52 protein-coding genes (1 of these 52 cut by a window edge) are annotated in these 57280 nt (G+C 62.0%); 31 read left to right on the top strand and 21 right to left on the bottom strand.

What is annotated here, in order from left to right; translation table 11 throughout:
* The 3 genes in view from B7Y43_RS05865 to tkt are tightly spaced (at most 13 nt apart) and all read right to left on the bottom strand, a layout consistent with a single transcriptional unit that may run on beyond the window.
* A protein-coding gene (locus B7Y43_RS05865) for an MOSC domain-containing protein (protein WP_374130689.1) crosses the window boundary here: on the bottom strand, positions 1 to 483 show its 5' portion. The gene continues 3 nt to the left of window position 1, outside the view; the window shows 483 of its 486 coding nt (coding positions 1-483); the start codon lies at positions 481 to 483; the stop codon falls past the left edge of the window.
* Positions 484 to 488: 5 nt separating this feature from the next.
* Positions 489 to 1499: a type I glyceraldehyde-3-phosphate dehydrogenase gene (gene gap / locus B7Y43_RS05860; protein ID WP_374130688.1), complete on the bottom strand. Its 1011-nt coding sequence runs from the start codon at positions 1497 to 1499 to the stop codon at positions 489 to 491.
* Between the two features lie 13 nt (positions 1500 to 1512).
* Entirely contained in the window at positions 1513 to 3477 is a 1965-nt protein-coding gene (gene tkt / locus B7Y43_RS05855) for a transketolase (protein WP_374130687.1), read from the bottom strand.
* Between the two features lie 153 nt (positions 3478 to 3630).
* Between tkt and B7Y43_RS05850 the strand changes: the two genes are divergently transcribed.
* Both B7Y43_RS05850 and B7Y43_RS05845 read left to right on the top strand, forming a co-directional pair.
* Positions 3631 to 3873 carry a hypothetical protein gene (locus B7Y43_RS05850; protein WP_374130686.1) on the top strand — a complete coding sequence of 81 codons (243 nt, stop codon included), beginning with the start codon at positions 3631 to 3633 and terminating at the stop codon, positions 3871 to 3873.
* The gene (locus B7Y43_RS05845) at positions 3873 to 4178 is read left to right on the top strand and encodes a cell division protein ZapA (protein ID WP_374130685.1); all 306 of its coding nucleotides are present in this window, start codon (positions 3873 to 3875) and stop codon (positions 4176 to 4178) included. The genes B7Y43_RS05850 and B7Y43_RS05845 overlap by 1 nt, the downstream gene beginning before the upstream one ends.
* A 192-nt stretch (positions 4179 to 4370) precedes the next feature.
* Here the strand turns inward: B7Y43_RS05845 and B7Y43_RS05840 are convergent, their stop codons facing one another.
* Both B7Y43_RS05840 and B7Y43_RS05835 read right to left on the bottom strand, forming a co-directional pair.
* A complete protein-coding gene (locus B7Y43_RS05840; protein WP_374130684.1) occupies positions 4371 to 5171 on the bottom strand; it encodes a Cthe_2314 family HEPN domain-containing protein in 801 nt (266 codons plus the stop codon).
* 61 nt (positions 5172 to 5232) lie between these two features.
* On the bottom strand, positions 5233 to 6543 hold the full coding sequence (locus tag B7Y43_RS05835; RefSeq protein WP_374130683.1) for a hypothetical protein: 1311 nt from the start codon (positions 6541 to 6543) through the stop codon (positions 5233 to 5235).
* 632 nt (positions 6544 to 7175) lie between these two features.
* Between B7Y43_RS05835 and B7Y43_RS05830 the strand changes: the two genes are divergently transcribed.
* Positions 7176 to 7742 (top strand): 5-formyltetrahydrofolate cyclo-ligase, encoded by a 567-nt coding sequence (locus B7Y43_RS05830; protein WP_374130682.1) that lies wholly within the window; start codon positions 7176 to 7178, stop codon positions 7740 to 7742.
* The gene (locus B7Y43_RS05825; protein ID WP_374130681.1) at positions 7743 to 7952 is read left to right on the top strand and encodes a DUF2842 domain-containing protein; all 210 of its coding nucleotides are present in this window, start codon (positions 7743 to 7745) and stop codon (positions 7950 to 7952) included. It abuts the gene before it with no gap.
* A gap of 152 nt (positions 7953 to 8104) precedes the next feature.
* On the opposite strand, the gene B7Y43_RS05820 is transcribed toward B7Y43_RS05825, so the two are convergent.
* Positions 8105 to 8722, bottom strand: a complete 618-nt coding sequence (locus B7Y43_RS05820) for a class I SAM-dependent methyltransferase (RefSeq protein ID WP_374130680.1) — start codon at positions 8720 to 8722, stop codon at positions 8105 to 8107.
* 174 nt (positions 8723 to 8896) lie between these two features.
* On the bottom strand, positions 8897 to 10036 hold the full coding sequence (locus B7Y43_RS05815; protein ID WP_374130829.1) for an AI-2E family transporter: 1140 nt from the start codon (positions 10034 to 10036) through the stop codon (positions 8897 to 8899).
* A gap of 183 nt (positions 10037 to 10219) precedes the next feature.
* On the opposite strand from B7Y43_RS05815, the gene B7Y43_RS05810 reads away from it, so the two are divergent.
* The 5 genes from B7Y43_RS05810 to B7Y43_RS05790 all read left to right on the top strand — a co-directional run bounded on the left by B7Y43_RS05810 (position 10220) and on the right by B7Y43_RS05790 (position 14407).
* A complete protein-coding gene (locus tag B7Y43_RS05810) occupies positions 10220 to 11704 on the top strand; it encodes a glycerol kinase (protein ID WP_374130679.1) in 1485 nt (494 codons plus the stop codon).
* A gap of 138 nt (positions 11705 to 11842) precedes the next feature.
* Positions 11843 to 12262 carry a YHS domain-containing (seleno)protein gene (locus B7Y43_RS05805; RefSeq protein WP_374130678.1) on the top strand — a complete coding sequence of 140 codons (420 nt, stop codon included), beginning with the start codon at positions 11843 to 11845 and terminating at the stop codon, positions 12260 to 12262.
* Between the two features lie 75 nt (positions 12263 to 12337).
* Positions 12338 to 13270 carry an AraC family transcriptional regulator gene (locus B7Y43_RS05800; protein ID WP_374130677.1) on the top strand — a complete coding sequence of 311 codons (933 nt, stop codon included), beginning with the start codon at positions 12338 to 12340 and terminating at the stop codon, positions 13268 to 13270.
* A 153-nt stretch (positions 13271 to 13423) separates the two neighbouring features.
* Positions 13424 to 14023 carry a ferritin-like domain-containing protein gene (locus B7Y43_RS05795; RefSeq protein ID WP_374130676.1) on the top strand — a complete coding sequence of 200 codons (600 nt, stop codon included), beginning with the start codon at positions 13424 to 13426 and terminating at the stop codon, positions 14021 to 14023.
* Positions 14024 to 14029: 6 nt separating this feature from the next.
* The gene (locus tag B7Y43_RS05790; RefSeq protein ID WP_374130675.1) at positions 14030 to 14407 is read left to right on the top strand and encodes a cytochrome c family protein; all 378 of its coding nucleotides are present in this window, start codon (positions 14030 to 14032) and stop codon (positions 14405 to 14407) included.
* 72 nt (positions 14408 to 14479) lie between these two features.
* Here B7Y43_RS05790 and B7Y43_RS05785 read toward each other — a convergent pair whose 3' ends face one another.
* Both B7Y43_RS05785 and B7Y43_RS05780 read right to left on the bottom strand, forming a co-directional pair.
* A complete protein-coding gene (locus B7Y43_RS05785; RefSeq protein WP_374130674.1) occupies positions 14480 to 14605 on the bottom strand; it encodes a hypothetical protein in 126 nt (41 codons plus the stop codon).
* 69 nt (positions 14606 to 14674) lie between these two features.
* A complete protein-coding gene (locus B7Y43_RS05780) occupies positions 14675 to 17266 on the bottom strand; it encodes a WD40/YVTN/BNR-like repeat-containing protein (RefSeq protein WP_374130673.1) in 2592 nt (863 codons plus the stop codon).
* Between the two features lie 746 nt (positions 17267 to 18012).
* Here B7Y43_RS05780 and B7Y43_RS05775 point away from each other — a divergent pair.
* The gene (locus tag B7Y43_RS05775) at positions 18013 to 18690 is read left to right on the top strand and encodes a DUF2490 domain-containing protein (protein WP_374130672.1); all 678 of its coding nucleotides are present in this window, start codon (positions 18013 to 18015) and stop codon (positions 18688 to 18690) included.
* A gap of 28 nt (positions 18691 to 18718) precedes the next feature.
* Here the strand turns inward: B7Y43_RS05775 and B7Y43_RS05770 are convergent, their stop codons facing one another.
* Positions 18719 to 20425 (bottom strand): class I adenylate-forming enzyme family protein, encoded by a 1707-nt coding sequence (locus tag B7Y43_RS05770; RefSeq protein ID WP_374130828.1) that lies wholly within the window; start codon positions 20423 to 20425, stop codon positions 18719 to 18721.
* A gap of 184 nt (positions 20426 to 20609) precedes the next feature.
* On the opposite strand from B7Y43_RS05770, the gene B7Y43_RS05765 reads away from it, so the two are divergent.
* From B7Y43_RS05765 to B7Y43_RS05730, 8 genes are all read left to right on the top strand, one after another.
* Positions 20610 to 21830, top strand: a complete 1221-nt coding sequence (locus tag B7Y43_RS05765) for a serine hydrolase (RefSeq protein ID WP_374130671.1) — start codon at positions 20610 to 20612, stop codon at positions 21828 to 21830.
* A 115-nt stretch (positions 21831 to 21945) separates the two neighbouring features.
* Positions 21946 to 23976: a 3-hydroxyacyl-CoA dehydrogenase NAD-binding domain-containing protein gene (locus B7Y43_RS05760; protein WP_374130670.1), complete on the top strand. Its 2031-nt coding sequence runs from the start codon at positions 21946 to 21948 to the stop codon at positions 23974 to 23976.
* A gap of 146 nt (positions 23977 to 24122) precedes the next feature.
* Entirely contained in the window at positions 24123 to 25439 is a 1317-nt protein-coding gene (locus tag B7Y43_RS05755; RefSeq protein WP_374130669.1) for an amidase family protein, read from the top strand.
* A gap of 4 nt (positions 25440 to 25443) precedes the next feature.
* Entirely contained in the window at positions 25444 to 26625 is a 1182-nt protein-coding gene (locus B7Y43_RS05750; RefSeq protein WP_374130668.1) for an acyl-CoA dehydrogenase family protein, read from the top strand.
* A gap of 94 nt (positions 26626 to 26719) precedes the next feature.
* Positions 26720 to 27847: an acyl-CoA dehydrogenase family protein gene (locus tag B7Y43_RS05745; protein WP_374130667.1), complete on the top strand. Its 1128-nt coding sequence runs from the start codon at positions 26720 to 26722 to the stop codon at positions 27845 to 27847.
* A gap of 153 nt (positions 27848 to 28000) precedes the next feature.
* Positions 28001 to 28894 (top strand): acyl-CoA thioesterase II, encoded by an 894-nt coding sequence (locus tag B7Y43_RS05740; protein ID WP_374130666.1) that lies wholly within the window; start codon positions 28001 to 28003, stop codon positions 28892 to 28894.
* A gap of 3 nt (positions 28895 to 28897) precedes the next feature.
* Positions 28898 to 29698, top strand: coding sequence for a dienelactone hydrolase family protein (locus B7Y43_RS05735; RefSeq protein WP_374130665.1), 801 nt, complete (start codon positions 28898 to 28900; stop codon positions 29696 to 29698).
* An 85-nt stretch (positions 29699 to 29783) separates the two neighbouring features.
* Positions 29784 to 30062: a hypothetical protein gene (locus tag B7Y43_RS05730; protein ID WP_374130664.1), complete on the top strand. Its 279-nt coding sequence runs from the start codon at positions 29784 to 29786 to the stop codon at positions 30060 to 30062.
* Between the two features lie 51 nt (positions 30063 to 30113).
* Here the strand turns inward: B7Y43_RS05730 and B7Y43_RS05725 are convergent, their stop codons facing one another.
* The 5 genes from B7Y43_RS05725 to B7Y43_RS05705 all read right to left on the bottom strand — a co-directional run bounded on the left by B7Y43_RS05725 (position 30114) and on the right by B7Y43_RS05705 (position 35387).
* On the bottom strand, positions 30114 to 30914 hold the full coding sequence (locus B7Y43_RS05725) for an SDR family NAD(P)-dependent oxidoreductase (RefSeq protein WP_374130663.1): 801 nt from the start codon (positions 30912 to 30914) through the stop codon (positions 30114 to 30116).
* Positions 30915 to 30926: 12 nt separating this feature from the next.
* Positions 30927 to 31691 (bottom strand): SDR family oxidoreductase, encoded by a 765-nt coding sequence (locus tag B7Y43_RS05720; protein WP_374130662.1) that lies wholly within the window; start codon positions 31689 to 31691, stop codon positions 30927 to 30929.
* A 100-nt stretch (positions 31692 to 31791) separates the two neighbouring features.
* Entirely contained in the window at positions 31792 to 32859 is a 1068-nt protein-coding gene (locus tag B7Y43_RS05715) for a phosphotransferase family protein (protein WP_374130661.1), read from the bottom strand.
* Positions 32859 to 33944: a Zn-dependent alcohol dehydrogenase gene (locus tag B7Y43_RS05710; protein WP_374130660.1), complete on the bottom strand. Its 1086-nt coding sequence runs from the start codon at positions 33942 to 33944 to the stop codon at positions 32859 to 32861. Before B7Y43_RS05710 ends, B7Y43_RS05715 begins: the two co-directional genes overlap by 1 nt.
* Before the next feature lie 165 nt (positions 33945 to 34109).
* Entirely contained in the window at positions 34110 to 35387 is a 1278-nt protein-coding gene (locus B7Y43_RS05705) for an acyl-CoA dehydrogenase family protein (protein ID WP_374130659.1), read from the bottom strand.
* 164 nt (positions 35388 to 35551) lie between these two features.
* Between B7Y43_RS05705 and B7Y43_RS05700 the strand changes: the two genes are divergently transcribed.
* Positions 35552 to 36796: a TetR/AcrR family transcriptional regulator gene (locus tag B7Y43_RS05700; protein WP_374130658.1), complete on the top strand. Its 1245-nt coding sequence runs from the start codon at positions 35552 to 35554 to the stop codon at positions 36794 to 36796.
* Between the two features lie 54 nt (positions 36797 to 36850).
* Here B7Y43_RS05700 and B7Y43_RS05695 read toward each other — a convergent pair whose 3' ends face one another.
* The 4 genes from B7Y43_RS05695 to B7Y43_RS05680 form a co-directional block, all read right to left on the bottom strand.
* Entirely contained in the window at positions 36851 to 38161 is a 1311-nt protein-coding gene (locus tag B7Y43_RS05695; RefSeq protein WP_374130657.1) for an MFS transporter, read from the bottom strand.
* A 91-nt stretch (positions 38162 to 38252) separates the two neighbouring features.
* Positions 38253 to 41357 (bottom strand): TonB-dependent receptor domain-containing protein, encoded by a 3105-nt coding sequence (locus tag B7Y43_RS05690; protein ID WP_374130656.1) that lies wholly within the window; start codon positions 41355 to 41357, stop codon positions 38253 to 38255.
* Positions 41358 to 41608: 251 nt separating this feature from the next.
* The gene (locus tag B7Y43_RS05685) at positions 41609 to 42676 is read right to left on the bottom strand and encodes an acyl-CoA dehydrogenase family protein (RefSeq protein WP_374130655.1); all 1068 of its coding nucleotides are present in this window, start codon (positions 42674 to 42676) and stop codon (positions 41609 to 41611) included.
* A gap of 82 nt (positions 42677 to 42758) precedes the next feature.
* A complete protein-coding gene (locus B7Y43_RS05680) occupies positions 42759 to 43976 on the bottom strand; it encodes an acyl-CoA dehydrogenase family protein (RefSeq protein WP_374130654.1) in 1218 nt (405 codons plus the stop codon).
* Between the two features lie 180 nt (positions 43977 to 44156).
* Between B7Y43_RS05680 and B7Y43_RS05675 the strand changes: the two genes are divergently transcribed.
* Entirely contained in the window at positions 44157 to 45392 is a 1236-nt protein-coding gene (locus B7Y43_RS05675; RefSeq protein WP_374130653.1) for an MFS transporter, read from the top strand.
* Positions 45393 to 45395: 3 nt separating this feature from the next.
* Here B7Y43_RS05675 and B7Y43_RS05670 read toward each other — a convergent pair whose 3' ends face one another.
* Together B7Y43_RS05670 and B7Y43_RS05665 are read right to left on the bottom strand one after the other, a co-directional pair.
* Entirely contained in the window at positions 45396 to 46196 is an 801-nt protein-coding gene (locus B7Y43_RS05670) for an SDR family NAD(P)-dependent oxidoreductase (RefSeq protein ID WP_374130652.1), read from the bottom strand.
* Positions 46193 to 46807 (bottom strand): glutathione S-transferase family protein, encoded by a 615-nt coding sequence (locus B7Y43_RS05665; RefSeq protein ID WP_374130651.1) that lies wholly within the window; start codon positions 46805 to 46807, stop codon positions 46193 to 46195. Before B7Y43_RS05665 ends, B7Y43_RS05670 begins: the two co-directional genes overlap by 4 nt.
* Before the next feature lie 114 nt (positions 46808 to 46921).
* On the opposite strand from B7Y43_RS05665, the gene B7Y43_RS05660 reads away from it, so the two are divergent.
* The 11 genes from B7Y43_RS05660 to B7Y43_RS05610 all read left to right on the top strand — a co-directional run.
* Positions 46922 to 48451 (top strand): class I adenylate-forming enzyme family protein, encoded by a 1530-nt coding sequence (locus tag B7Y43_RS05660; RefSeq protein ID WP_374130827.1) that lies wholly within the window; start codon positions 46922 to 46924, stop codon positions 48449 to 48451.
* Positions 48448 to 49221 carry an acyl-CoA thioesterase II gene (locus B7Y43_RS05655; RefSeq protein ID WP_374130650.1) on the top strand — a complete coding sequence of 258 codons (774 nt, stop codon included), beginning with the start codon at positions 48448 to 48450 and terminating at the stop codon, positions 49219 to 49221. The genes B7Y43_RS05660 and B7Y43_RS05655 overlap by 4 nt, the downstream gene beginning before the upstream one ends.
* Before the next feature lie 142 nt (positions 49222 to 49363).
* Positions 49364 to 49984, top strand: a complete 621-nt coding sequence (locus B7Y43_RS05650; protein WP_374130649.1) for an EF-hand domain-containing protein — start codon at positions 49364 to 49366, stop codon at positions 49982 to 49984.
* Between the two features lie 111 nt (positions 49985 to 50095).
* Positions 50096 to 50815, top strand: a complete 720-nt coding sequence (locus B7Y43_RS05645; protein WP_374130648.1) for a response regulator — start codon at positions 50096 to 50098, stop codon at positions 50813 to 50815.
* A gap of 32 nt (positions 50816 to 50847) precedes the next feature.
* Positions 50848 to 52158: an ATP-binding protein gene (locus tag B7Y43_RS05640; RefSeq protein WP_374130826.1), complete on the top strand. Its 1311-nt coding sequence runs from the start codon at positions 50848 to 50850 to the stop codon at positions 52156 to 52158.
* A 24-nt stretch (positions 52159 to 52182) separates the two neighbouring features.
* A complete protein-coding gene (locus B7Y43_RS05635) occupies positions 52183 to 52476 on the top strand; it encodes a hypothetical protein (RefSeq protein ID WP_374130825.1) in 294 nt (97 codons plus the stop codon).
* Positions 52477 to 52580: 104 nt separating this feature from the next.
* The gene (locus tag B7Y43_RS05630) at positions 52581 to 53495 is read left to right on the top strand and encodes an SDR family NAD(P)-dependent oxidoreductase (protein ID WP_374130647.1); all 915 of its coding nucleotides are present in this window, start codon (positions 52581 to 52583) and stop codon (positions 53493 to 53495) included.
* A gap of 10 nt (positions 53496 to 53505) precedes the next feature.
* A complete protein-coding gene (locus B7Y43_RS05625; RefSeq protein WP_374130646.1) occupies positions 53506 to 54702 on the top strand; it encodes a CoA transferase in 1197 nt (398 codons plus the stop codon).
* A 32-nt stretch (positions 54703 to 54734) separates the two neighbouring features.
* Positions 54735 to 55883, top strand: a complete 1149-nt coding sequence (locus B7Y43_RS05620; RefSeq protein ID WP_374130824.1) for an acyl-CoA dehydrogenase family protein — start codon at positions 54735 to 54737, stop codon at positions 55881 to 55883.
* On the top strand, positions 55883 to 56713 hold the full coding sequence (locus B7Y43_RS05615) for a MaoC family dehydratase N-terminal domain-containing protein (RefSeq protein WP_374130645.1): 831 nt from the start codon (positions 55883 to 55885) through the stop codon (positions 56711 to 56713). Before B7Y43_RS05620 ends, B7Y43_RS05615 begins: the two co-directional genes overlap by 1 nt.
* Positions 56714 to 57020: 307 nt before the next feature.
* Positions 57021 to 57280: transposase (locus B7Y43_RS05610; RefSeq protein WP_374130644.1), on the top strand; the 260-nt coding region annotated here is incomplete at its 3' end.

Raw genomic sequence — 57280 nt, 5'->3', positions numbered from 1 at the left:
CGCTATTGTCTCCATCACTTGATCGACCATGATCACATCGCCAACCGCAATCACCCCGCCGGACAGCACGCGCGTGCAAACGCCACCGCGCCAATCCTGCTTTAGCGCCGCCTGAAGCCCGGGCTCGATCGCATCCATCCGCTGGCAGGGATCGCATTCGACCATCACCATCAGCCGGACCTCGCCAATCCGCAGCACCGTCCCTGCAACCTGTGGCAGATCGAGCCCGTCGACCAATATGTTTGCCCGCCGCGCCGACCAGGGATGGCTTACCCCGAGCTCGGCCATTGCCGAGTCCCAGTCCTGTCGCTCGACCAGCGTGACCTGCCGCCGGTTGCGGCCGCCAGGCTTGAAGCGCCCCTTGCAGTCCCCCTCCACCCCGAATTCCGGGGTGATCGTCGCGCGCTCAATCTCTTCCATCGGCGCGCGCGGAGAAGCGTGACGGGCAATGCCCGCAACGATGCCCTGACCGCGCGCTCCCATGGCAATCAGAGGAACGCCGCCATGGCCTTCGCCGTATCGACCATGCGGTTCGAGAAGCCCCATTCATTGTCGTACCAGCTGACAACCCGAACCAGCTTGCCGTCGATGACAGCAGTTTCCAGGCTGTCGACGGTCGAGGATGCCTGATCGTGCATCAGGTCGATCGAAACGAGCGGTTCGTCGGTATAGGCAAGGATGCCCTTGAGCGGTCCGCTTTCGGATGCCGCCTTGAGGATCGCGTTGACCTCGTCCTTGGTGGTGTCGCGCTTGGGCGTGAAGGTCAGATCGATCAAGGAAACGTCCGGCACCGGCACGCGGATCGCCGAACCGTCGAGCTTGCCCTTCAACTCAGGCAGCACTTCGCCAACAGCGCGAGCAGCGCCCGTCGTCGTCGGGATGATCGACATGGCGGCGGCGCGTGCGCGGCGCGGGTCGCTATGGACCTGATCGAGGATCTTCTGGTCGTTTGTGTACGCATGGACCGTGGTCATCAGCCCGCGTTCGATCCCGATCGCATCGTTGAGCACCTTGGCGACCGGGGCAAGGCAATTGGTGGTGCACGAGGCGTTGGAGACGATTACGTGATCCGCGGTCAGCATGTCGTGGTTGACGCCGAACACAACGGTCAGATCGACGCCCTTACCCGGTGCCGAAATGAGCACTTTCTTTGCGCCCGCATCGAGATGCTTCTGGCAGCTCGCACGATCTGTGAAAAAGCCGGTGCATTCCAGCACTAGATCAACGCCCAATTCCTTGTGCGGCAAATTGGCGGGGTCGCGCTCGGCGGTCACGCGGATGCGCTTGCCGTCAACGACTAGGTCATTGCCCTCAGCCGAAACCGATCCCGGATACTTGCCGTGGACGCTGTCGCGCGAGAACAGCCAGGCATTGTCCTTGGCATCGGCGAGATCGTTGATCGACACCAGTTCAAGCCCAGTATTGCACTGTTCAAGCATTGCGCGTGCGACCAGGCGACCGATGCGCCCGAACCCGTTGATCGCCACCTTGACCGTCATCGAAATTTCTCCGTCACTTCTGTAATTTTGCCACGATCTGCGGCGTGATCGCCTCAGCCGTCAGCCCGAAATGCGCATAAAGCGCCTTGATCGGCGCGGACGCCCCAAAGCTGTCAATGCCAAAGCGCAAACCATTGTCGCCGGTATAGCGTTCCCAGCCGAGCGTAACGCCTGCCTCGATCGAGACCCGCAGCGCATCGGCCGGGATCACATCGGCGCGATACGCGGCGTCCTGCGCATCGAAGCGCGACCAGCACGGCATCGAGACGACATCGGCCCCAACACCCTGCGCTTCGAGCGCCGCTGCAACCGCAACCGCGATTTCCACTTCCGATCCGGTTGCCATCACCACGACTTGCCGTGCTGCCGTTGCCGCGCGCAACCGGTAAGCGCCTTTCGCGCTCAGCATGTCGCCGCCGGTACGCTGCTGCTGCAAATTCTGCCGCGACAAAGCAAGCAGGCTCGGCCTGCCCTGTTCCGCCACCGCCAGCGCCCAGCATTCCGCCACCTCAACCGCATCGCACGGGCGATACACATCCAGATTGGGGATCATCCGCAGGCTCATCACATGCTCAACCGGCTGGTGGGTCGGGCCATCCTCGCCCACGCCGATCGAATCATGCGTCATCACATAGACGACCCGCGCCTGCTGGATCGCCGAGAGCCGGATCGCTGGGCGGCAATAATCGGAAAACACCAGGAAAGTGCCGCCAAACGGGATGATCCCGCCGTGCAGCGCCATCCCGTTCATCGCCGCCGCCATGCCGAATTCGCGGATGCCGTAATTGATGTAGCGGCCAGCATAATCACCCGCCGCCATCGCGGTGAGCGCCGGGGTCTTGGTGAGATTGGAGCCGGTAAGATCGGCCGATCCGCCGACCAGTTCGGGCATCGCTGCCGTCAGCCCTTCAAGCGCGAATTCGGATGATTTGCGCGTCGCGACCGACACCGGCACCCGATCCCAATTGGCAAAGGCCCAGCCCGCTGCATCCTCCAGATCAACCACACCGGCGATCCGGCGTTCGAATTCAGCGCGATCGGCATGCGCGGCCAATCGATCCTGCCAGCCCATGCGATCCGCCCCACCGCGCTTGCCGAAATCGAGCCAGGCCGCGCGGATATCGGCGGGAATCTCAAATGGGGCCGCATGCCAGCCCAGCGCTTCGCGGGTGGCGGCGACTTCATCCTTGCCGAGCGCCGAGCCATGCGTTTTCGACGTGCCCTGCTTGTTGGGCGCGCCCTTGCCAATGATCGTGCGGCAGCGCACCAGCGACGGGCGCGGATCAGTAGCGGCTTCGCTCAGCGCGCGATCGATATCATCGACATCATGGCCATCGCATTCAACGACGTGCCAGCCGCTCGCCCGGTAGCGCGCGGGGATATCCTCGCTGGAGGACAGGCTGACCGCCCCGTCAATGGTGATGCGGTTATCGTCCCACAACACATTCAGCCGCCCGAGCCCAAGATGCCCAGCCAGCCCGACCGCCTCATGATTGATGCCTTCCATCAGGCAGCCATCGCCGGCGATCACCCAGGTGCGGTGATCGACCAGACTATCGCCAAACACCGCGTTCAGATGCCGCTCGGCAATCCCCATGCCGACCGCCATCGCCAGCCCCTGCCCCAGCGGACCAGTGGTGCATTCAATGCCCGGCAGCTCAAAATTCTCCGGATGCCCGGCGCAGGGACTGCCAAACTGGCGGAAATTGCGAATGTCCTCGATCGTCGGCTCGGCATAGCCGGTGAGATACAGCAACGCATAGATCAGCATCGATCCATGCCCGGCCGACAGCACGAAGCGGTCACGATCGGGCCATTTCGGGTCGGTGGGATCATATTTCAGATGGCGCGTGAACAGCACCGTGGCGACATCGGCCATGCCCATTGGCATGCCGGGATGCCCCGAATTGGCGGCTTCGACCCCGTCCATCGCAAGCGCGCGAATGGCATTGGCGAGAGTTATCGGCGCGACGCCCATCGGTTGCTTCCCGGGTTGCCGGCCCGCGTGGAGCACGCATCATGGGCTAGGCAGGTGGATGATGTGGCGCGTCTTTGCTGTGGCAAGGCCGCGCCGTCAACCTTCTGATCGATTCGCGGCTTGCCGTGCGGTGCCGTCCTGCTACCTTACGCCATGGTCGACGTGCATTCCCTGTCGGCGGCTGATCGCATTGATCTGGCCCTTACCCGTATCGAAGCGGCCCTGGCCGATCGCCCCCCCGCTGCCCCCGCGCCCGCTGGAAACCCGCTTGCTGATGGCGCTGCCAGTGATTCCGATCTGGCTGAGCGCCATGCCGCGTTGAAGCAGCGCGTGGCCGAGGCGATCGATGCGCTCGACATGATCCTGTCGACACGCCAGTCCATGGGGGCAGAATAATGGCCGAAATCATGCTGAAGATCGGCGATCGCCAGCACCGAGTCGCCTGCAAGGACGGCACTGAGGATCATCTGCGCCGCATCGCCGCGATGATCGATTCGCGCTGGATAACCGCAACGCGCGCGTCGGGCGGTTTGAGTGACGAACGATCGATGCTGTTCGTGGCGCTGATGCTGGCCGATGCCCTTGACGAGGCCGAGCAACGTCCGAGCGCGGTGGCGGTTGGTGCCGTTGGGGGGGCGGCGGTGCCTGATCTTGATCGGCTGGCGGATCGGCTGGAGGCGATTGCTGCGGCGTTGGGATAGTGGGGTGGGGGTTGTGGGTTGGGAAGGTGCCCCAGTTTCGGACGTTGAACCTGCCTCAACATGCGCCCGGAACTGGCCATTCGTCCATCTAGCGGAGACTGTCCTACGAAAGGCGGCCGTTGGGACTTTCCTTCCGTTTCCTAGCGACATGTCGAACGCCGATCTTATCAGGAGCCGACATTCAGCATTTGCCTATAGCGCGGGCCTGCGCGTCGCTGAGGTATTGTTTCTCCGCGCCCCTGCATTTAACCCGTGGGTCGCTGCGGCAATCAGAGGGCCAAAATGATCCTCAAACTCCTCCCACAGCAAGTCATAGAGATTGTCTAATTGCTTCTTGAGCAGGCGCGTGGATCGATTGAAGTCACGCTGGATGCTGACCAAGCCTTCCTTGAACGAGCGATCAACATTTATGCGCCGGCCATATCGATCCGTACCCTTCATGCCGTGAAACTTGTCGTTGAAGAGTGAGGCGGTTTTGAAAGTCTGATCATCATCGGTGAACTCGCGTTCTTCGCCGTGATGAATCCGGCTGTTCCGCTCATTGCGAAGCACCTCCTGCTCGTCGAGCATCAACCCCAGGTGATCCGCGACAGCGCCTGGAAGCCGTCTCTTCTTAAGGTTGTGCAATGTGCATTTTTTAGGTTCTAGACCGAGGCGGTAAACCTCGTTCACCAAGAGGAGTGCGCAGTCGATGACAGAAATATAGCGCGTCAGAAATACGTCCGTGGTGACGGTGAGCCACTGGTAGCGGGTTAGAGCAAGATCGCGAAAATTCTTCGGCACAGGGTCAAGCCAAAGCATGTCGCCAACCATGTTGAGCGACTCAACCCGCTGCGCTAGACCCGTCAGCCAGTAGTTGGTGTCGATCGCATATTTGCAGTCCGGGTACTGTGCCAGCCCGTCATAGCTGTCGAAATTCAAGCTAACGATGCTGAGTCCATACACACGGCCGATAAAGCTATGCATGTCTGAGGACATGATGAAGCGTTTCAAAAAGCGGGTTCGCGCTCTCTTAGGCTTCTGTTCGTCACCACCGACATACTCAGTCTGGCATTCACTCATTGAGGCAGTGAACGATAAGCTCGGCGAACGTGTCCCAGATGGCCGTCAGATGATCGGGGGCCGGGGCAAGGCTCGACGAATGAACGTATTTGTTCAGGGTATCGACAGAGATGATGGCGTCCATGTTCCGGGCTTTTCGGACCACCTCCAGATAGCGTTTCGCCACCTTTCCTTTTGCACCTAAGTCCTCTGCGCAGCCTACAAGCTTTTTGACCAGCGCGTCCGGCTCAACGACGGTCGTGAGGCTTGCCTGCCTGATGTAATTATCGACCGAGAGTTCGATGAGGACACGGCAAAGGACAGCAATGGCGTTAGGGTGTGACTCAAGTTCTAGGTTGAACTGAAGCTCTTCCCAGATAGCGCGGTGTCGTTGCAAACGCCCGGACCACGCTACACCGTAATCTACATCCGGAATGAGGCGCGTGCGACGCTGAGGTTTTTGAGCTTTCGGCTTTGCCGTGGGCTTATCCGCTTTTCCCTTCGCGGCCTTCTTGCCACCGGCGTCGATTGCATCTGCCGCTGACGGGAGGATGCCCTCTTTCTCCAGTGCGTCTAGATAATCGGATTTGCGATCAACATCCCAAACATCGTCGAGTGTGATCCGGCGATTTGCGAGGTCGTCGACGATCCGGGCGAGAGCGGGCAGGACCGCTTCTTCCTTGCGGATAAACTGGAATTTTCCCTTAGACGCAGAAATGCCGACTCTGTTTCGGAATGGCTCAGCGGACAGCAGCCGGTTGAGGTTGCTGCGAGGCACTTTCTTGCGATCTGGCAGAAGGTTGGCTTGCGCAAGGCGCTCTTCGATTTCGTCCGCGACGTTTAGGCCACCACCCTTGCCAGTCCGATTGACGAAGGTGGTTTTCATCCGGCCATCCCAGTTGGCCTGTCCGACCCCACCCTGGCTCCCGGTATGGCGGCGGAACAATATCTCATCGATCTTGTCGCGATCGGTCTCAACGCGGCATGTAATTTTGGTCGGAAATGACCCGCTCCATTCAGCTTTCAAGCCAGAAAAAAACTTTTGTAGCTCGGACGATGGAGCGCGCTTCGGATTGGCCAGCAACTTCATGCATGTGATTCTGCGGTTGCCGTCAAAGACAATGAATGACTGACCTTCGGGATAAACCAGAGGCGCCTCATAGATGCCGCCGGAAACGGCGATATCGCGAGCGAGCTTTTTCATTTGGGATTGGTGGTGCGTGAACAGCCAAGCAATTGCGGCGGTTTCGTTTTCTAGCTCACCGTGCCGATCGTTGCCTCGATTGACATTTAACTTGCTCAACTCGACTGCTTTGTAGGTCACGCCAAGCTCCCTCGATCCATCCTAGGCGTAATTTCGTTTGGGCGGCAAGAGGAAGGCTTGATAAAGACGTGGGTTGTCCACACCTATCAAGCATTTAGATTGGAGTACCGGTGATCTGCTCCCAGCGAGTGGGCCGATTGGTTGCACTATAATTAAGAACATGGTCTTCGAACCGAAGAACTATCCTTGCCGTTCAGCCTGTTCGGGGCTTATTATGATCGAGAAAAGCAGTGACGGGTCCGATGGGGTTCGATCCCATGAACTCTCGATTAACAGTCGCTTGCCAGTTTCGCGCATGGCGGCTTTCGCAGGTCGAGCGCTAGAAGCTGACGGATTGCTGCTGGCCCAACATAAGTTATAAGTCGTTGGGCTCCCGCAGGCGCCAAGTGGCATCGCCCGCCCCCCCATCGCCGCCCTTGAGTAACCCACACAAAGCGCCTACCTAGGCAAGTGGCGGGTACTGCCCGGTACGAGCTTCACGAACATCCCTGAGGCGATTCTTCATCCTGGGGGGCTGTCCCTTCGCGGATCCTGGTCCGAGAAAATGGCCCCCACCTGACGTTACCGGCGTCAGAGGATATTCAGGCAAACGGCCATGGCGGTCCCGCCACCGCTCCCGGCCGGGGATGATGATGGTGCAGGCAGAAACGGCTGCAGAAAAGTCTGACCTGCGCGCCCGGATGCGGGCCAAGCGATTGGCCTATGCCGCCGTTGCGCCGCCGATCATCCCGCCCCGCGAATTTCTCGACAAAGTGCAGCCGACAAGCGTGGTCGCCAGCTATGTGGCGATGGCGGATGAGGCCGATCCGGGCCTGCTGACCCTGGCCGCGCATCAGGCGGGCTGCCAGATCGCCCTGCCGCACATCACGACACGGGCAGCGCCGATGCGCTTCCTGGCCTGGCGACCGGGTGCGCCGCTGGTGGACGGCCCCTTTGGACTGCGCCAGCCCCCGGCCGATGCCCCTGCCCTGTCGCCCGACATCATCCTGACGCCGCTGATCGCCTTTGATCGCCAGTTGAACCGGCTTGGCCAGGGGGCTGGCTATTATGACCGCGCCTTTGCTGCCCTTGCGGCGGTATTGAGAATTGGCGTCGCCTGGTCCATCCAGCGCGCAGAGGCGGTACCGGTCGATCCGTGGGATGTGCCTCTCCACGGCGTCATCGACGAATATGGCTGGAACGGACCGGAGCCGCGCTGAATGACCCCAAGCTGGCGTAAACCTGCGGGCGCGCTGATGATGATCGCGTCGATCTTCATCTGGGCCGTGCTGATCGCGAATTTGGCGGAGACGGTGTCGGGCTGGCCGGTCCTTGCCCAGATGCTGTTCTATGCCTTTGTCGGGATTATCTGGATCGTGCCGATGAAACCGCTGCTGCGCTGGATGGAAACGGGGCGCTGGCGGGTCTAGAGCCTGATGGCTTTGGATTGAACCAAACCATACGCCGTTCGCCCTGAGCGAAGTCGAAGGGCATGCGAAGCGCGTGGGCTTCGACTTCCCCCGGACCTGATCCGGGGCCGAACGGATGTGAGGGTCAATCGACCTAACGTCAGCACGATGCTCTAAGCGCGCCGCCACGTCATGACATGGGCATAGGGCGCGCGGCGATAGCGATCGGCCTTGGCCGGATCGCCCCCGGTCGGTGCTGGTTCGTCGAAAAAGGTCAGCCGCAAACCAGCATCGATCAACAACGTGAAATAGGTCGATAGCGGCCGATGCCAGTTGACGACATCAATCCCGCGCCACGCAGCGCGGGTCGGCCGGGTGATTAGGTAATCATCGATCGCGAAATAGCGGCTGCCGCCCCGCCAATCCTGCTGCCAGCCGCCCTGCACCGCGGCGGTGTTAAAACTATTGAGGTTGGCGATCAGCAGCATCCCGCCCGGCGCGAGCACCCGCGCCATTTCCGCAATTGCGGTGTCGATATCGTCAATGTCGATCAGCGACAGATAGGAAATGACGAGATCGAACGCCCCATCGGCAAAATCGAGTTGCTCCGCGCGGCCCAGCCGGTAATCGCCTGCCGGATCGCGGCGAATGGCTTCGGCGATCAGCGATGGCGCTGGATCAATCCCCGTGGCGGCGCTGACATGCGGGGCGATCATCCGGCAGAACCGACCCTCGCCACAGCCGATATCGAGCGCGCGGGAAAATCCCTGCCCCTCGATTCGCGCGCGCATGGCCGAATCGAGCACATAGCGCCGGGTAAAGTCGCCGGCCTCGCCCTGCGTCGAACCCGCGACCTCCGGCGTGACAGGCCGGCGCTCTAACCAACTGAGCTACACCCGCTTATAAAGCGTGAGGCGCGGCACCTAGTTGAGGTGCCGGGTGGTGTCAACCATCCTCGCAAAGGATCAGGGCGATGACGGCCGCGATGCGCGTTCGTCACGCCGCCGCTGCTGATCAAGCGTGCCATGTTCAAACAGGAATCCGGCAATATCCGGCTGCCCGGCCGCCCCGATCACCGTCTGCAAAATAATCAGCAATGGCACCGCGAGCAGCGCCCCTGGCGTGCCCCAGACCCAGCCCCAAAAACTCAATGAAATCAATATCATGATCGGGTTTATTGTCAGCCGATGACCAACAATGAAGGGGGTGATCGCGTTGGCTTCGATCAAATGCGCGCCAATGAGAATGAAGGCCGGGATCAGCGCCACCCAAATATCAGTGAACACCATCAACCCGCCCAGCGCGAGCAGCAGCGCGGCGACGATCGGGCCGAAATAGGGCACATAATTGAGCAGCGCGACGATGCCGCCCCACATCAGCGGATAGGGCATCCCCATCAGCCAGACGGCAAAGGCGACGAACAGCCCAAGCGACAGGTTGATCACCGTAATCGTGCCCAGATAGGAGGACGTATCGTCGACCACATCCTGGATCACCCGCGCGGTCGCCATTGCGCCGTCAAAGCTCGATCGGCTGGTGATCGTCCGCCGCCGCAGCCGCGTCCAGCCCGACAAGAAGAAGAACACCACCAGCGTGCCGAAAAATATCTGGATGAAAACCGTTGGCGCGGTGCTCGCGACCAGTTCCACCAGCGAGCGTGGTGGCACGCTGGTCGCCTCGGCAACGCGCGCCATTTTCTGGGCACCGCCGGCCGCGAGCTTCATCGCGGTATCATCAACATATTTGTTGAGGCTGGAATAGAGATCGAGCAGCGGGGCGATGTTCATTTGAATCTGCCCGATTCGCTCAGGCAGCATCCGGAAAAACTGCACCGCCGGCACGATGATCGCTGCCAGCGCGATATTCGCCGCTGCCAGGAACAGCAGCACGCAGGTAAGCGAGGCGAGCGCCGCTGGCATCCGGTGCCGTTCCAGCCATTCGAGCACGGGCACCAGCGCAACAGCAATCACCAACGCCGCCGTGACGGGGAGGAAAAACTCCGCCCCCGCCTTCAACGCAAAAGGCAAAGCCAGCGCCAGCCCGAGCCCTGCGATCAAGGTGAGCGCGGCCAGCAATCGATCGCGCCGCCGCGCGTCTTCATCCATCGCCACCGCCGCCTCCCCCGACGCGGCAAGGCCAAGCCCGCCGCCAGGCACTGCCTGCACATCGCCGCTAACAGGCCGCGGCGGCAGATCATCGTCGGATCGTTCAATGGGTCCAGGCGTTTGTTCCATCGGGCCATTCTAGCGGCATTCCACTCGCTTGTAATCCCGGCTAGCATCACGCTTATGCGCGACTATCTTCTTGTGATCGATGAGGGCACCACCTCAACCCGGGCAATGCTGTTGACGCCGGGCGGCGAATGTATCGCCACCCGGGCGATTGAGCTGACCCAACATTATCCGCAGCCCGGCTGGGTGGAGCATGATGCGGGCGAAATCTGGCGCCACAGCCTGGCAGTGACTGAGGCGGTGATCGCTGAGGCGGGCGGCGCAGACCGCATCGCCGCGATTGGCATCACCAACCAGCGCGAGACGGTGGTGTTCTGGGACAAGACCACCGGCGAGCCGCTCGCCCCCGCCATCGTCTGGCAGGACCGCCGCACCGCGAGCATCTGCCGCGACCTGAAAGAAGCGGGGCATGAGGCCGCCGTGCAGGCCAAGACCGGGCTGCTGCTCGATCCCTATTTCAGCGGCTCCAAGATTGGTTGGGCGATGGCCAATTGGCCGCACCTGAAGGAGGCGGGAGACCGGCTCGCGATCGGCACGGTCGAAAGCTGGCTGATCTGGAAATTGACCGCCACTGAAAACCGGGGCGGCCTGCACATCACCGACGCGACCAACGCCAGCCGCACCGCGCTGATGGCGATTGGCAGCGGCGGGTGGGACGATGGGCTGATCGACCTGTTCGGCGCGCCCGCCCGTGCGCTGCCCGAGATTGTCGACTGCGCCGGGCGCTTTGGCGAGACGACCTTGTTCGGCGCGGCCATCCCGATCTGCGGTATGGCGGGCGACCAGCAGGCGGCGGCGATCGGCCAATCCTGCCTGCAGCCCGGCGAGACCAAGGCGACCTTTGGCACCGGCGCCTTCATCCTGACCCAGGCGGGCGCGATCCCGCCCGTGTCGCACCACCGGCTGCTCTCCACCGTCGCGTGGCAGCTAGACGGCAAGCGCGCCTATGCGCTGGAGGGATCGGTGTTCGTGGCGGGCAGCCTGATCAAATGGCTGCGCGATTCGATCGGGCTGATCGGCACCGCCGCGGAGACCGAGGCGCTCGCCCGCAGCGTGGCCGATAATGGCGGGGTCTATCTGGTCCCTGCCCTATCCGGCCTGGGCGCGCCGTGGTGGCAGCCAGAGGCGCGCGCGAGCATTTCCGGCCTGAGCTTCACCAACACCCGCGCGCACATCGTCCGCGCCGCGCTGGAGGCGATGGCGCACCAGGCGCATGACCTGAAAACCGCGTTCGCGGCAGACGGGGTCGATTGGGCTTCCTTACGCATCGACGGCGGCATGGTCGCCAACAACTGGATGGCGCAGGACATGGCGGACATTCTGGGCATCACCGTGGAACGCCCCGCCTTCGCCGAGACGACTGCGCTGGGCGCCGCGATGCTGGCCGGCGTGGGGAGCGGGCTGTTCAGCGGGCTGGAGGAAGCAAGCGCGATGCGCGGCGCGGTGGAGGTGTTCCAGCCGGGCATCGACCAAGGCACCCGCATGAAACGACTCGACGGATGGGCGGCAGCGGTAAAATCAGTGATTGAAACGGTCAATTAAGCCTTAAACATTGCAGATCGTCCCATCTATATGGCCATTAATCCCGATTAAATGGAGTGATATATACACGTCGTCCAGAACTCGGCATCGAATGGCGGTGCCGAAATGGTTTCGGCGCCCTTATGAAAGACGCTCGAAATGACCAACCCTGCCCTCAATCTCTCGACCGGACTGATCACCACCGGCTTCCCCCTTGCCTTGCGCGGCTATGACGCTGTCAGCTATACGCAAGGGTCTGCACCGGTTGCTGGTTCGGCCAAGTTCGCCGTCGTCGAAGGCGGAGCGACCTATTACTTCACAAGCCAGACCAACGCTGATCTGTTTTCGGCCAATCCCGGCAAATATTTGCCAAGCTTTGGCGGTTTCTGCGCTTATGGCGTATCGGTCGGAAAGAAGTTTGACGGCGATCCTCAAATGTTTGCGATCGTCGATGGCCGCCTGCATCTAAATCTGAACGCAGATATCCAGGCTGCCTTCCTCGCCGACATTGGCGGCACGATCGCCAAGGCCGATAAAGCGTGGACCGACATTGCTGAAAAGGATGCCACAACGCTGTGAAGTCTCGAACTGGGCGGCGCTGTCAACGTCGCCCAGTTCCCGCTATATCCGCATTACTTGAGGAGACCTGCCGGCATGGACGTTCTCAGCGACATTCTCGACACGGTCGAGTTGCGCGCCGCGTTGTATTTCTCCACTGATTTTCGCCCGCCCTTCGGCATCCAAGTGCCTAGTTTTGAGCGGGCAGCGCGGTTTCATATGGTGGTGCAGGGCGAATGCCATGTCACGCTTGGCGACGGCAGCAGCATCAAGCTGATGCCAGGCGATCTCGTGCTGGTGCCCAATGGAAGCGCGCATTTATTGTCCAGCGACCCCGAACATGAGGGAGTAGCGCTTGAAGAAGCCTTTGCGGCTTCGGGCTTTACCGGCAAGGGGCCCTTTTTGTTGGGCCACGGCCCCGAAAGTTCAGGCTGCAAGATGGTGTGTGGCCATTTCAATTTCGCGCAAGGGGCAGACCATCCGTTGCTCCATGCAGTACCCAATCTGCTGCATATCACCGCCGCCGACCGTGCCGAGCGACCAATGCTGGACGATATCGTCCGGCTGATCGTGCGGCGCATGTTTTCAGGCGATGTGGGCATGACGGCATCCGTCAGCCGCTTGTCCGAAGTATTGTTTATTGAGGTTATGCGCGCAGGCATCGCCCAGGCTCCCGATCTTGGCCGGTTGATGAACGCTGTCACCGATCCGCATATCGGCCATGCGCTCTTGCTGATCCATGCTGATGTCGCGCGGCACTGGACCGTCGACAGCCTTGCGACCGCTGTCGCTATGTCGCGAAGCCGGTTTGCGGAACGATTTCGTGAACTCGTTGGGGTGGCCCCGATGGCCTATCTTGCCGAATGGCGGTTGCAACGCGCGTTACGGCTGATCAGCGGCAGTGCGGCGCCTGTAAAGGTCGTTGCGACTCAGGTCGGCTTTCAATCAGCCGCCGCCTTCACCCGCGCCTTTACCGAACGCTTCGGCAGCCCGCCAAGCCGCCTGATGCGAGACTACGCCGCCCCATAACGACTCCCATCGTCTTATAATCTTTACTCAGACGCCCAATTTGCACCCAGCGAATTGCCTTCACTTCAGCCCCATGACCTCATGCCGCAAGCCCCTGGTGCTTTGCGCCTGGGTCGCCTGTGCGTCTGTTCCGTTCCATAAAGGAGAACCCCGATGACCATCGTCACCCCCGAAACCGATCTGACCAATCCCCGCCGCGATTTTCTGCGGACAGCGGGCATCGCCACTGCGGGTATGACCGCGCTTGCGTTTCTGAACGCCCCTGCCACCGCCGCCGCCGTTAAGCGTCAGGCGAAGGCTGCAGGGGGCGGCGATGTGGGCATTTTGCAGGGCGCGCTCGCCTTGGAGCATGAAGGCATCGCTGCGTACACGATCGCGGGCGGAAGCGGCTTGTTGACGCCCGGCACGCTGAAAGTTGCCTTGGTATTTCTTGGCCATCACAAGGGCCACCGTGATTCGCTGGCAAATCTGATCGTTAAGGCAGGCGGTAAGCCCGTCGAGCCCAAAACCGATGCCGAATATGTTAAGGAGCTTAACCTTGGCGCGCTGAAAACCGAGGGTGACGTTGTCAAACTGGCGGCTGGCCTCGAACAGGGTGCGACCAATGCCTATGTCGGTCAGGTCGCGGCGTTGAAGGATCGATCGACGGCGACGTTGTTCGCGCAGCTTTCCACCGACGAAGCCGTGCATTGGGCGGTACTTAACGGCGCGCTCGGCAACAGCCTTCCTGCCGCCGCCTATCTATTCGGTTGATTGACGATGCGCCGCATTTCGCTTGGCATGGGCATATTGATGCTCGGGACGGGGGGCCTTGCCACCGCCCAAGCCCCCGCTGACGGCCAGGCCCTGTATCAGGCGAAATGCGGCGGTTGTCACTCGCTGGACGCCAACCGGATCGGCCCCGCGCATCGCGGAGTCGTTGGTCGGCGGATAGCGACCGCACCGGGCTATCCCTTTTCGTCCGCAATCAAAAAGCTGGCAGGCGTATGGACCCCGGCCCGGCTGGATAGTTGGCTGCAAAACCCGCAAAAATTTGCACAGGGCAGTAAAATGTATCTGATGGTACCGGATGCAGACAAGCGGGCGTTGATTATCGGGTATCTGGCGTCGGTATCACCGTCGCCGCCGAAACGCTGATCTGCGCCTGCTAACCTTTCGCTCAAGCCGCCACTCCCACCCGGTCCTCAAACAACCCCTTCAAATCCCTCCTCAAAAATCCCCCCCATTCCCATTCCTCGGCAGCGTCTCCTTCACAAACCGGATCGCCACCAGCGTCTTGAAGATCGCCAACCGCGCCTTCCCCCAGGCTTGCAGCTCGGCCTCGGTCGTTTCCATGCCGGGGGCTGGATGGACAAAGAAACGGGGCCGGTCCTGGGACCGGCCCCGTCGCAATCAACTCAGGCCTCAGTTCATTGTGCCATAGGTCGCGCCTGAACCAGCAAAGCCGACAAACACCCGACCGAACACATTTTTGTCGCCATCAATCGTACGAACGGTGTCCAGGCTGTTGTTCGGGAAGCCCATGGATTGCCAGGACGCGCCTTCGTCGGTTGATCGGTAGATGCCATATTGGCCGTTGACCGTGCCCGCGGCGAAAATCGTCGGATAGCCGCCTGCGACCTTGGGTTTGCCAAAGCCAAAGGCATGGACGCGGGAGATGCCGGGCACATCGGTCCAGGTCGCGCCGCCATCCACCGATCGCCGCAGCGGGACATCAGGATCGCCGCTCAACGGGCCGGGAGTGAAGAACAGGTGGCCTGCCTTGCCCGGCACTGAGTTCAAGGTCGCGTTGAAGACCGAGAAATTGGTGATTTCGCCGACAAACAACCGCGCCCAGCTTTTGCCGCCATCACTGGTGCGCCACACGCCCTGAATATTCGTGCCGGCAGCGTTATAGTAATAAAAGGTCGAGGGCAGGACACGATCAGCGGCGAGCACCTTGCGGTTCAGGAAATTGGCGAAGTGGGAATTATATTCGCCATTCACCTCGCCCGGCAGCCGGACAATCGACCAGCTGGCACCGCGATTAAGGGTATAGGCCGGCTGGCGATTCCAGCTGGGGAGCCAGATGATATTGTCGATGGTGTTGGCGGCAACGGCAATGTCGCCAAAGCCGAAACGCTGCTGCGGGAAGCCCAGCCGGATGGTTGGGTTGTCGGGATTGATCGACGTGTCGATCTGCGGGAAGCTGGCAAAGGTGGTCCAGTTCTTGCCGCCATCGATTGACCAGCCGGCCTGGGTCGGATCGCCCTGATCAGTGCAGCAATAGCGGTGATCAGAGGTATTGGCGACGATGAACCGGGGGTTGGCCGGGCTCCAATCGAGATCCCAGGCGCTGTTGAAATTGAAGGCAGGGCCGTGCGTGGCGGGGAATTGGTTCAAGGATTCGCTGTAGAAAATGGCGCGGTCCCACGCCGCCGTCACGGGCTGGCCACCCGGCGGGGCGATGATGTCGTTGATGACGAGCTGCTCGACGCCGCGGCTCGTCGCCTGCCAGGTCACCTTGCGGGTTGTGTCGTCAACTTGCGCGGTCCATACGCCGATGCCTTGCGCGATCCAGATCTTGCCGGGGATTTTTGGATCGAAATGCACCTGCGCGGTCGAGAAGAAATCTTCGCTCGTCCAGGCATGCCAGGTCACGTCACCGGCCGCGGTGCGCACGCCGGGCGTATCGAGCCTGGTCCATGTCGCGCCGCCATCGACCGTCCGCCACGGCTCGCCAGAGCCGCTAAAGACATAGACCCGATTGGGATTGGTCGGATCGATCGTCACCGTTTGCAGGTTGTTGGCGGGCGACACATTGGTCCAGACCCCGCCGCGATAGCGCCACACCGCGCCGCTGCCATTTGGCTTGTCGATCGCGAACAGCGTCCCGTCGCTGGCGATTTCCGATCGCCACCCCTGGATCGGGCTGTTGTTGCCGTCGGCGATCTTGACCCAGCCGCCGCCGCCATTGGCCGATCGCCAGATGCCGTTGCCCCAGGACGATGCGTAGACGACGCTCGTCTGGCTGCCGGTGCGCCCTCCGGCTGGATCGAAGAACACGCTGATGCCGCCGCCCGTATCCGTCACACGGCCCTGCGCGTCAAAGCGGTGCAACCCGACGGGGATTTCCCCGACCGTGGTCCAGGTGACGCCACCATCGCTGCTGCGCCGCAAGCCATCGTCGCGCGTGCCGACATAGACGATGTCGGCGTTGATCGGATCGACCGCGATCTTGTAGCTGCCGGTGCGATAATCGTCATTGGCGTTGGCCGCCGATTCACCGAAACCGGCACTGCGCGTCCAGCTCGCGCCCTTGTTATCGCTGCGATAGAAGCGGCTGTTGTAATACATGTAGAGCCGCTGCGTGTTGGTCGGCGAGATGACCACATCAGTAACGCCGCCGCCATTTGGCAGGCGTTCGTCTGCTGGCATGCTGGTGGCGGTGACCAGCTGGTTCCACTTGTCATTGGCCCATAGATACGCGCCATAGGTATCGGTACGGATGACGCGTTCGATGCCGTCACGGTGGAGATCGATACCGGTGATGAACCCGCCAGCGCCAATCGCCAGCGGCTTCCATACCGGCACCCCAGGCGTTCCTGCTGGCGCTGGGCGAACAGTAATCCTGACGCGATCAGACCCGATCACCTTGTCAGCCACTTTGCGTGACCAAATTTCGAACGTGTACGTCCCTGCCCGTGGCAACGTAACGCTGGTCGCCAGCGATGTCGGCGAGGCGATGATCGCACCAACCGGGCCACCGATCTGCCGCCACTCCACCCGCGTGCCATTTGAGCGCGCCGACAGCACAACCCGATTGTCCGGCAAGGTGATCGACTGATCAGGCCCGGCGTCAGTTGGCTTGAAGGCACCGACGCTGGCTGCAGCCACCACGACGACGGTCGCTGCGGTTGCGACGGCTGTCGCGACAGTGGCGGGATTGGCTGCCAGCGCAGCAGCCGAAAATGCCGAAATGCTGGCACTGCCCGTGATGGAACGAATTGAAATCATGAAAATTCTCCCAGTTTTTTTGGCACAGCCATTCAATCGCTCGGCCCGCGCCATTGGCGTGGACGGACGAGCGGTGGCAGCGGCGGAAATTAATTGGTCGGGGACCAGCAACGTCAGCGGCGCAGGCCTGTGCCGATGTCGTGCTGATGGGTGCGTTCTCTCCTGTTGCCGCCCGACTTTTCGTCATCGCGGCTGACCAGAGTTAACGTTTACCCGCCCTAATCAATCCTTGCCGCACATGGTTAATGGTGCTGGCAGGCAATAGCGGTGCTAGACCCCATCTGGGCCCGAACGCGCCGAGCAGTTTATAAGGGGAATCATGCGGTTGCGCGCCGACCGCACCGGCAATGGCGACACCCATGGCGCGGCCGCCATTAGGAATTAGGACCCTTTATGCCCAATGCCGCACCGTGAAACCGGGTCGGTTTTGCCGCAAAAGATGAAGATTGATCGGCAAGGATCAGGCCGCCATCCCCATCCTATCCTCAAACAGCACCTGCGAATCCTTTTGCAAAATCTTCCCGTTCGCGTTCCTCGGCAGCGTCTCTTTCACGCAAGGGATCGCCACCGGCGTCTTAATGTGCTCGGTCAGGGCATCACCGTGAGACGATGACGGCAATGCTTGATTCCCCCGAAAGCAAGCGGGTCGGTCTGTTTCGCCACCAAACTTCATATAAGGAGAATCATATCGTCGGCGCGGGCAAGGCGCGGTCGGTTCTGTTTGGAAGCACGATGATGGGAACGACATGCAACGCGCTCTGATAACGGCCACGGCGCTGGTTGCGCTGGCCATCGCTACCCCCGCCCATGCAGAGGCGGACGGCCAAGCCTGGCCAGCCGTCATTGTCCAGGGCAAGATCAAAGGAAACGCCCTATTCTGGCTGGAAGCGCAGCCGCGCATGACGGACGATGCGCAGCGGCTCGGCCAGTTGCTGATCCGTGCGGCAATCGGCGTCCAGCTTGGCAAGCGATCGTCCATGCTGTCCGGCTATGCCTTTATACGCACCGATCCCATCGACCGGCCGGTCACAAGCGAGCATCGCCTGTGGCAACAAGTGCTGTTGCCGCTCAGCCGGGATGGCGCCCCTTTGACCATCACCGGACGCACTCGGCTGGAGGAGCGCTTTGTTGAGGGCTCCGGTAGCGTCGGTTGGCGGCTGCGCCAGCAAGTGCGGCTGCAACACAAGCTGGGCAACACGTCACGGCTTTCGGCGGTGGTCTGGTCCGAACCCTTTTACAACCTGAACACGACGGACTGGGGCCAGCGTGCCGGGTGGGATCAGGTGCGCACATTCGGCGGCATCGCGATACCGATCAGCAAGCAGGTGACGCTTGAACCGGGCTATCTGAATCAAACGGTGTTTCGGCCTGGCGCTACCCGCCATAACCATATCGCGAACGTCTGGTTGATCGTTCGCCTGTGATGGGGCCGGTGGCCTCCGGTCCGGCCCCTCAGGCCGCCACCCCCACCCTATCCTCAAACAGCACCTTCAAATCCTTCTTCAGGATCTTCCCGTTCGCATTGCGGGGCAGCGTTTCCTTCACGAAGCGGATCGCCACTGGCGTCTTGAAGATCGCCAAGCGCGCCTTCACCCAGGCTTGCAGTTCGGCCTCGGTCGCTTCCATGCCCGGGGCGAGGTGGACGACGGCGGCGGGTTCTTCGCCTAGCGTCCGATGCGGGATGCCGATCAGCGCGCAATCGGTGACGGCGGGGTGGGCGTAGAGGACGTTTTCGACCTCGCTCGAATAGATATTCTCACCGCCGCGGATGATCATGTCCTTGGCGCGATCGACGATATAGACAAAGCCTTCCTCATCGAGCCGGGCGAGATCGCCGGTGCGGACCCAGCCGTTAACGAAGGTCGCCGCAGTCGCCTCGGGCTTGTTCCAATAGCCCTTCACCACCATCGGCCCGCGCGCCCATAGCTCGCCAACCTCGCCAACGGGCAACTCGGTCACGCCGTCCTCATCCATGATCTTCAGATCAGCGACAGCGACCGGGGGGCCGGCGCTGGTCGGGCGGTTGAGATAATCCTCGGCGGCGTGGCCGGTGACAGTCGCCATCGTCTCCGTCATCCCCCAGCCATTGCCGGGCAGCGCGCCGAATTCGGTATAGATGCGCTTCACCAGTTCGGGCGCGGAGGGCGCGCCGCCATAGGCGATCGTCTCCAAGGAGGAGAGATCATATTTCGCGCGATCAGGGTGCTCCAGCAATTGCCAGGCAATGGTCGGCACCCCGCCGGTGGCATGGACCTTTTCGCGCTCGATAATCTCCATTGCGCGGAGCGGATCCCATTTGCGCATGAAGATCATCGTGCTGCCAGCGGCAACCACGCCCATCAGCGCAGCGCTGCACGCGGTAACGTGGAAGAGCGGGATGACGGTCAACATCGTTTTGGGGGTCGGCTCAGGGATAGCCTCGCCGCGCCGCATCAGCGTGCGCGCCGCGCTATAGGCGCTCGAAAAAATGTTGGTGATCAGGTTGCGATGCGTGCCGAGCGCGCCCTTGGGATTACCGGTGGTGCCGCTGGTGTAGAAAATCGTCGCGTCATCCTCCGGGCCGATCGGGACCTGGGGCAGCTGCACATCGGGCAAGGCGGCCCATTCATGCGGGGTTCCGATCAAGTCCTCAAGCGCCGATGCATGGCCCGACAGCGGGGTGAGCGCGCGCGCGACAAGAATCTGTTCGATGGCGGGCAGCGCGCCATAGATTTCGGCGAGGCGTGTGTGGCGCTCGTCATCGAGCACGAGCAGCCGCGCGCCGCAATCATTGATGCCATATTCAAGCTCGGCTGCGGTCCACCACGCATTGAGCGGCACGATGATCGCGCCGATGCTGACGGCAGCGAAGAAGACGACCGGCCATTCGGGCATGTTGCGCATGGCCAGCGCGATGCGATCCCCCTTGGTGATCCCCAGCCCCTGTAGCTTGCTGGCGAGCGTGGCGACAGCACGAAAATGCGCTTCATAGGTGACGCGCTCATCCTCATGGATCGTGAATTCGCGGGTGCCATGGCCGCGCGCGAGCTGAACCAGCAGGGCAAGATTGGGGGGAGCATATTTCCAAGTGCGGGTCGGCACGCCGCCAATCGCCACGGTTTCCATTTCAAAGCGTGCCCCTGGCGCCGTCAGGGCTGCCTCAATCTCTGCAATCCCCATTTTGGGCCAAGCCGGGTCAAGCGCGATCAGGGGCTCGTTCAGCACGGAATCGGGCACAGTCTCTCTCCAACTCTTGAATTTCGGGTTTGGCTTATCTGCCATTTTCACCAACGTTACTGTTGATTCATGCGCCGCTCAAGGCAATAGGGAGGCGACCGTTTCGAAGCAGGGGTATGGAGCAGGCATGAACATCGCCAAGCCGGAAGAACATGGCTTTGACTCCGCGCGCCTGGCCCGGATCGATACGCTGCTGCAGGAGCGCTATGTCGCGCCCGGCAAGCTGCCGAACGCCCAGATTCTGATCGCCCATGACGGAGAAATCGTTCATTTTTCCAGCCAGGGCACCGCGCGGGAAGGGGGCGCGGCGATTGACGAAACATCGCTGTTTCGCATCGCCAGCATGACCAAGCCGATCACCTCGATCGCCTTTATGATCCTGGTCGAAGAGGGCAAAGTCGCCGTCGACACGCCGGTCCACCACGTGCTGCCCGAGTTCAAGGGGCTGGGCGTCTATAATGGCGGCGGCGCGGGTGTGCCGTTCCTTACCAAGCCGACGACCGAGCCGATGCGGATGGTCGACCTGCTACGGCACACGTCGGGGCTGACCTATGGCTTTCAGAACCGATCGAACATTGATGCGGCGTACCGCGCGGGCAAGCTGGAGAATTGGCACGGCAATCTCGATCTCGACGGCTTTGTGGCGGCTTTGGGCAAGCTTCCGCTGGAGTTCTCGCCGGGCGAAGCATGGAATTATTCGGTGGCAACCGACGTATTAGGGGCGGTGATCCAGCGGGTTTCGGGGATGCCACTCGACGAATTTTTCCGCACGCGCATTTTCGCGCCGCTTGGCATGCACGACACTTTCTTCAACGTGCCCGAGGACAAGGTTCACCGGCTGACCGATTGCTATAATTATGTGCCGGGCGGCAAGCCGGTGATGTACGATCGGGGCGAAGCAAGCGCGTGGAGCCGCAAACCGAAATTCCTGTCAGGCGGCGGCGGGCTCGTCTCGACCGCGCTTGATTATCACCGGTTTTGCACAATGTGCCTGAACGGCGGCACCTTTGACGGGGTAAAGATCGTCGGGCGCAAGACGGTCGACCTGATGACGCGCAACCACCTGCCCGGTGGCGGCGACCTGGCTGGCATGTCGAAATCGCTGTTCAGCGAGGCGGCCAATGCCGGAACCGGTTTTGGGCTCGGCTTTGCCGTCAATGTTGATGTCGCAAAAACGATGGTGCCGGGGTCTGAAGGGGAATATTATTGGGGCGGGATGTTTTCGACCGCCTTTTTCATCGATCCCGTGGAACGCATCAGCATGGTGTTCATGACGCAGCTGCAGCCATCGAGCGCCTACCCGATACGCCGGGAATTGAAGACACTGATTTATAGCGCGTTGACTTGAACCACCGTCGCCCCCGCGAAGGCGGGGTTCAGCTGCCTTCGCATGGAAGCTGAAGGAAGTAGCTGGGTCCCCGCCTTCGCGGGGATAACGAAAAAACGAATAGTAGGAGCCACCAATGACCTCACCCATCACCACCGAACGCCATGGCGACGTGCTCGTCATCATTTCCAATAACCCGCCGGTCAACGCGCTCGGCGCAGCTGTCCGCCAGGGCCTTGAAGCTGGTTTGAAGGAAGCCGCTGGCGACGATGCGATCAAGGCGGTTGTCATCCGCTGCGACGGTAGAACCTTCTTCGCGGGCGCCGACATCACTGAATTCGGCAGGGCAATGCAGGAACCGGGCCTGCCGACCGTTGTCGACATGATCGAAGCGTTCGACAAGCCCGTGATCGCCGCGATCCACGGCACCGCGCTCGGCGGCGGGTGCGAGGTAACGCTGGGCTGTCATTATCGCATCGCGGTGCCATCAGCGAAGATCGGCACGCCCGAGGTGAAGCTTGGCCTGCTGCCAGGCGCTGGCGGTACACAGCGCATTCCCCGGATTGCAGGCGTTGCTCTCGCGCTGGAAATGACGTCAAAGGGCGATCCGATTTCGGCGGCCAAGGCAATGCAGGCGGGGCTGATCGACCGACTGGCCGGTGAAGAGTCGTTGGCCGCGGATGCGATTGCTTTCGCCCGCGATGTCGCCGCCGCTCGCCCCCTGCCCCGCGCCCGTGAAAAGACCGCAACGGCCGATCCCGACGCCATCGCCGCTTTCAGGAAGGAGAACGCCAAGCGCTTCCGTGGCTTCGATGCGCCCGCCGCCAACATTGCCTGTGTCGAAAAGGCAGCTGACGGATCGAGCTTTGACGACGGCATCGCGTTTGAGCGCACCGAATTCATGAAGCTGATGATGGGCGTGCAGTCCGCTGCCCAGCGCCACATCTTCTTCGCCGAGCGTCAGGCCGCCAAGATCGACGGCATCGCCGCCGACATTGCGCTGCGCACGATCAAGAAGGTCGGCGTGATCGGTGCCGGCACGATGGGCGGCGGGATCAGCATGAACTTCTTGTCGGCTGGTATCCCCGTGACCATCGTCGAGATGCAGCAGGAGGCGCTTGATCGCGGCACCGGCGTGATCCGCAAAAATTACGAAGCCTCCGCCGCCAAGGGCCGGATGAAGCCCGAACAGGTCGCCATGGCGATGGGTGCGCTGACACCCACGCTCAACCTCGACGACCTCGCTGATTGCGATCTGGTGATCGAGGCGGTTTATGAGAGCATGGACGTCAAGAAGGAGCTGTTCGGCAAGCTCGACAAGATCGTCAAGCAGGGCGCGATCCTCGCCTCCAACACCAGCTATCTGAACGTCGACGAAATCGCCGCGTCGACGGATCGCCCGCAGGATGTGCTGGGCATGCACTTTTTCTCGCCCGCCAATGTGATGAAGCTGCTCGAAGTAGTGCGTGGCGCGAAGACCGCAGACGATGTGCTCGCCACCGTCATGGCGCTCGCCAAGAAGATCAAGAAGGTCGCTGTCGTATCCGGCGTGTGCCACGGCTTTATTGGCAACCGCATGCTGATGCCGCGCCAGGTCGAAGCCAACAAGCTGCTGATGGAAGGCGCGACGCCTGAGCAGATCGACCGCGTCCATGTCGAATTCGGCATGCCGATGGGACCGTTCCAAATGAGCGATCTCGCCGGCGTCGATATCGGCTGGCACCGCGATCCGACGCGGATCGAGAGCATTCGCGATGCGCTCGCCGCCGAGGGGCGTTGGGGACAGAAAAAGTCGGCGGGCTTTTACGATTATGATGAAAAGCGCAACCCGACGCCGTCCGCGCGCGTCGCCGAAATCATCGAGGATTTCCGCTCGAAATCGAACCTGCCCAAGCGTGAAATTAGCGATGAAGAGATCATCGAGCGCACGCTTTACACGATGGTCAACGAGGGCGCGTTGATCCTGGAAGAGAAGATGGCGCAGCGCGCATCGGACATCGATGTCGTGTGGATCTATGGCTATGGCTGGCCGGTCTATCGCGGCGGACCGATGTTCTGGGCCGATACAGAGGGGGCCAAGAAGATCGTCGCGGGGCTGGAGAAGCACGGCTTCAAGGTAGCGGAATTGCTAAAGAGCAATGCCGAGACGGGGAGCCGCTTCAAGTGACGGCTGGTGCGACATTCCTCCCCGTTTACGGAGAGGGGGACCAGCTACAGGCTGGTGGAGGGGGATCGCCGGGAACGCAGCGCTTGTTGCCTACCCCCTCCGTCGGCGCTTCGCGCCGCCACCTCCCCGTCCCGGGGAGGATTTAGTTGAAGACCGCACTCGCCACCGCCGCCGCGATCCGATCGGGCGAGACCACTGCCATCGCCGAGTGCGAGGCGGCGATCGCCCGGATCGAGGCTGGCGACGGCGAGATCAACGCGGTTGTCGTCCGTGACTTCGACCGCGCACGCGATCAGGCGCGCGCGGTCGATGCGCAGGTGGCGGCAGGCGTCATGGCCGGCGTGCTGCTCGGCGTGCCGATGACGGTGAAGGAGAGCTTCGACGTTGCCGGTCTGGTCAGCTGCTGGGGCTTTGCCGAGCATGCCGATTTCGTGGCGAGCGAGGATGCCATCGCCGTCCAGCGCCTGAAGCGTGCTGGTGCCGTGATTCTGGGCAAGACGAACGTGCCGGTCGCGCTCGCTGACTTGCAGACCAACAACCCGGTTTATGGGCGGACGCGCAACCCGCACAACCTGGATCGCGTGCCCGGTGGCTCGTCCGGCGGCGCGGCAGCGGCGCTGGCAGCGGGTTATGTGCCGATCGAAATCGGGTCCGACATTGGCGGATCGATCCGCTTGCCCGCCGCTTTCTGCGGCATATGGGGGCACAAGCCGACCTACAACGCATTGTTAAGTTACGGCCATAACTTCCCGCGTACCGAAGGCTGCGGTGTTGCGCTCAACGTCATCGGCCCCTTAGCGCGCGATGCCGATGATCTGGAGGCGCTCTTCGAAGTGATGGGCGGCGATGCGCTTGCCCGCCCTGCCCCACGCGGACCGGGCGACTGGCGAATCCTGCTGCTCGATCCGCACCCCAACGTCCCCGTGCAGGCATCGATCCGCGCGGCGATCGAAGCCACTGGCAAGGCGTTCGAGGCAGCAGGCGCGATAGTCGATCGCGAGACCGATTTGTTGCCCGATCTCATCACCCAATCGGCCAACTATATCCGCATGCTGCTCACCGCGATGTCGCGTGGCGGGATGCCGCCCAATGGCGCGCCGCCGACGTCGCTTGGCGACTGGTTCGGGCTGATCGACGCGCAGGCCAAGTGCCGCCGCGATTGGGGCCGGCTGTTCGGCAGCTATGATGCGGTGATTGCGCCGATCTGGGGCACCACTGCTTACCCGCATGACGACACGCCGCTTGGCGAGCGCATGCTGACAATCGACGGTACGCCGACCCCTGCCGGCATGCAGATGGCGCTGCCCGGCCTAGCCACTTTCCCGATGCTGCCCGCGACCAGTGTTCGGGTGGGCACCGATGCCGATGGCCTGCCGATCGGCGTGCAGGTGATTGCCGATTACAACCGCGACTGGACGGCGATTGCCGTTGCGCGCGCGGCCCATGATTTGATGAGGAGCTGAAACGATGAGCGACCTGGAAACCTTCCGCGCTGAGACGCGCGCCTGGCTTGAGGCGAATTGCCCGCCAGAAATGCGCGAGCCCGCCCGCACCGAAAAGGACGCCAATTGGGGCGGCCGCAACGCGGATTTCCAACCCGGACAAAAAGAATGGATGGACGCGATGGCGTCGCGCGGCTGGACCGTGCCCGACTGGCCGGTGGCCTATGGCGGTGGCGGCCTCTCGCCTGCCGAAACGAAGATCTTGCGAGAAGAAATGGCGGCGATGAAGTGCCGCAACCCGCTCAACAGCTTCGGCATTTCGATGCTCGGACCTGCGCTGCTGAAATATGGCACTGAGGAGCAGAAGCTCGAGCATCTCACCAAGATTGCGCGCGGTGAAATCCGCTGGTGCCAAGGCTATTCGGAACCCAATGCCGGGTCCGACCTTGCCAGCCTGGCGACCAGCGCCGAGGACGCAGGCGACCATTATGTCATCAACGGGCAAAAGGTCTGGACCAGCTACGCCGACAAGGCCGATTGGATTTTCTGCCTGGTCCGCACCGACAAGACCAACAAACAAGGCGGCATTTCGTTCGTGTTGTTTGACATGGCCAGCCCTGGTGTCTCGACCAAGCCGATCCTGCTGATCAGCGGTTATTCGCCATTCTGCGAGACGTTTTTCGACAATGTCAAAGTGCCGAAAAGCCAGCGCGTCCATGAGGAGAACAAGGGCTGGGACGTCGCCAAATATCTGCTGGGGCATGAGCGCGAGATGATTTCGGGCATGGGGCTCGGCTCAGTCAGCGGCAATCCATTGGTCGACGGGGCGATTGCCACCGTGGGGCTGGATCACGAAGGGCGCCTCGCCGATCCACTGCTGCGTGCGGCGATTGCGCAATTCGAGGTGCGGTCGAAGGCGTTCGGGATGATGTCAGAACGCTTCATCGACGAATTGAAGGCAGGCAAGGCGCACCCCGCCCAGCCATCGATGATGAAATATTACGGCACTGAATTGAACAAGTCGCGCCACGAGCTGATGATGGCATCGGGCGGCTCAGACGCGCTCGAATGGGAGAGCGATCGGTCGAACGGCGGCGCGGAGCCGCGCGCGTGGCTGCGGACCAAGGCCAATTCGATCGAAGGCGGAACTAGCGAGGTTCAGCTCAACATTATCGCCAAGCGGATTTTGGAACTGCCGGGCGTATAAACGCCCTGTGCTCCGGCGAAGGCCGGAGCGTTGGCAACGCAAGCCTATCGACACCCAAGGTCCCGGCCTTCGCCGGAACACGGAGACCCCAGAAATGCCTCTTTACCTCACCGAAGAACAGACGATGCTGCACGACACGGCGAAGAGCTTCATCGCCCATTCCGCCCCGGTCAGCCACATGCGCGGGCTTCGCGACAGCAAGAACGCCGATGGCTTCAGTCGCGATCTGTGGAAGCAATTCGCCGAAATGGGCTTCACCGGCATATTAATCGGCGAAGACGAAGGCGGCCTTGGCCTCGGCCATGTCGAAGTGGGCGTGGTGCTCGAAGAGATCGGGCGCAACCTGTCACCCTCGCCGTTCCTCGCCACCGCCGTCGCGGCGGTGGAAGCGCTGAAAGGGAGCGCGCACGCCGCGCGGCTCTTCCCCGGGATCCTCGGCGGTGACACGATCGCCGCGCTCGCGATCGACGAGCGCGCGAAGCACGGGACCGGCATTGCGATGAAGGCCGAACGCTCGGGCAACGGCTTCAAGCTGAGTGGCACCAAGCAATTCGTCACCCACGGCCATGTCGCCGACGTCCTCATCGTCGCCGCGCGCACGGCTGGCTCGGCGCACGACAAGGACGGGATCACGCTGTTCGCGATCGACAAGGGCGCGGCGGGCCTCTCCGCCGAAGCCGAGCGGCTGGCCGATTCGTCCCTCGCCGCGCGCCTCACTTTCGACGGCGTCGAGGTCGATGCCGATGCCGTCATTGGCGAGATAGATCATGGCGGCGATCCGCTGGGTCGCCTGCTGCGTGCCGGTCGCGTTGGCGCATCCGCCGAATTGCTTGGCGTCGGTGCGGGCGCGATGGACATGACGGTCAATTATCTGAAGGAACGCAAGCAGTTCGGTGTTCGCATCGGCAGTTTCCAGGCGCTGCAGCACCGTGCGGCGCACCTCTATTCGGAAATGGAAGTCGCCCGCGCGGCTGTCCTGAAGGCACAGCAATTGCTCGATGCGGGCGATGCCAAGGCCGACGAAGCGGTCTCGGTTGCCAAGGCAATGACCGCGATGGCAACAACCCTGGCGGTGCAGGAGGGCGTCCAGATGCATGGCGGCATCGGCATGACCGACGAATATGACATCGGCTTTTACATGAAGCGCGGACGCGTGCTCGCCGAGATGTTCGGGGACGCCAATTTCCACGCCGATCAGCTCGCACGCGCGGCGGGGTACTAGACACAAATCCTCCCCGGCACGAGGAGGGGGACCGTTTGCCTCTTCCGGCAAATGGTGGAGGGGGCTCGCCTTTAGCGTTACGCTCGTGGTGGTCCCCCTCCACCAGCTTCGCTGGTCCCCCTCCCCGTGCCGGGGAGGAATTAGGAAAAGCACATGACCGACGAAATCGCAGAACCCGATCCATCCCCCGCTCAACTTGCGCAGAACCTAGTCGATCTGCTCGACGTCGAGGAACTCGATACCGATCTCTACCGCGGTAAGCGCGGGCACGACGGCTTTGGCCGCGTGTTCGGCGGGCAAGTGCTTGCACAAGCCTTGCAAGCTGCCCAGCGATCGACCGACGACGACAAGGCCGCGCATTCGCTTCACGCCTATTTCATGCGGCCCGGGGCCGAAGAACACCCAATCATCTACCGCGTGGTGCGGGATTTCGACGGCAAGAGCTTCGCCACCCGCCGGGTGATCGCCACGCAAAAGGGCGTGCCGATCCTCACGCTCACTTGCTCGCTTCAACGGCCCGAGGAAGGCCTTTCGCATCAGGACGCGATGCCCGATGTCCCAGCGCCCGAAGACCTTAAGAGCGATCTGCAAATCCGGCTGGAAACCGCCGACCAGATGCCCGAGCGCTTCCGCGCCAATTTCACCCGCCCGCGGATGGTCGAAAGCCGTCCGATCAACCCGCGCAGCTGGTTCGAGCCCGAGAAACAGGAACCGCGCCAGGCCAACTGGTTCCGCGTCGTCGCGCCCCTCGCGGACGATCCGGCGCTGCACCGCGCGATCCTGACCTATGCCAGCGACATGTCGCTACTCGGCACCGCGACGCTGCCGCACGGCGTCAACTGGATGACGCACAAGCTCCAGACCGCGAGCCTCGACCATACGGTTTGGCTGCACGAGCCCTTCCGCGCCGACGACTGGCTGCTCTACGTCTGCGACAGCCCCTGGTCGGGCCATGCCCGCGGCTTCAACCGCGGCAAGATTTTCGCGCGCGATGGCCGGCTGGTCGCGAGCTGCGCGCAAGAGGGACTCATTCGCCTGAGGGAGTGACGCATGACGTTGAGTGCCGACATCAGCGATTTTTCGCGCCGCGATTTCACCTTTGGCGGCAAGACCAAGCCCGTGCTGATGATCGGTGACAGCGGTCCCGCCGTCATCGTCATCCATGAAGTCTATGGCTTCACGCCGCCGCTTGCCCGATTCTGCCGCTGGATCGCGGACGCGGGCATGCGCGCTTATGCCCCGATCCTGCTGGGCACGCCTGACGCGACCAATCCCGAAATTATCAAGCGCAGCCGCCTCCTGCATCTCTGCGTCAGTCGTGAATTCACCTTGTTCTCCGCCAACAAATCAAGCCCGATCGTCGACTGGCTGAAGCCGCTTGCGCGCGAGCTGCACAAGGACTGCGGCGGCACGGGCGTGGGCGTGATCGGCATGTGCCTGACCGGAGGCTTCGCGCTATCGATGGCGGTCGATCCAGTGGTGATGGCTCCGGTCCTGTCGCAACCGGGGATGCCGGTGAGCAAGCCGGCGGGCCTCGACATTTCCAAGGCCGATTTGGCTTGTGTGAAGCAACGCACAATCAATGACGGGCTTGAAATCCGGGGCTATCGTTTTGACGGCGATCCGCTGTCCAAGCCGGAAAAATTCGCGACATTGCGAACCGAATTCGGTGGGGCCTTTACCGGCGTCGAGCTGCCCGACGATTGCGCCAATCCCCAAAGTCCTTTGATGAGAGCGGGCAAGCCACCGCACAGCGTGTTCACCAGCGACCTGATTGACGGCCCGAACGAGCCCACCCGGCAAGCCGCCGACGAAGTGATCGCTTTCTTCCAAACCCGGCTGGCTGCCTGAACCTCAGCTATCAATCGCATTCAGCTACGCTACGGCTTGCCGCGCGTATTTCTCAACCACCCGATCCCCGGGTTGGAGATGTGTAATGCGTATCTTGAAAATAATGGCCGCCGCTGGGCTGGCGATGTCTGCCTTGACAATGGGCACCACCGCGCAGGCCCATGATTATGACCATGGACGCTATGGGCGCGACTACCGCGACCATCGTGACTATCGCTACGACTACGACCGGCGTGATGGCTGGCGGCGCGGCTATGGCTACCGAGATGGCGGCTATCGCGATGGCCGACGGCAAGGCTGGCGCGATCATCGCCGCTGCTGGACCGAATGGCGTCATCATCGCCGCATCACAATTTGCCGCTGAACGCGGGTGGCGGGGAAGCCCTGTGCTTCCCCGCCTAAGCTGCGCGCGCCGCTACACCGCCGTGCGGCCATATTCCTGCTTGGTCACTGGATGGCTCGATGAAAGGCCGCCATCGACGGCAATCGCCTGCCCGTTGACATAGCTTGCATCATCAGACGCCAGGAACGCCGCGACCTTGGCGAGTTCCTCTGGCTGGGCACCGCGCCGTAATGGGTTCAAGCGACCGACCCGGTCCATCTTGCCCGCATCGCGCGCATAATCGAAGGTTGGCTTGGTCATCCCGGTTTCGGTCAAGCCAGGGCAGATCGCGTTGACGCGAACGTTCGAGCCGGACAGCTGTTGTGCGGAAACCATCGCCAGGTTGATCACCCCCGCCTTCGATGCCGAATAGGCCGGCGACCCCGCGCCTGAACGGATGCCCGCGACGCTTGCCGTCAGCACGATCGCCCCGCCGCCTCGCTCAGCAATTTTCGGCGCGGCATGCTTGATCGCAAGATAGGGGCCAATCAGGTTGACGCGCAGCACCTCTGTGATCAGCGAGACATCGGTATCGAAGATATTGGCCATCCCCCCCGAAATCCCGGCATTGGCAAACATGATGTCGAGCCCGCCAAAGCGTTCGACCGCCAGCGCCACCGTCTTTTCAACATCGGACTCAAGCCCGGCATCCATCTGGATAGCGACCGCCGTGCCGCCCGCGCCGGTGATCATCGCGGCGGTTTCATGTGCGCCTTCGCTGATGTCAGCGACGATCACCTTGCCGCCTTCCTGCGCAAACAGCATGGCGGCCGCGCGGCCAATGCCGGAACCGGCACCGGTGACGATAATCGATTTATCGGTGAAACGTGCCATAGACTTGCTCTCCTAAATCGTCACCCCGCCATCAATAACGATGGTTTGCCCGGTCATAAACGCGCTGGCCTTGCTGGCGAGGAAGACAACCGCGCCCGCAATCTCTTCGGGCTCGCCGATCCGGCGCAGCGGGGTGGTGGCGTTGCGCGCCTTGACCGCGGCTTCATTCTCCCAGAGCGCGCGGGCGAAATCGGTGCGGATCAGGCCGGGCGCGATGCAGTTGACGCGCACATTGAACGGCCCGAATTCATGCGCCAAATTGCGCGCGAGCTGCATGTCAGCTGCCTTGGAGATCGCATAGGCACCGATGATCGGCGTGCCACGAATTCCACCAATCGACGAAATGATGATGATGCTGCCATCGCCGCGATCGCGCATTTCGGGGGCGACCATGGCGATCAGCCAGTGGTTGGAGACGATGTTGTTATCGAGGATCTTGCGGAATTGATCGTCCGCAATCCCCTCCTGAGGCCCATAATAAGGGTTCGACGCCGCATTACAGACGAGAATGTCGACCGTGCCGAAGGCGGCGCGGGTTGCGTCGACAAGATACTGGAGGCCAGCCTTGTCGGAGATGTTGGCGGCGACAGCGATGGCCGTCCCTTCGCCAAACTTGCCGTTGATCTCGGCGGCGACTGCGTCACACGCATCCTGCTTGCGGCTGGAGATGACGACCTTGGCGCCATGCTCGGCCAGCTCCCAGGCGCTCGCCTTGCCGATCCCGCGCGAGGAACCGGTGATGATCGCGACTTTACCGCTCAGGTTGAATTGGCTCATCTTCTCTCCCTCCAACTTCGTCCCAGCGATAGCCGGGGTCTTTGCGGGGCATGCGCTCGGATCGCCGGTTTATTCCCCGGCCTTCGCTAGGACGCTTGGGTTACGCCCCTGCCCGCTTCGCAAATGCCCATGCAGCCGCCGCCAGCGGCCCAACGCGCTCCGCCGTCTTTGCCGCCTGCGCGCTGCTGGCGGTGCCATCAACGATCCGCTTCTTAATGCCCTGAACAATGCCGGTCAGGCGGAACAGATTATAGCTGAAATACCAATCGAGCTGCGGCACGCCGTCACGCCCGGTCGCCGCGCAATAGCGCGCGACCATGTCCTCAATCGTCGGGATGCCCGTCTCCGGCCCCGCAAGGCCCATCACGCCGGAACGCCCTTCGGGCTCGGTCACCCAGTTCATCAGGAAATAGCTGAAATCGGCAAGCGGATCGCCAAGCGTCGAGAGTTCCCAATCGAGCACCGCGATCACCCGCGCTTCACTCGCGTGGAAGATCATATTGTCGATGCGGTAATCGCCATGCACCACCGACACCCGGTCCTGGGTCGGCAGGGTGCGCGGCAACCAATCGATCAGCGCCTCCACCTCTGGCATAGGCTCGGTTTCCGAGGCGCGATACTGCTTGGTCCAGCGCGCGACCTGACGCTCAAAATAATTGCCGGGCTTGCCGTAATCGCCCAGCCCCGCCGCGACATGATCGGTATTGTGGAGCTGCGCCAGCGTGTCGCACATCGCGTTATAGATCGCAGTGCGCTCGGGCGGGGTCTTGTCGGGCAGGGAGCCATCCCAAAGGTTGCGGCCCTCGACCAGCTCCATTAGGTAGAACATCGATCCGATAACCGCCGGGTCTTCGCACAGGCCGTAAGGGGTCGGCACCGGGAAGCCGGTCGGGTGGAGGCCGGCAATCAGCTTATATTCGCGGTCAACCGCGTGCGCGCTTGGGAGCAGCTTGCCAAAGGGCTGGCGGCGCAGGACATAGGCCTTGCCACCGGCATCAACGCGGTAGGTGGGGTTGGACTGACCACCCTTGAACTTGCTGAGCGTCACCGGGCCATCGACGCCGGGCAGGTTGTCCTTCATCCAGGCGGCGACCGCGCCGGCATCAATCGGATCATCGGCGGGAACCGGGATGGTCCCAACCATGGTGATGTCAGCCCCCGCTGTCATCAGTTGAACTCGATCACGGAACGGACCGTGTCGCCCGTGCGCAGCTTGTCGATCGCATCATTGACGCCATCGAGCGTGATCCGCTCGGCGACCATCGTGTCGAGATCGAGCTTACCGTCGAGATAGAGCTGGACGAGGCGCGGCATATCAATCGGGAAGCGCGTGGAGCCGAGCAGCGACCCTTGCAGCTTCTTTCCGGTCAGGAAGCTGGGACCCGGCAGGCTAACCATATTACCCGGCGCGATCATGCCCAGGATCGTCGCGGTGCCGCCGCGCTTGAGCAGCGCCCAGGCAAGCTCCGCCGTAGCGGGGCGGCCGACTGCCTCGATCGCGTAATCCACGCCACCACCGGTCAGCGCGATGACCTTCTTGGCCAGATCGGGATCGTTGGAGTCAAAGCCATGCGTCGCGCCGAGCCGTTCGGCGAGCGCACGTTTGTCGGCCACGGGATCGATCGCGATGATCTTCCCTGCCCCCGCAATCTTGGCGGCGTTGATCGCGGAAAGGCCGATGCCGCCGCAGCCGATGACCGCGACGGTTTCGCCACTGCGCAACCGGCTGTCGTTAAAGATCGATCCCGCCCCGGTGATGACCGCGCAGCCAAGCAACGCCGCCCGATCAAGCGGCATGTCCTTGGAAATCGCGACGCAGGCATTTTCATGCACCAGCATCATCTCAGCAAAGGCTGAGAGATTGAGGAAAGGCGCGAGCGGCGTGCCATCTTTCAACGCGATGCGCGGCTCAGCGCCCTTGGGCCGCCGGGTCGAAGGATCGATACAAAGCGACGGCCGGCCCGTCACGCACATCTCGCAACTGCCGCAGAACACGGTGAAAAAGGTAATGACATGATCGCCAACCTTCAGCCGCGCGACATCGCTGCCGACCGCTTCGACGATGCCCGCCGCCTCATGGCCTGGCACCGTTGGCATTGGATGCGGGAAGCTGCCCTCAATAAAGTGCAGGTCAGACCGGCACACGCCGCACGCAACGGTGCGGATCAGCACCTCCCGCGGGCCAGGCTTTGACACCTGAATGTCTTCAATGACCAGAGCGGTCTTGGGTTCGTAGAGGACGGCTGCTTTCACGTGACTAAACTTCCCTCACTCTGCGCTTGCATTGAACGTTGCCATGACCGCTTCGTCACCCCCGCCCTGTGCCGGGGCCCACCGCGCATCGCGAGCCGAAGCGTGGATGGATGAGTGGCCCCCGGCACAAGGCCGGGGTCACGGATGTGGTTTTGGATCCGGCCCTTAGCGCCGCACCATTTCCTTCGCCGCTACTGCTGCTGGCAGGTCGGCATATTTCCCGAACTCATTGCGGGCAATGGCGCGGTTATGGACTTCGTCCGGGCCATCAGCGAAGCGCAATGTCCGCATTGCGGCCCAGGCATGGGCCAGTTCGAAATCGTCCGAAACGCCGCCGCCGCCATGCGCCTGGATCGCGTCGTCAAGGATTGACAAGGCCATATTGGGCGCCGCCACCTTGATCATCGCGATTTCCTGCTGCGCGCTCTTGTTGCCGGCCTTGTCCATCATGTCGGCGGCCTTGAGGCAGAGCAACCGCGTCATTTCGATATCGATCCGCGCTTTGGCGATGCGCTGTTCCCAGATCGAATGATCTGCAATCCGCTTGCCAAAAGCGACCCGCGTTAGCAGCCGCTTGGCCATCGCCTCGATTGCGACTTCGGCGACGCCGATGGTGCGCATGCAATGGTGGATACGGCCCGGCCCGAGGCGGCCTTGTGCGATTTCGAACCCGCGCCCTTCGCCAAGCAGACAATTTTCGACCGGCACCCGGACGTCCTTCAATTCGACCTCACCGTGCCCGTGCGGGGCATGGTCATAGCCATAGACGCTGAGCATGCGGCGAATGGTGACGCCGGGGGCATCCATCGGCACCAGGATCTGGCTCTGCTGGCTGTGGCGCGACCCTTCCGGATTGGTCTTGCCCATCACGATGGCGATCTTGCAGCGCGGATCACCGACGCCCGACGACCACCATTTGACGCCGTTGATGACATAATGATCACCGTCGCGGACCATGCTGGTTTCGATATTGGTCGCATCCGATGAAGCGACGGCGGGCTCGGTCATCAGAAAGGCCGAACGAATCTCGCCATTCATCAGCGGTCGCAGCCATTGTTCCTTGTGCTCGCGCGTGCCGTAACGGTGGAGCACTTCCATATTGCCAGTATCGGGCGCGGAGCAATTGAAGCACTCGCTCGCCCAGCCGATCTTGCCCATTTCCTCGGCACAAAGCGCGTATTCCAGGTTGGTGAGCTGGGTGCCTTCAAATTCAAAACTGTCATCGACATGGGTCTGGCCCGAATGCGGCGGCATGAAGAAATTCCACAGCCCCGCTTCCTTGGTCTTGGCTTTCATATCTTCGATGACCTGGATCACCTTCCAACGTTCGCCCTCATGGCTTTGCTGGTGATAGATATGGTCGCGCGGCCGGATTTCGCGATCGATGAAGTCCTTTACGCGATCCCGAAAATAGGTCTCGCGTTCGCTCAGCGTGAAATCCATGGCACTCTCTCCAACGGCTTTGTCTGGGCCGACTTAGACCGTACCGCGTTTTCGGTAAAGCCGGTCTGCGCAGTGAATTCGTCCTTTTGTTGCCTCAAATGAGGGTATCCAAAGCTGCCGAAAAAGGGACTGTTTCTTCGAAAAGATGCTGTTAAGCTCGTCCGATGGAGGCGGTGGGGACAGTTCAGGACAGCGCGAACGGAAGCACATTGCGTTTCCGCGCCAAGCGCGACGCCATTCTCGCTGCTGCTGCCCAGGCGATTAATGAACAAAGCGCCAAGGGCATGACCTTTGCCGATGTCGCCCAGCGCGTGGGGCTGAACACCACCAGCGTCACTTATTATTTCAAGCGCAAGGAAGACCTTGCCGCTGCCTGTTTCGAATATACGCTCGAACAGCTCCAGCTGATGCTGGAGGATGCGATGAAACAGCCGACACCGCAGCAGCGAGTCGCGCGCTATCTGGCGATTAATATGGATCGGCTCGCGCGCATTCAGCGCGGCGAGGCAACGTCATTCGCCGTGCTCTCGGACCTTCGCGCGATGGAGGAGCCAGTCCGTGGCCGTCTAATGACCGGGTGGCGCGATGTGTTCCGCCGAACCCGCGCGCTATGGGGCCCCGGCGAAACCCGCGCCGAAACCGATCTGAACGGCGCGCGCGCGCATGTGTTGCTGGAAAATACCTTTTGGCTGCCGATTTGGCTGGTCCGCTATGACCCGGATCAGTTCGACCGCGTCCAGCAACGGCTGATGGCGGTATTTTCCCAAGGGATTGCTCCAAGCGGCGCGGCTTGGGCACCGGCCCGGATTGATCTTGATCCTGATGAGGCAGAACCGGGTCGCGAGGCATTTTTGCTGGCCGCGACAAGGCTGATCAACGAGCTTGGTTATCGTGGCGCATCGGTGCAGAAAATCGCCTCGCAGCTGAACGTGACCAAGGGCAGCTTCTATCATCATCTCGATGCCAAGGACGATCTGGTGATCGCCTGCTACAAGCGCAGCCTGGATACGATCGCCAATGCGCAGCGGCTCGCCGGGCTGGAATCGGGCAGCTATTGGCAGCAATTGTCCAGTGTGATTTCGACGCTGCTCGACATTCAGTTTTCCGAACGCGGCCCGCTTATGCGGACCACGGCACTTTCCGGGCTGCCGCGATCAGTGCGTAGCGCCATGGTCGATCGTTCAAACCGGATTGCGCGGCGCTATGCCGGCATGATGACCGATGGCATCGCCGAGGGATCGATCCGCCCGATCGATCCGCTCATCGCGGCGCAAGCGCTGATGGCGCTGCAAAATGCCGCATTCGATATGCGCAAATGGGCCAGCACAATGCCGCGGGAGCGGGCGATTGCCTTTTATGCTTCGACAGTGTGTTTCGGGCTGTTCGATAATCGGGTGCTGGCGCTGTAAATCACGTGCCGGTGCTGCCCTGATCTAGCAACCGGCACCCCCTCCGCGTGATCCTCAAGCCGATTTTGCTGCATTCATCCGTTGCAGCAACACGCCAGCGCGCCAGTAATGAAAGATGGCCCAGGGGGTCAGCAAGCTCGCGCTCATCAGTGCATAGCGCAGCGATTCAGCCCCGAAAATCGGCTTATAGAGATCACTCAGAATGCCGGTGACGCTTGGGCCTAGCCCCAGCCCGATCAAGTTGATCACCAACAGCGTTATCGCTGCCCACACCGCCCGCATCCGGGTTGGTGCCAGCCCCTGGATCAGCGCAAAGCTAGGTCCAAGATAGCTTGATGCCAGCAGATAGGAGATGATGATCGCCGCGAAACCAGTCGTCAGATCATAAGTAAAATAGAACAGCACGGTAAACGGCAGCGCTATCAGCTTGAGCGCTGCGACGAACCAGGCTTGGACATGCAACCCATGGCGCCGTCCTAGCGTATCGGCGATCCGCCCGCCCATGATGCCGCCAAAAGCGCCTGCCAGGGCAACAGCGGGCGCATAGATCAACGACACCTGCATTAATGTCATCCCGAAGGAGCGTTGTAGATAGGACGGGCCGAAATTTGCCGTGGCATAGCCGACCAGCGAGGTGATCGTGACGGCCAGGATCAGATGGATGGCGGGCGGGCAGGCAAACAGGCTTTTCAACCCATCAAAAAGCGACGGCAGCGCCGATGTATCCCGCACCTGTGATGGCGGATCGGACAGGCCGCGGCGCGGTTCAACCATTGTCAGCCGCACAATGATTGCCAGCAGAATTCCTGGCAGGCCAACCGCCGCCATCGCCCAACGCCAGCCATAGGCGCTGGCGATCACCCCGCCGATGATCGCGCCAAAGCCACCGCCCAGCACAACGCCGGTTGAATAAATTCCCATCGCGCCGGCGCGCTTTTCGGGCGGGTAGAGATCGGCGATGATCGAATGACTGGGCGGGCTTGACCCCGCTTCCCCCACGCCCACGCCGATCCGGTAGATCAACAGTTGCAAAAAGCCTTGCGCGGTGCCGCACAGGGCGGTCATCGCGCTCCATAGCGTCAGCGAAATGGCGATGATATCGCGTCGGCTATGCCGATCCGCCAGCCACGCAACGGGGATGCCAAGCGTGGCGTAGAATAATGCAAAGGCAAAACCCGACAGCAGCCCCAATTGGGTGTCGCTCAGCCCGAGATCGGCCTTGATCAGTTCGAGCAGGATCGAAAGGATATAGCGATCCATGAAGCTGAAAAAATAGACCAGCGTCAGCAGCAACAACGTCAGGCTGCGGCGGCGCAGGGCACGCTGGTCTGCGGTTTCGATCGGAGAGATACTGATACTGGCCATGCGGCAACCGTTCCAAGGTCAAAGGGCAGAAAAAAAGCCGCCGCCTGGGTAACCCCCAGGCGGCGGCCAATCTAATCGGACGAGATCATTCTCAGAATTTCTGCGTGATGCCGAACTTTGCCGTGATGCCGAGCGGCGATGCCGTGAACGGATCATAGTTGAAGTCAAGCCGAGCAAAGGGCGGCAACGTGTTGAGAATGTTGAGCGCTGACAGCGAAATCGTCGTTTTGGTCGGCAGGTTCACCCGATAGGTGAAATCAAGCGTTCCGAACGATCCGATCTGGGCTCCCCCCGTCACCGCTGCGCCGGCCAGCGCCGGATTAGCGCCGAAAACCGATCCGGCAGCCGTGCTGAAGGAGCGTTGATCGGTATAGCCATCAACATAGTTATACTGGAGCCGAACGCTGTGGATATCCCGATCGACCTGCATGAAAACATTGCCCTTTAGCTGTGGCAACGGATACGCACTCGTCTGGAAATTGAGCAACCCTACCCCGTCAAAGGCAGGCTGAACGACAATGCCCTCAACCGTGATGTTCCCGGTCCTGTAGTTGATGACATAGGTACCATTCACGCCGAGCACGAGATCATATTCGCCCACGCCAGCGCGATAATTTGCCTGGAAATCAATGCCCGATGTCGAAACATTGGCGCTGTTGATCTGCTGGGTCCGCAAGCGTTGCACGTTATTGATCCCACAACCTGCGGCCGTGAAGGTAAAGCGGGCACGAAGATTGGCGAAGGCTGGATCGGTGCAATTTGCCGCCGTCCCAAACAAGGCACCGACAATACCGGCAACCGGCTCTGATTCAATCGGACCTGAGACATCATAGCGGAAATAATCGATGCTGGCATTGAAACCACCCGCATTGAAGATCAGCCCGCCACCATAGGTTGTTGTTCTTTCGGGCGAAAGATTCGGGTTACCGTTGATATCAATTGCGCGGAACGCCGTACCGATAATCTGCAATGAGGTGACATTACCATCAAGATTTGCAGCAGGCGGCCCACGGAAGGTGGTACCTGCACCACCGCGAATGGCCAACCATGGCGTCACCTGCCACCGAACACGGCCCTGCGGATTGAAGGTCGAACCAACAGAGCCGCCATAATCTTCAAAGCGGGCAGAGAACTGCACGTTCAGCGTATCAGTAACGGGTGCCTGCAATTCGCCAAACACGGCGTAAACGCTGCCACGCAGCGCCCGGTTAAGGTTCGTGCCGAGGAAGCCCAGCGCACCGGTCTGCTGCGTGCAAATGGCGTTGGCATTCAGCGGCGATCCCGGGCACGGATTAACCGCCAGATTGGAATCAGCATTATATTCGATCGCATATGTGTCACGGCGATATTGGCCACCAAGCGCGAAGGAGACGTCACCGCCGGGCAGCTGCAGACCGGTCTGACCGCTCAAGACGGCATCAACCACGATCAACTGCGTGTTGACGGCTGACCGCGACGTGCGGAAGAAATTATCAATCGTCGCCAAATCGTTCACCAGGCCAGCACCGGGCGTCAGGTTAAAGCCCGCTGGACTCCGTGTTCCTGCGAAATTGGGGTTGACGGCACCGGTCGCTCCGTTGGTCGAAATCGCGGTAGAGAACGGATTGAAATAGGTACAGCCATTGGTGCCAGCCACCGCTGCCAGCTGCGCTGCGGTGAGGCCAGCACGCGATGCCGAAGATGCAAAGGCACAATTAGGGCCGCCGAAACCGGCAAGGGCATTCTGCAACAGATCGCCAAAAGTATCGGTACCCTCAATCGCGCGATCATATTCAGAATAAGTGAACCCGGTATCGAGGTTTAAACTGCTATTAATCGCCCACTCAAGGCCGGCGGTGAACCGCACCGAATGCGATTCACGTGGGCTGAATGCCGCACCGCGATCATTGGTCGCATTCTGGAACAGCGGATTGCCGCCGAGCAGGAAGGGACGAAACAGCACGGGAAAAGCGCTGATCGGTTGGCCGGGCGCGCAGCCCGCGGCCGCACCGTAAAGCGCACAATAATCGCGTTGCGCAGGCGCATAGCTGGGAACGACAAAGAGACCAAGGCCGGCCACGTTTGACGGAAGCAATGGACTGAGGCCATTGACTGGCGCACCCGACGCCGAAATCAAGTTGTTAAAACCATTGGCCGCGTAACCCGACGGCGACAATGTGGGCAAATAGCTGGGCGAAGTCGTAATCCGCGAGCGCGATGTGCCGTAAAGGGCGCTGGCCGAGAACTTCAAATCGGGGGTCAGATCAATCTTGGTCTCGACATAGGCTTGCAGCCGCTCTTCGGGTTCAACCAGATTGTCGAATTGGCCAAAATTGGTGAAGCAGCGATCATTGCCAGGACGCGCAGCCGGCAAGCTCCGGAAACCACCAACCGCTTCGCAACCAAGATCGGTCGAAAATGCGCTGCCGCCGACCAGCGGGCCATTAAAGTCAAAGTTGCCGGGACTACCACCGCCGCTGAAGCCGCCTTGTGGATTGTTCTGGTACGGTTGCACGGTGAATGGACGATCCGTCGTGCGCAATTCTGAGCGGCGCTGATAGCCAAAGGAGGCGAAGACCAGGAAGCCGTCCTTGTGGTGACCATAGCTGATCGCCCCAGTATAGTCGCCGTCAGAACCCGGAATATAACGATAGTCGCCCGATGCCTGGAACCCCTGCTGTTCGCTGCGGGTGATGAAGTTGACCACACCGGCGACCGCATCGGAACCATAGGTAGCAGCAGCGCCGTCCTTCAGAATTTCAATCCTGCCGATGGCGCTTTGCGGCAACAGGTTAATGTCGACAACCGGAACGCCGGTACCAGCACTGACCACGCGTTTGCCATTGAGCAAGACCAGGGTGCGCTGTGGACCCAGACCGCGCAAATTGACGCTGGCCACGCCTTCCGACCCTTGAGCGCGCGCATCAAACTGATTCGCATCGCCGAGCACGCCGTTTGACGTCGGGAGATTCTTGAGGAGATCAAGCGCGGTGGGGCTACCCTGACGCGACAACTCGTCGGACGAAATCACGTCAACCGGAAGTGCAGCATCTTCAGGCGTGCCGCGGATCAGCGATCCGGTGACGACAATGTCGGGGGCAGCTTGCTCAGTATCGTCGCTTTGCGGTAGCGAGGCGGTCTGCGCCGACGCCGGCATGGCGATACCTAGGGCAAGGACGGAGCAGGCACAGGCGGCCAACAACTTAGTCTTAAGCATCTCTCTCTCCCACAAGGTCGGATCACTAGGCGGATTCCGTACCGTAATCTCGAATAGACAGAGAGAGAGCCGCTGCGTCAAGCGAAACAAGGGTTGCCAGATGCTACCTTTACAAGGGCTGTTGCTAAAAAGTCATATATTGGACACACAGCCGGTCAACAGGACCGGCTTTCGAAACCCCGGACACCCAAGCTTTGTCGGACGCCGATAATGGGCGCTCAACCATCGGCAAAGCCCCAATTTCCGGAACGTTAATAGCCGTTAAGCCGGGCAAATCTTTCACGATGGAACGCGGCGTTGCCCCACATTGCCTCCAGCACAGCCGCGCGCTTGATGTAGAAGCCAGCGTCATAATCATCCGTCATGCCGATGCCGCCATGCAACTGGATCATCTCGCGGCTCGCCAATTTCAGCGTATCACTTGCCACCGCCTTGGCCAGCGTCACTGCCTGGTCGACATCCGATCGACCGGAATCGATTGCCTCAAGCGCGGCTTCCACCGCCGACCGCATCAGCTCAATCTCAGTGAACAGCTTTGCCATGCGGTGCTGCAGCGCCTGAAAGGTAGAGAGCAGCTGACCGAACTGCACGCGCGTCTTCAGATAATCATTGGTGGTCTCAAACGCCTGCACGGCAAGGCCGAGCATTTCGGCACACACTGCCGCCGTTGCGCGATCGATAATGGCCTGAGTAGTGGTGCCTTCAAGCTTTTCGGCCGGAGCGCCGTCAAAGCTGACCTGTGCATGACTGCGTGAATCGGCCATTTGCCGGTGCGCCCGCGTGACGCCCGGCGCGTTGCCCGCGACCAGATAGAGCCCGTCAGTGGCGGCAACGACGAACAGCGCAGCGCTATCACCTTCAGCCACAAATGCTTTCGTGCCGGTCAACTTGCCGTCCTGCACGGTCGTCGCGATTTTGGCTGGATTGTGGACCGGGCCTTCGTCAATCGCCAACGTCGCGACGACTTCGCCGGTGGCGATCCGCGGCAGCCAGCTCGCCTTTTGCGAGGGCGAACCGCCGAGAACGATCGCCGTCGCCGCCGCCGCCGTCGATGCCAGCGGAGAGGCCGCCAGATTGCGCCCGAGCTGTTCAAGCACCAGGCCAAGCGACAAATAGCCAAAGGCCGTGCCGCCAAATTCTTCAGGAATAACAATCCCGGCCAGGCCCATTTCTGCCATCTGGCGCCAGGCATCAGCATCATAGCCAGCCGCCGGCGCGGCATCGCGCATCTTGCGGAAAGCGGCGACTGGCGATTCATTGTCCGCCCATTCGCGCACCATGTCGCGGATCATCGTCTGTTCGTCGTTCAGTGCAGCCATTGTTCTGGTCCCGCTTGTCGATCAATTCACAATCGCCATCCCGGCGAAAGCCGAAGTGCCGGTTTTCCCTGGTCGGTTATTGCTATTGGTGATCGAGCATCCCGAGAATGCGCTTGGCGATCACATTATTCTGGATTTCGGTTGAGCCACCATAGATTGAGACCGCCTTGCCCCACAGCCAGGTGCGGGTCTGCGCGAGTTCGGCATCGCTGAACCCCTCACCCTCCCAGCCGAGGCCATTCATGCCCATGATTTCGATCGCCAGTTCGGCGCGATCCTGCGTCAGCCGCGCGCCGACATTTTTCATGATCGAAGACGCCGCCGACGGTCCTTGATTGGATTTCGCTTCAATCGCGGCGCGCCGCAGCGTCAGCATGAAGGCGCGCTGGTCCATCTCGTGCCGCACGATCCGCATCCGCAAATCGCTGTCCGCCAAACTGCCATCGTCATTGGCACCGCGATATTCCTTGGCGAGCGCTGCCATCGGCTTGCCCGCAAACAGCCGCGCGGCAGCGCCACCGCCCGAAAGATTGCTGCGTTCATGCTGCAGCAATCGCTTGCCGATCGTCCAGCCCTGCCCTTCGACACCAACCAGGTTTTCCTTGGGCACCTTCACATCAGTGAAAAAGGTTTCACAGAATGGCGACTGGCCGGAAATCATGCGGATCGGCCGGACTTCCACGCCGGGCGAGGTCATGTCGATCAGCAGAAAGCTGATGCCCTCATGCTTCTTGCTCTTGTCGGTACGGACGAGCGCGAAGCATTTGTCGGCCCATTGCCCGCCAGAGGTCCAGGTCTTCTGGCCGTTGACGAGATAATGGTCGCCCTTGTCCTCGGCAAAGGTCTGCAAGCTGGCGAGGTCCGATCCCGCGCCGGGCTCTGAATAGCCCTGGCACCAGCGCACTTCGTTCTTGGCAATCGCGCGGATATGCTCCTGCTTTTGCGCTTCGTTGCCATATTCGAGCAAGGTCGGCCCGAACATCATCACCCCCATGCCACCAATCGGGTTCCACGCGCCGACGCGACCCATTTCTTCGGCGAGCACCCGCGCCTGATGCTTGTCCAGCCCACCACCGCCATAAGCCGCTGGCCAGGTCGGCACGCCCCAGCCCTTGTCGCCCATCGCTTTGACCCAGCCCAGCTCGTCGGCGGATGCATTGCTTGGCCCCTCCAGCAGGGACATGCTGTTGTCCTTGCCTTTCAGCGACGCGGGAAAATTATCCGCGAGCCATGCCCGCACCTCGGCGCGGAAGGCGTCTAGCGCATTGGCTGGCGTATCGAGTTCGGGTGCGGTTGCCATGGACTCTCTCCTTCGGGACCGAATCTGAAGATCGGGTATGGCGGATGCATCGCACAAATCAGCGCGGCGCGCAAAGGCCGCAACGGCCAAATCTTGCTTGTCCGCCGCTGCCGTTACGGCATAAGGCCCTGCCCGCCCGCTTCATGCTCCCCGGGAGCCAACCCAGCCGGAAGCTGCCCGATGTCATTTGCCAACCGCGCCGTCCCGATTGTGCTCGCCGCTGTGCTGATCGACACGATTGGATTCGGCATCGTCATCCCGATCCTACCGCAGTTGATCACTGATCTGGGCCATGTTGATCTTGACCAGGCGACCCGGATTTCGGGCTATCTGCTCGGCGTCTATGCGCTGACGCAATTTTTCGCCGGCCCAGTGCTCGGCAATCTCGGCGATAGTTTTGGCAGGCGGCCCGTGCTGATCGCTTCGATGCTCGCCTTTGCGGCCGATTATGCCTTGATGGCCTTTGCCCCGACGTTGGCCTGGCTGTTCGTCGGCCGCGCCGTCGCTGGCGTCGCTGGCGCGATCTATGGCCCGGCGAGCGCGGTGTTGGCAGACGTTACCCCGCCCGAGGGTCGCGCCAAGGTGTTCGGCTATATCGGTGCAGCGTTCGGCATCGGCTTCATCATTGGCCCGGCGATTGGCGGCTTGCTATCTGATCTTGGCCCCCGCGCGCCCTTCATCGCAGCGGCGGCCCTGGCGCTGATCAACGCGACGGCGATGGTTTTCCTGATGCCGGAATCGCTCGCCCCGGCGCTCCGTCGCCCATTCGACTGGCGCAGTGCAAATGTGATCGGCGCGTTCCGCCCACTGCTCAAAAGCGGAGGCGCAGCCCCGCTGCTGATCGCCTGGTTCATCTGGTCCCTGGCCAGCAACGTCTATCCTGCCACCTGGTCGTTCTGGTCGGCAGCGCGCTTTGGCTGGGATGCGCGCGCGATCGGCTGGTCGCTGGCGTTTGTTGGACTGGTGATGGCGAGCGTCCAAATGCTGCTGACCGGCCCGATCATTGCGCGGCTGGGAGAGCGGCGCGCTGCGGTCCTCGGGCTAGCGAGCGGCACCGGCGCCTTCTTCACCTATGTCGTGATCACCCAAGGGTGGCAGGCCTATGCGGTATTCCTCGTGAGCGGACTGTCGGCGCTGGTCTTTCCAGCGATGAACGGGCTGCTATCGCGCTTGGCCGATGCCTCGCATCAGGGCGCATTGCAGGGCGGTATTGGCAGTATGAACAGCATCGCCGCCGTGATCGCGCCCTTGCTGCTCACGCAGGCGCTGGCGAACGGGGTCGAGCGCGGCTTTGCGGGGGCGGCGTTTCTAGTGGCGGGGGCGCTCGCGGGCGTGGCGCTGCTGATCGTGGTGACGAAGGTGCTGGGTCGGGTGCCGCCAAAGGGCGCAGCAATCGAGGGAACGGCGACAGGCTAGCCCCTACCCCTCTTTCTCCGGCCGCCGCGTCAGTGCAACATCGAGGTGACCGCCGGCATCGACCAAGGTCACCTCGCCGGTTACTGCGCGCATCGCTGGATCGAGCAGTGCGACGATTGGCGCAGCGACATCGGGGGCCATCGTCGCCATTGCCATCGGCACGCTGGCGGCGATGCGGGCGTTGAGCTTGGCAAAGCCCTCTTCGCCCAACCGCTTTTCAAACCAGCCGGTGCCGACATAACCAGGGGCCACGGCGTTGACGCGGATCGCCGGGGCAAGCGCGCGCGCCAGGCTCTTGGTCATCGTGATCAGCGCGCCCTTGGAGCAGGCATAAGCGACCGATGACCCCATGCCGAAAACGCCCGCAACCGATGCAACGCTGACAACCGCGCTCATCGGACCCGCCTTCATTGCCGGGGCGCAGGCGCGAATCATCTGGAAGGCGGCAATGGTGTTCAGACGATAGATGTCGATGAAATCCTCCGCCTCGAGGGCATCGAGATCCTCGTGATTGGCGAATTTGGTGCGGCCCGAATTGTTGACCAGAAAATCGATGCGCTCAAAGCTATCGACCGCGACCTTCGCCAGCTTGCGGCATTCACTATCCTCGACAATGTCGGCCTGCACGGCGATCGATCCATTGCCGATCTCTGCCGCCAGCGCCTCGGCATCATTCTTGCTCGACGCATAGTTGATCACGCAGCGCACGCCGCGCTCGGCGAGTTGCCGAACCACCGCCGCGCCAATGCCTGTGCCGCCCCCCGTTACAATGGCGACACCGCCTTGCATGCGATCGGCGCTCAAGCGGCAGCACTCGGGCGAGCGGACGCTCGCGCATGCCACGCGGTTAAATTGGGCATATCGTCGGGAACGGGCATCCCGATAAAGGTGGCGAAATCGACCGTGCACAGCAAAGCGATGTCAGCGATCGAATAATCCTTGCCCGCCAACCAGGGCCGATCGCCGAGCGCGCTATCGAAAACGCGCAGTGCATCATTCACCTTTGGTCGGTTGCTTTCGCCGAAATCCTTATATTGCGGCACGACGACGCGGGCCGTGAAGGGATGGCTGTGCTGCCAAACCATGGATAGCGGTGTGCCCAGTCGAAGCTCGACCCGCCGAGTCCACATATCGACTTCGGCCACGCCCTTTGGCCCCTTGCCGAACATCGGTGGATCGGGATTGAGCGCTTCGAAAAAGCGGCAAATTGCGATGCTTTCTGTAATCACCTCGCCATCGTCGAGCTTGAGCGCGGGGATCTGACCAAGCGGATTGACTGCCAGGAATTCAGGTTTCTTGTGATCTCCGGCCATGATCGACAGCAACTCGGTGGGCACTTTCAGCCCCTTTTCCGCCAGAAAAATACGAACGCGGCGCGGATTCGGCGCGGGATTGGCGGCGTCAAAAAACAGCACAAACTTGCCCCTTGGTGATTTTCGAAGATTGCGTATGGCATTTCGCACAAGCCTCGCCTAGCCATCCCAATCGCCAGACACGGCAATGATGGGGACGAAATGACCGACGCAGGGATGACAGCCGCAACGCTCCTGACCAGCGATTTCGAGACCTTGCCAACGTTGCTGCGCGCCCATGCGGCGGAACAGGGCGCCAAGCTGGCACTGGTCGATGAGTTCGGAACGATCAGCTATGCGACCCTAGATCGCATCGTCGACCAGGTGGCAGCCGCGCTTCAACGCGATGGGGTTGAACAGCGCACCTGCGTCGCAATCTGTGCAACACCCTCGATCAATTACAGCGTGGTGTTCCTCGGCGCGCTTCGGGCCGGATGTGCCGCAACGCCGCTTTCGCCCTCCGCCACAGGCGAGTCGATCGCTGCGATGATCCGCGATAGCGGTGCCCCGATTGCCTTTGTCGATGCGAGCACGATTGGGTTGCTTGACGGGCAAAGCCTTTCAGCCAGCCTGATTGACCTCGATAGTCCGTCCTTCTCCGCCTGGCTCGCACCAGAAGGAACGAAGCCCGCCGATGTGACAATCCTGCCGGAAGATCCCTTCAACGTTATCTATTCGTCGGGCACCACGGGCACCCCCAAGGGCATTGTCCAGAGCCACGCGATGCGATGGGCGCATATCCACCGAAATTCGGGCGCGGGCTTTGGCGACGCGGTGACGATGATTGCGACGCCGCTCTATTCGAACACGACGCTCGTCACCTTCCTGCCGACCCTGGGCTGGGGCGGCACAGCGGTAATCATGAAGAAATTTGATGCACGCCGGTTTCTGGAACTGGCCGCCGCCCAGCGCGCGACGCATGCGATGCTGGTGCCCGTGCAATATAACCGCATCATGGCCGTGCCGGATTTCGATCACTTCGATCTTTCCGCCTTCCGGCTCAAAACCTGCACCAGCGCGCCATTTTCTGCAGCATTGAAAGCAGATGTCGTTGCGCGCTGGCCAGGGTTGCTTGTCGAATATTACGGCATGACGGAAGGGGGCGGCACGACAATGCTGGTTGCCAACGCCAACCCGACCAAACTGCACAGCGTCGGTGTGCCAATCGACGGCCATGACATCCGCTTGATCGACGATGACGGTAACGAAGTTGCCCCCGGCGACATGGGCGAGGTCGTCGGTCGCAGCCCGGCGATGATGACCGGTTATCATGGCCGCAGCGATGCCACCCGCGCGGCCGAATGGTATGACGCAGAGGGCAGACGCTACATCCGCCACGGCGATGTCGGTCGCTTCGACGAGGACGGCTTTTTGATCCTGATGGATCGCAAAAAGGATCTGATCATCTCGGGCGGTTTCAACATCTATCCCTCCGATCTGGAAGCGGTCCTCGCTCAGCATCCCGATGTCGCCGATAGCACGGTGGTTGGCGTGCCGTCGGAAGCTTGGGGAGAGACCCCCGTTGGCTTTTATGTGGCGCGTGGGGAAGGCAGCGATCCGGCCGCGATCATGGCCTGGACCAACGAACGTCTGGGCAAGACCCAGCGCCTGTCAGCCCTGCATCAGGCCAGCGAATTGCCGCGCAGTGCGATCGGCAAAGTCCTCAAGCGCGAATTGCGCGACCAGCTTGCGAAAGTCCCTGCATGACACCGATTGCTGATATCCTGGCCGCGATGGTCCCGACAGATGGCGGCTATACCGGAACAATCCCGGCTGGCTGGTTACAGGGGCGCACAGCCTATGGCGGGCTGTCGAGCGCGATTGCCCTGCACGCGGCGCAGCAATGCGAGCCAGATTTGCCGCCGCTCCGCTCGGCCCAGATATCCTTTATCGGGCCGCTGGCGGGCGACATTACCGTGACTGCGACCAAGCTCAGGCGGGGGCGGACGGCGGCCTTCATCCAAGCCGACATTGTCTCTGAAGCCGGGCTTGGCCTGCGCGCGACCTTTGTCTTCATGGCAAGCCAGCCGTCCAAGCTGGATTTTGATCAGCGGATGCCGGTCGATCGGCCCTATCCCGCACCCGATGCCAAGGTCTTCACCGGGCCACCGGAATATTTCATCCACAATTTCAATTTTGTCGATCAGAAGGATGGCGTTGGCCCCGGCGAGCTGCTGCGCTGGGCACGACTGCGCGCGACCGCCGGGCTTGATCCGATGGTGCAGATGATGGCGATTGCCGATGCCCTGCCCCCGGCGGTCGCCCGCCTATTTGACGGCAGCTTTCCGCCGGTCAGCTCGGTGACCTGGATCGTCAACCTGCTGACGGACACACCGGCCACGATTGACGATTGGTGGCTGTTGTCCGCCAAATCGGATTTCGCGCGCAACGGGTGCAGCAGCCAGACGATGCGGGTGTGGAATGCCGAGGGGCAGTTGATGGCGGAAGGCATGCAGAGCGTGGCAATCTTTGTCTAACGGCCCGCTCGTTCCAAAGGCCACGCCGCTTGCGACAATTTGCGACAGTTTTGATCATCGCTGACAAATCGTCGCGACAGCTGACGTCCAGATAGGTCCAGACGATGGGGATCAACTCCATCAGATCATCAGGATCAACGCCATGAAGAATTTCATTATTGTTGCTGCCTTAGTGACGACGGCCATCGGCGGCGTGGCCATTGCAGGTCAGATGGAGGGCGGTCCTCGTCATGGGCCACACGGAGGCCTGATGGCCCAGGCCGATGCCAATCACGATGGCACGCTTACCCGCGACGAAGTCATCGCCGCAGCTACCACGCGCTTCGACAAGGTCGATGCCAACCATGACGGCAAGATCACCGCCGAGGAACGCAAGGCTGCCCGCCAAGCGATGCGTGAACGCTGGATGGGCGCGAAAGCCGATAGCGGGTGGCGCCACGGCCCCGGCATGGGACATCGTGGTCCAGGCGGCCCGGGTGGTCCAGGCGGTCCAGGCATCGGTCACCCCGGCCCCGGCGGCGGCCCCGAAGCCATGCTCGCCCGGCTCGACGCCAACAAGGATGGCAAGATCAGTCGCGACGAATTCATCACCCCGATGACCGCCCGCGCGACCAGCCATTTCGATCGGATCGATGCCAATCATGACGGCTTTGTCGAGAAGGCCGAAATGGATGCCGCGCGCCAACGGATGCGCGGCGGACCCGGTCATCCCAATCCCGCTGGGGCACCCGGCGAGCCGCAGCAGCCCAATTCCGGGCAGTAACTTCCCTCTCGCCGGGCGGGTTCCCCCCCTCGCCCGCCCGGCGATAGTGGTCGGCCCGTGCCCGCCAACAATTGCTGTCCGGAGCCGACTTCCATGCTAGACAGAGTGTCGATGGTCGATCAGCCCCATCTTCTGCTTGTCGATGATGAGCGCTCGATCCGAGAGCCGCTTGCACAATTCCTGCAAAAACAGGGGTTTCGTGTCACCCAGGCGAGTGATGCTGCAGCCGCACGGACCCGGCTGGCCGCTTATGCGATCGATCTGATCATTCTCGATATCATGATGCCCGGGGAAGACGGGCTAAGCCTGACCCGCCACATCCGCGAAACCAGCGAGATCCCCGTTATCCTGCTGACCGCGCGCAGCGAAGAGACTGACCGCATCGTCGGGCTGGAAATGGGCGCGGACGATTATGTCGTAAAACCCTTTTCCCCGCGCGAACTGGCGACGCGTGCCAAGGTCATCCTGCGCCGTGCGGCCAGTGGCGGCGCGCGCCAGCACGCCCCTGATTCAGGTTCCTATGCCTTTGCCGGTTGGGTGCTGAAAACGGGCGAGCGCGCACTGGTCGATCGCGAGGGCGTGTCGGTCGCGCTGTCCACCGGCGAATATAACCTCCTGCTCGCGCTCGCTCAGCGCCCACGCCAGGTCCTCACCCGCGACCAATTGCTCGATTTAACCCAGGGCCGCGAAGCCGCCGCGTTTGATCGCGCGATCGACAATCAGATCAGTCGCCTGCGCCGCAAGATCGAATGTGATGCCAAAGCCCCCGACCTGATCAAGACAGTCTGGGGCGGCGGCTACACATTGGCAGCGGAAGTCACCCGGCTTTGACCAAATTCTGGCCCCGCAGCCTTTCCAGCCAGATGGCGGTACTGGTGGCGATTGCGCTGTTCGTCGCGCAATCGATCAACTTTGCCATGCTCTATCAGGGCCGGCGGCAAATATTGCAGCAGCAGGTGGTCGGCCCGGCGCTGACGCGCATCATCGACGTCACTGATCGGCTGGCTGCTGGCAGAAGCATCGAAACGCTGAACCGCGACCGGATTCGCATCATGCGCGCCAATCCCATTCCCGTCAGCCGCCACCCCTTGCCAGATATCGAGCAAGCGCTGCGCGCCGCGTTGATCGATGCCGGCATCCCGGTCGGCACCATTACCAGCGATGTCCGCCCGATTACCCCCAACGACCATCGGCTGGAACGCTATGGGCGGCGGATGTCGCGCTTTGCCCGCTATGGTGCCGAGCTGATCATCGCGGTCGAGTTACCCGGGCGCTATTGGCTGGTTCTGTCCGCGCCCTGGCCGCGATCCGGCTGGCCGTTGCTGGGACAACTCATCGCCCAAACACTGATCCTCTATGCGGTCGTGCTGCTGCCGGTGCTCTGGGGCGCGCGGCGCATTTCGCGGCCACTGCAATCGCTGGCGGGCGCGGCCCAGCGCTTCAAGCCCGGCGAACCGCAAGACCCGCTCGATGAAAGCGGGCCCCAGGATGTCCGCGCGGTAATCACCGCGTTCAACGCCCTCAGGCTGCGGGTGACGGCGATGCTGGATGAAAAGGACCGGATGCTCGGCGCGATTGGGCATGACCTGCGCACGCCTTTGGCGGCGCTGCGCGTCCGGATTGAATCGGTCGATGATGATGATGACCGCGCGCGCATGGCCGACACGATCGACGAAATGAACCGCACGCTCGACGACATCCTGTCGCTTGCGCGGCTTGGTCGCCCGAGCGAGGGCAAGACCGAGGTCGATCTGGGCGCGCTGGTCGATGCCGTGGTGGAGGATTTTGTCGCGATCGGCAGCCCGGTGGCTTTTGTCGAAACGGATCGGCTGACGCTGGCTCTGCGCCCCTCGCTGATGCGCCGCGCGATCCGCAACCTGATCGAAAATGCCGTCAAATATGGCAAATCGGCCGAGGTGCGACTGGAGGCCAGCGCCAAGAGCGTTGCGATCATCGTTGCCGATAAGGGGCCCGGCATCCCCGCCGATAAGCTGGAGACAGTGTTCGACGCCTTCACCCGGCTGGAAACATCGCGTAACCGGGATACCGGCGGCTCTGGTCTTGGCCTGGCGCTGGCCCGCGCCATTGTCCGCGACGCAGGCGGCGACATCACGCTTGCGAACCGGGTGGATGGCGGGCTGAACGCGACGATTACGCTACCGCGCGTCCTTTGAAGCCAAGGTGCGTCTCCGCAAAGCCTGCGCCCCGCCTTCCTCAATCCCACGGTCAACAGCTATAAGCGGATCAATACGCCACGCACTGTATCCGGCGCGACCTGGGCGCCCAATTCGGTGACCTGGACCGGCAACAACCGCACCCATATGATCCGCGTGCCGGAGGGCGACCGTTTCGAGCTTCGCCTCGCGGACGGTGCGGTGAACCCCTTTCTGCTGCCCGCCGCCGTGCTCGCTGCGCGCGCTGGAGGGGGCGAGCGTGCTGCGCGAGGCGCTGGGGTCGCTGGTGCCTGCTTGCCTGAAGCTGAAGCATGTTGAATGGAACGATTATGCCCGCCATCTGACGCAGTGGGAGCGCGACAGGACGCTTGATTGCTGACATGTTGACCAAATAGCAAAAGCGCGGGAGGAGAGGACGGAACATGGCAATGCTTGAAGGCAAGGTGGTCGCCGTCACCGGGGCGGGGCGCGGCATCGGGCGTGAGATCGCTTTGCTCTGCGCGCGCGAAGGAGCCGCCGTCGTCATCAATGATTTCGGCGGATCGGCGGACGGCGAGGGTCTGGATGCGGGCCCGGCGCAGGAAACCGCCAACGATATCAAGGCGGCGGGCGGGCGGGCGATCGCCAATACCGCCAGCGTCGCCGACCCCGCCGGGGCCGCCTCGATCATCGAGGATGCGGTCAAGTCCTTCGGGCAGATCGACGCGATCGTGAACAATGCCGGCATCCTGCGCGACCGCATCTGGCACAAGATGAGCCATGAGGATTGGAGCGCAGTCATCGACGTCCATCTGAACGGCGCATTCAACGTATCAAAGGCAGCGACCCCCTATTTCCGCGATCAGGGATCGGGCAGTTTCATCCATTTCACCTCGACCAGCGGGCTGATCGGCAATTTCGGCCAGGCGAACTACTCCGCCGCCAAGCTCGGCATTGTCGGCCTGTCGCAGTCGATCGCGCTCGACATGGCGCGCGCGGGCGTGCGCTCCAACTGCATCGCGCCATTCGCCTGGAGCCGGCTGGTCGCGACCATTCCAGCGACCACGCCCGAGGAAGAGGCGCGCATCGAGCGACTGAAGACGATGAGCGCGGACAAGATCGCGCCGCTCGTCGCTTTCCTCGCCTCCGATGCGGCAAAGGAGGTCAGCAACCAGATCTTTGGCGTGCGCAAGAACGAGATATTCCTGTTTTCGAAACCGCGCCCGATCCGCTCAATGCAGAAATCGGAAGGCTGGACGCCAACCAGCATCGCCGAGGAACTGCTCCCCGCCTTTCGCCCGAGCTTTGCCGATCCGGCCGAGCGATCGGGCGACGTGTTCAGCTACGATCCGATCTGATCGGGCGGCCATGTATCCCCTGCTTTCCGGCCTGACGGTGATCGAGGCATCGTCTTTCGTGGCGTCGCCTTCCGCCGGGCTGTATCTGGCGCAGATGGGCGCGGAGGTGATCCGCGTCGACCAGATCGGCGGCGGTCCCGATTTCGGGCGCTGGCCACAGGCGGCGAACGGCGCGAGCCTCTATTGGGAGAATCTGAACCGCGCCAAGAAATCGGTCGCGCTCGATCTTGGTCGGCCAGAGGGCCGCGAATTGCTGCAGCAAATGGTGCGCAGCATTGGCCAGTGCCTGACCAATTTTCCGGTCGCGGGATTCATGGCGCATGGCCGTTTGGCGGAGGGTCGCGCGGACCTGATCACCGTGCGGGTGATGGGGATGGCCGATGGCAGCCCGGCACTCGATTACACAGTGAACGCGGCGGTCGGCTATCCGGATATGACCGGGGCGGGGCCGGAGCCGGTCAACCATGTGCTGCCCGCCTGGGATTTGCTGACCGGCGCCTATGCCGCCTTTGCCATGCTGGCGGCAATCCAGCACCGGCAGACCACCGGCCTGGGCCAGGAAGTGCGCATCCCGCTCAGCGATGTCGCCATTGGTACCGTCGCCAATCTGGGATCGATCGCCGAGATGCGCGACACCGGCGCTAACCGCGAACGGCTGGGCAATGCGGTGTTCGGCGCATTCGGCAAGGATTTCGTAACCCGCGACGGCGTGCGGGTGATGATCATGGCGATCACGCCAAAGCAATGGGCGGCCCTTGTTGTGGTGCTCGACATCGCGACCGATATCGCCGCGATCGAACAGGCGCGTGGGGTCAGCTTCGCGCGCGATGAGGGGTTGCGCTTCCAGCACCGCGACGCGTTGTTTCCGCTGGTGGCATCAAAGGTGACAGCGCGCGACTATGCCGGGTTGAAGGATGATTTCGACGCGCATGGCTGCTGCTACGGCCCCTACCAGACGATGCTGGACGCAGCGCATGATCCGGTGCTGGTCGGCAGCAATCCGATCTTCGGCGCGACCGCCAACCCCAGCGGAGTCGCCTATCCGGCAGCGGGGGCGTTCGCGACGATCCCGCAGCTCGAACGCGGGGCGCCCCGCCCTGCACCCCGGCTAGGGGCGAACAGCGATGAACTTTTGGAACGCGTGCTTGGCCTCTCCTCAGGACAAGTGGCCGCATTGCACGACAAGGGACTGGTCGCGCAGGCCTGATCGCCCGCTGCGCACAACCGACAGGATAGATGATGCACGACTATACCGACATTCGCGAGGAAGTGGCCAAGCTTTGCCAGCAATTCCCGGGCGAATACTGGCGCGCCAAGGACCGCGCGCGCGCCTATCCGACTGAGTTCGTCACGGCGCTGGCAGAGGCCGGCTATCTCGCCGCGCTGATCCCCGAGGAATTTGGCGGTGCCGGCCTCCCCATTTCGGGTGCGGCGGCGATCCTGGAGGAAATCCAGCGACAAGGTTGCAATGGCGGCGCCTGCCATGCGCAGATGTATATCATGGGCACGCTGCTGCGGCACGGATCGGATGCGCAAAAGGCCGAATATCTGCCGCGCATCGCGACCGGAGAACTGCGGCTGCAGGCGTTCGGCGTAACCGAGCCGACCAGCGGCACCGACACGCTGTCGCTCAAGACAACCGCAAAGCGCGACGGCGACGATTATGTCGTCAACGGCCAGAAGATTTGGACCAGCCGCGCCGAGCATAGCGACCTGATGCTGCTGCTCGCCCGCACCACGCCGCGCGAGCAAGCCGCCAAGCGCACCGATGGCTTGTCGGTCTTCCTCGTCGATATGCGCGCGGCGGTGGGCAATGGCCTCACGATCCGCCCTATCGAAACGATGATGAACCATTCAACGACCGAGGTTTTCTTCGACAATCTGCGCGTCCCCGGCGCCAATCTGATCGGTGAAGAGGGCCAGGGCTTTCGCTACATTCTCTCGGGCATGAATGCAGAGCGGTTGCTGATCGCGGCGGAGTGCGTGGGCGATGCCAAGTGGTTCATCGACAAGGCGAGCAGCTATGCCAAGGAGCGCGTGCTGTTCAACCGCCCGATTGGCCAGAACCAGGGCGTCCAATTCCCGATCGCGCGCGCCTATGCCCAGATGCGCGCCGCCGAGCTGATGGTGCAAGAGGGCCTGCGCAAATATGAGGCTGGCGAGGCGGTCGGTGAGGAAGCCAATATCGCCAAGATGCTGGCGGCAGAGGCCAGCTGGGCGGCGGGCGAAGCGTGCATCCAGACGCATGGCGGCTTCGGCTTCGCGGCCGAATATGACATTGAGCGCAAATTCCGCGAGACGCGGCTCTACCAGGTCGCACCGATCTCGACCAACATGATCCTCTCCTTCATCGCCGAGCATGTCCTCGGCCTGCCCCGTAGTTATTGATGGGCGCTTGGGACGCCTGGATTGGCCGCAGCGAGACGCGCCATGACCAGCTGACTCCCGCCTTGCTCGCCCGGTTCCGCGCGACGATCGACAGTGAAGAAACCAACGAAGCCGCGCCCCAGGGCATCCATTTCTGCCTGTGCACCCCCGATGCCGCGACCAGCGTCCTCGATAGTGACGGGCATCCCAGGCGCGGCGCTCTCTTGCCGCCGGTGCCGCTGCCGCGCCGGATGTGGGCATCGAGCAAAATCGAGTTCCTGTCCCCGCTGACCGTCGGCGCGGCGATCAGCCGGCGTTCGACCGTGACCGGCATCGCCGAGAAGACCGGCGCGTCGGGCGATTTGGTGTTCGTGACGATCGACCATGAGACCACGGCCGATGGCGTGATTGCGGTGCGCGAGGAACAGACTTTGGTGTTTCGCGCCGCGCCAACCGACGCCCCGGCACCGCGCCCGCCCGACCAGTCTATCGATATCGGCCAATGGCCGTGGCACCGCCCGCTCATCCCCGGCCCGGCGCTGCTGTTCCGCTATTCGGCGCTGACCTTCAACAGCCACCGCATCCATTACGACCTGCCCTATGCTGTCGGGGAGGAGCATTATCGCGGTCTCGTCGTCCACGGCCCGCTGACCGCGACACTGTTGCTCGATCTGGTCGCGCGCGAAATCGGGCCCAACCGTCTCCGCCACTTCGCGTTTCGCGGCGCGGCCCCTGCCTTTGCGGGGGAGCCGCTCCATTTGGTCGGCAGGCAAACAGGCGACGCCATCACGCTGTCCGCGCTCGGCGGCGATGGCCGCACGATCATGACCGCCGAAGCCACGCTTTCATGACCTCACACCCTGTCCCGAATTACCGGCTAATCTGTCGCATTCCGCCCCGGATTAATGGTCGCGTCCTTCTGTATCACGCCAACTGAAACCAACATGTTCGGGGATTTCCACGCAGATTGAAGGGGCCACAGCAATCTTGGTGGGCGGGGCATCGGGCACAGCTAGCAACCTCTCTTGTCATGACCTGCTCCCCTGAAAAGTCCTCGGATTGAGGTTAGCCTGTTCCTCAAGAGAGAGACAGGCAGTGAAGCGATTGAACCGCACCGGGATTGTCGGAGGCTCCAACTCCTGAGAAGGTGGATCCTGTATGAGCAAGACAACGAACAAGTTTTCACCCGAGGTTCGCGCCCGTGCGGTGCGGATGATATTGGACCACGAGGGCGATTATCCGTCGCGCTGGTCGGCCGTGGTGTCGGTTGCCGACAAGATCGGCTGCGCACCGCAGACGCTTCACGAGTGGGTGAAGAGGGCCGCGGTCGACAGCGGCAGGCGGGCTGGCGTGCCAAGCGATACGGTCGATACGCTAAAGGCGCTGGAACGCGAGAACCGCGAGCTGCGGCAGGCCAA

Source organism: Sphingomonas sp. 28-62-20, assembly GCF_002281505.1.
Note: the sequence above shows the minus strand (reverse complement) of the source record. Positions and strands in the feature narration are given on the sequence as shown.

Excerpts from the sequence above, each read along its gene's own strand:
- gap (WP_374130688.1), bottom strand. The coding sequence starts at position 1,499 with ATGACGGTCAAGGTGGCGATCAACGGGTTCGGGCGCATCGGTCGCCTG.
- tkt (WP_374130687.1), bottom strand. The coding sequence starts at position 3,477 with ATGGGCGTCGCGCCGATAACTCTCGCCAATGCCATTCGCGCGCTTGCG.
- B7Y43_RS05850 (WP_374130686.1), top strand. The coding sequence starts at position 3,631 with ATGGTCGACGTGCATTCCCTGTCGGCGGCTGATCGCATTGATCTGGCC.
- B7Y43_RS05845 (WP_374130685.1), top strand. The coding sequence starts at position 3,873 with ATGGCCGAAATCATGCTGAAGATCGGCGATCGCCAGCACCGAGTCGCC.
- B7Y43_RS05830 (WP_374130682.1), top strand. The coding sequence starts at position 7,176 with ATGGTGCAGGCAGAAACGGCTGCAGAAAAGTCTGACCTGCGCGCCCGG.
- B7Y43_RS05825 (WP_374130681.1), top strand. The coding sequence starts at position 7,743 with ATGACCCCAAGCTGGCGTAAACCTGCGGGCGCGCTGATGATGATCGCG.
- B7Y43_RS05820 (WP_374130680.1), bottom strand. The coding sequence starts at position 8,722 with ATGCGCGCGCGAATCGAGGGGCAGGGATTTTCCCGCGCGCTCGATATC.
- B7Y43_RS05815 (WP_374130829.1), bottom strand. The coding sequence starts at position 10,036 with ATGGATGAAGACGCGCGGCGGCGCGATCGATTGCTGGCCGCGCTCACC.
- B7Y43_RS05810 (WP_374130679.1), top strand. The coding sequence starts at position 10,220 with ATGCGCGACTATCTTCTTGTGATCGATGAGGGCACCACCTCAACCCGG.
- B7Y43_RS05805 (WP_374130678.1), top strand. The coding sequence starts at position 11,843 with ATGACCAACCCTGCCCTCAATCTCTCGACCGGACTGATCACCACCGGC.
- B7Y43_RS05800 (WP_374130677.1), top strand. The coding sequence starts at position 12,338 with ATGGACGTTCTCAGCGACATTCTCGACACGGTCGAGTTGCGCGCCGCG.
- B7Y43_RS05795 (WP_374130676.1), top strand. The coding sequence starts at position 13,424 with ATGACCATCGTCACCCCCGAAACCGATCTGACCAATCCCCGCCGCGAT.
- B7Y43_RS05790 (WP_374130675.1), top strand. The coding sequence starts at position 14,030 with ATGCGCCGCATTTCGCTTGGCATGGGCATATTGATGCTCGGGACGGGG.
- B7Y43_RS05785 (WP_374130674.1), bottom strand. The coding sequence starts at position 14,605 with ATGGAAACGACCGAGGCCGAGCTGCAAGCCTGGGGGAAGGCGCGGTTG.
- B7Y43_RS05780 (WP_374130673.1), bottom strand. The coding sequence starts at position 17,266 with ATGATTTCAATTCGTTCCATCACGGGCAGTGCCAGCATTTCGGCATTT.
- B7Y43_RS05775 (WP_374130672.1), top strand. The coding sequence starts at position 18,013 with ATGCAACGCGCTCTGATAACGGCCACGGCGCTGGTTGCGCTGGCCATC.
- B7Y43_RS05770 (WP_374130828.1), bottom strand. The coding sequence starts at position 20,425 with ATGGGGATTGCAGAGATTGAGGCAGCCCTGACGGCGCCAGGGGCACGC.
- B7Y43_RS05765 (WP_374130671.1), top strand. The coding sequence starts at position 20,610 with ATGAACATCGCCAAGCCGGAAGAACATGGCTTTGACTCCGCGCGCCTG.
- B7Y43_RS05760 (WP_374130670.1), top strand. The coding sequence starts at position 21,946 with ATGACCTCACCCATCACCACCGAACGCCATGGCGACGTGCTCGTCATC.
- B7Y43_RS05750 (WP_374130668.1), top strand. The coding sequence starts at position 25,444 with ATGAGCGACCTGGAAACCTTCCGCGCTGAGACGCGCGCCTGGCTTGAG.
- B7Y43_RS05745 (WP_374130667.1), top strand. The coding sequence starts at position 26,720 with ATGCCTCTTTACCTCACCGAAGAACAGACGATGCTGCACGACACGGCG.
- B7Y43_RS05740 (WP_374130666.1), top strand. The coding sequence starts at position 28,001 with ATGACCGACGAAATCGCAGAACCCGATCCATCCCCCGCTCAACTTGCG.
- B7Y43_RS05735 (WP_374130665.1), top strand. The coding sequence starts at position 28,898 with ATGACGTTGAGTGCCGACATCAGCGATTTTTCGCGCCGCGATTTCACC.
- B7Y43_RS05730 (WP_374130664.1), top strand. The coding sequence starts at position 29,784 with ATGCGTATCTTGAAAATAATGGCCGCCGCTGGGCTGGCGATGTCTGCC.
- B7Y43_RS05725 (WP_374130663.1), bottom strand. The coding sequence starts at position 30,914 with ATGGCACGTTTCACCGATAAATCGATTATCGTCACCGGTGCCGGTTCC.
- B7Y43_RS05720 (WP_374130662.1), bottom strand. The coding sequence starts at position 31,691 with ATGAGCCAATTCAACCTGAGCGGTAAAGTCGCGATCATCACCGGTTCC.
- B7Y43_RS05715 (WP_374130661.1), bottom strand. The coding sequence starts at position 32,859 with ATGACAGCGGGGGCTGACATCACCATGGTTGGGACCATCCCGGTTCCC.
- B7Y43_RS05705 (WP_374130659.1), bottom strand. The coding sequence starts at position 35,387 with ATGGATTTCACGCTGAGCGAACGCGAGACCTATTTTCGGGATCGCGTA.
- B7Y43_RS05700 (WP_374130658.1), top strand. The coding sequence starts at position 35,552 with ATGGAGGCGGTGGGGACAGTTCAGGACAGCGCGAACGGAAGCACATTG.
- B7Y43_RS05695 (WP_374130657.1), bottom strand. The coding sequence starts at position 38,161 with ATGGCCAGTATCAGTATCTCTCCGATCGAAACCGCAGACCAGCGTGCC.
- B7Y43_RS05690 (WP_374130656.1), bottom strand. The coding sequence starts at position 41,357 with ATGCTTAAGACTAAGTTGTTGGCCGCCTGTGCCTGCTCCGTCCTTGCC.
- B7Y43_RS05685 (WP_374130655.1), bottom strand. The coding sequence starts at position 42,676 with ATGGCTGCACTGAACGACGAACAGACGATGATCCGCGACATGGTGCGC.
- B7Y43_RS05680 (WP_374130654.1), bottom strand. The coding sequence starts at position 43,976 with ATGGCAACCGCACCCGAACTCGATACGCCAGCCAATGCGCTAGACGCC.
- B7Y43_RS05675 (WP_374130653.1), top strand. The coding sequence starts at position 44,157 with ATGTCATTTGCCAACCGCGCCGTCCCGATTGTGCTCGCCGCTGTGCTG.
- B7Y43_RS05660 (WP_374130827.1), top strand. The coding sequence starts at position 46,922 with ATGACAGCCGCAACGCTCCTGACCAGCGATTTCGAGACCTTGCCAACG.
- B7Y43_RS05655 (WP_374130650.1), top strand. The coding sequence starts at position 48,448 with ATGACACCGATTGCTGATATCCTGGCCGCGATGGTCCCGACAGATGGC.
- B7Y43_RS05650 (WP_374130649.1), top strand. The coding sequence starts at position 49,364 with ATGAAGAATTTCATTATTGTTGCTGCCTTAGTGACGACGGCCATCGGC.
- B7Y43_RS05645 (WP_374130648.1), top strand. The coding sequence starts at position 50,096 with ATGGTCGATCAGCCCCATCTTCTGCTTGTCGATGATGAGCGCTCGATC.
- B7Y43_RS05640 (WP_374130826.1), top strand. The coding sequence starts at position 50,848 with ATGGCGGTACTGGTGGCGATTGCGCTGTTCGTCGCGCAATCGATCAAC.
- B7Y43_RS05630 (WP_374130647.1), top strand. The coding sequence starts at position 52,581 with ATGGCAATGCTTGAAGGCAAGGTGGTCGCCGTCACCGGGGCGGGGCGC.
- B7Y43_RS05625 (WP_374130646.1), top strand. The coding sequence starts at position 53,506 with ATGTATCCCCTGCTTTCCGGCCTGACGGTGATCGAGGCATCGTCTTTC.
- B7Y43_RS05620 (WP_374130824.1), top strand. The coding sequence starts at position 54,735 with ATGCACGACTATACCGACATTCGCGAGGAAGTGGCCAAGCTTTGCCAG.
- B7Y43_RS05615 (WP_374130645.1), top strand. The coding sequence starts at position 55,883 with ATGGGCGCTTGGGACGCCTGGATTGGCCGCAGCGAGACGCGCCATGAC.